This window comes from Acinetobacter terrae, assembly GCF_013004375.1.
GTDB lineage: Bacteria > Pseudomonadota > Gammaproteobacteria > Pseudomonadales > Moraxellaceae > Acinetobacter > Acinetobacter terrae.
Map to the genome: position 1 here is coordinate 115,344 of NZ_JABERI010000007.1, position 57,671 is coordinate 173,014.

Genomic DNA, 57,671 nt, shown 5'->3' on the forward strand with positions numbered 1-57,671 from the left:
CCACCAGAACCTGCTCAACTCGAGCAAGCGGTACCACATGCAAATTACTATCTTCAATTTTTGAACTTATGCGTAGCGCAATATCAATACGACCTTCAATCAGGTCAATATATTGATTGTCAGCTTCTACATGAACTGCCAAACCTCGATGAGCAGACATCCAATGTGACAATGCTGGAATGACATGATTTGCAGCTAATTCTGGCGTAGTTGCAATACGTAAATCGCCAACAAGATCATCACGCAGCTCATTAATTCGTATTTTTCCGCGCTCTGCAGCAGCGAGCATCTCTTGACAGCTGTGGAAAAAAGCTTGTCCCGCTTCAGTTAAACTCAACTTTCTGGTAGAACGATGTAAAAGTGTAACTTCCATCTCATGTTCTAAAGAACGAATTTGCTGACTTACAGCACTGGTGGTGATCCCTAAATTGCGGGCTGCACCACTGAACGAGTTTTTTTCGACAACGCAAGCAAAAACACCCATTGCCCGAAGTTGATCTAACATAAATTTCCCTCTGAACTTATGAGATGCTTTATCTTTCGATAAAAGCAACTCATTGTATTATACGGTGAAATTTAAGTAATGCATTATTTTATTTAATTAATCGGTAATACCTTAGTCGGATCAATAGGCTTACCGTCCAGACGAACCTGGAATTCAAGCATAGTACGCGTTGTACCTGATGAACCCATTTCTGCAATTTTTTGCCCTGCCGTCACATTTTCTCCACTTTTCACGTTCATTTTACTGTTATGTGCATACGCTGAAATGTAACCATTAATATGCTTAATCAGAATCAAATTACCATATTCTTTTAAGCCATCTGCTGCATAAACCACTTGTCCATCTGCTGCTGCATAAATGGCATCACCCACATTGCCTGTATAGCGAATCCCTTTAATATTATTGGCTAAATTAAAGTTTTGCAGCACAGACCCATTGCTTGGCTTGACCCAACGTAACGCAGATGCTTTTGAAGATGCCACAGGCGCAGTTGGAACATTGGCTACAACTGGTGCAGTGGTTTTTGCTTGAGTAGTTGGAAGTTGAACGGTTTGACGTTGAATCGGTGCAGCTTGTGTCACAGCTTGCGTCGTGGTGGTACGACGTGAACCAGAATCTTTTAAACGTAAAGACTGTCCAACATAAATGCGATACGGCGGTGTTATGTCATTCATATCAGCAACGCTGGTATAAGCTAAGCCATAACGTGCGGCAATCCCACTTAAAGTATCTCCAGATCGAACGGTATAGTAGTCTGGTGCAGCTGCATAACGGGTTGCATTATGAATTTGTGGTTTTGAAGCACAGCCACTCAAAATGACAGTGGAAATAACAGCTGTAGACAACACAATGGTTTTCAGCAAGGCTGAAGGCACAGCAAATAAGCGATATTGTGACACCACGTGCATTAATCTTCCTCTCTACATACAAATGTATTTATTGATTTGCGCCAAGATTAGCAAAAAAATATAAAAAAAATTATTTCAATTCTACATTTTCACAAAGTTATAACACTACTTGCAACTATTTGGAAAACTGTGCATGCAATGTGCTTAAAATGTCATAATTTGTAGCGTCCATTTGAATCGGCGTGATGCTGACATAGCCATTTGCTACGGCAAAAAAATCGGACTCTATTTCAGTCAGGCCTTTTTTAGGCTCCGCGACTGCCTCGCCAGAAAGACCAATCCAATAGACTTGACGACCGCGTGGATCTACATGACTGGTGATCGGTTTGGATTGACTGCGTTTACCCTGATAGGTAATTTTTGAACCTTGTAATTCAGCTATATCAGGAATATTGACATTAAAGATGTGACGTGGAGGTAAAACAGGCAAACCTGAAGCAATAAAATCATGCACCCATTGTGCAGCAACCGCATAATCTTTCGGGTGCTCATAAGAGCGAACATTTTGTCCTGCCATAGAGACTGCTATTGCAGGCTGTTTCATTAGACGCCCTTCAAAAGCTGCTCCAACGGTTCCAGAATACAGAACATCATCGCCTAAATTGGCACCACTATTAATGCCACTGACCACCAGATCAAATTCAAAATCAAATAAGCCATTCATAGACAGATACACGCAATCTGCCGGTGTGCCATTCACAGCCCAAACATCGGGTGAAATTTGAATCGGACGTAAGGGTCGATCTAAAGTTAAGGCACTGGAAAAACCACTGCGTTCACTTTCTGGCGCAACAACAACAACGCGCCCCAAAGGAGCTAAAGCATGCGCAAGCGCTTGAATACCGGGAGCAAAAACACCATCATCATTGGCAATTAATATATTCACTTAAAAATCTCGTAACGGTTTGGAAAATGACTGGTCAGAACATTTGATTGAATAATATAAGGAATTATATATATTTAACCCTCGACATCCATTCAAAATGTGTGACTAAAAAATGATTACAACGATCTCATTTCGTAGCTTCTTGGGTTTAGGTTTTGCAGCATTATTATCACAAGCTGTTTTAGCCGATGAAGGCTTAACTCAGGCAGAAGCCAATACTATTATTAAAGAAGACATTGCTTCGACTCAAGTTATGGCTGAAGTATGCCCTGCAATTGTTGGTAAAAATGCAAAATTTGATCACAATATTCATCAGCTCATTCAGTCTTACCTGCAAGACTATTCAGATAAATCTATGACTTACGATAAAATTCAAGCAGATACAGAATATAAGTCTGTTCTTGATGAAGCGCGTCAAGCTGCAAAAGAAACCAGTAAAGATGAACAAAAATCAGTTTGTGATGACGTGGTAAATTACGACGCATAATTCACAACAGATCATCTATCTAGAATACTCAACTTATTGAGCATTCTATAAATGGGCATGCAGATTATCCACCTTCATGTCCTGTTTTTATAAAATAAATATAAGTCAAATTTCATTTTCAAAGTCCACTCATTGACTCTTCAATTTTCAACAGCTTCAATACATTTGTGTACTTACAATTATTAAAAATATCGTTAAGCTTATTTATATTGTTATGTTTTTAAATAATTTAGGTCTGCTTAAATGAAATCATCCATGTTCAAATCTCTTTCTTTAGGTCTTTTAACCACTGCTGTAATGTCACTTTCAGTGACTCACGCAGCGAAACAACAAGACGAAAATATTGAAGTCACACCGATTCAAAAAGTGACCCAACAAGAACTTGCAGCTATTTATGTGCTGTCAGAAGTCTGCCCAAGTCTGGTGAAAGATGATGCGCAGTTTTCGAGAGGATATTCTAAACTTGCACAAGAATATTTACCTCAGGAAAAAGATGCTGTTTCCGCTTTATCCAAGCTGAGTAAAGAGAAAAAATTTAAATCCATTTTAGCTGAAGCTCGTACTGATGCGAAAAAAGCCGGTAACTCGAAAAACAAAGAAATTTGCCAAGAACTGACGACTTATAATAATTAACACAAATTGGTTACAATACTTTTGAAATAAGCCGATTTCCCCATAGAAGTCGGCCTAGCTTTATCCTAGAATGCTAGGCTCTTTGTGCCTTATTCACGTATTGGAACCACCTAGAATGACCAGAAAAAGCGCCCTTGCTGCCTTATTACTTTTACCTAGTTTCACATACGCAGCAACTGTCTTATCTGCACCACCAGAACTCAATAATAAATCTTATGTTTTGATGGACTATGAGACGGGGCAAATCCTCGCAGCAAAAAATGAAAATGAAAAATTAGCCCCTGCTTCAATGACCAAGATGATGACCAGTTACATCATCGAACAGAAGTTGTTGAGCGGTGATCTCACGGAAGATGAAAAAGTTCGTATGAACGAATCGGCATGGTGTCGTGGCAGTAGCACGGAATCATGTATGTATGTACCGCTTAACGGTACTGCAACAGCATTGGAAATGCTGCGCGGGATTATCATCCAGTCAGGTAATGATGCTTCTAAAGCCATGGCAGAACATATTGCCGGGAATGAAGGCACTTTTGCTCACATGATGAATGAAGAAGCAAAACGTATCGGCATGACCAATACCAGCTTTATCAATTCAACAGGTATGCCAGCTGAAGGTCACTACTCGACTGCAAAAGATATGGCGACGCTTGCGCAACATATCATTCATGACAGTTCAAAGTATTACCCGATCTACTCTGAAAAAGAATTTGCTTTTAACGGCATTAAACAAGGTAACCGTAACGCCTTGCTTTATACCGACCCAAGTGTAGATGGCTTAAAAACCGGTCATACTGACGAAGCCGGTTACTGTTTAACCACTTCTGCCAAACGTGGTCCACTGCGTTTAATTTCAGTGATTTTTGGTGCGCCAAGCATGAACGAGCGCGCATCTCAAACACGTGAAATCTTGGCTTGGGGTTATGCAAACTTTGAAACCGTTAAAGTACAACCTGCGAATCAAGTTTTAGCGAAAGCGAAAGTTTGGTACGGTAAAGACAATGACGTACAAATTGGCTTAGCTGAAAACTTCAATGTGACCATGCAGAAAGGTCAGGCAAATGCGATCAAAACCCAATTGGTTGTTCAACCAAAACTCACTGCGCCGCTTAAAAAAGGTCAAGTGATTGGTAAATTGGTAGCCAGCATTGATGGTAAAGTCATTTCAGAAAAACCACTTGTTGCCCTTCAAGATGTTGAAGAAGCAGGTTTCTTTGCAAAAATGATGGATCACATTAAACAATTCTTTAGCAACTTGTTCTAATTAAACTTTAAGTTTTAATTAAGCCTTAAACTAAAGATAAAGCACTCGTACTTCGGCATGGGTGCTTTTTTATTTTATAATGACTACATACCATTGCCACTGAATACGCATGATGAAAAAGAATATTCGCCCTTATTTGGATCACCATCCTAAAATTGATGCCAGTTGCTACATTGATGAAATGTCCGTGGTGATTGGTGACGTGACTTTGGCTGAAAATGTTTCGGTGTGGCCTTTTGCAGTGATTCGTGGTGATGTGAATCATATTCATATTGGTAAAAACTCTAATGTGCAAGATCATGCCATGTTGCATGTGAGTCATAAAAAAGCCGACAAGCCTGAAGGTTCACCACTGATTATTGGCGAAGATGTCACCATTGGTCATCACGTAAAACTACATGGCTGTACCATTGGCAATCGCGTATTAGTTGGCATCAGCAGCATTGTTTTAGACGATGTCATCATTGAAGATGACGTGATGATTGGTGCAGGCTCTTTAGTTCCACCACGTAAACGTCTTGAAAGTGGTTATTTATATGTGGGCAGTCCAGTACAAAAAGTGCGTCCTTTAACCGATAAAGAAAAAGAATTTTTGCCTTATTCAGCACGACATTATGTGAAGGTGGCGAATAATTATTTAGATGAAACGCATTAATTATTAAGCTATATAAGCCGATAGAATTAATAAGCATTAAAAATAAGGTATCTCTAAATGAATATTTATTCGTCTTAAATGCAAAAAAATTAAAGATATGATAAACAGCAGGTTACATTGCATACCATTTAATATTTAAACAGGTGCAAAATAACTATTACAGTTGATTAATTTTAGGAAATATATGAAGCATTTTCTCTGTGTCGGGTTACTATTAATTACTGGCTGTGCAAGTACAGGAGTCATCCCTATTGGTACAGATTCTTATTTTATTGGCAAAAAAGATGGCACACCTGGGCTAGGAGTATCTTTAGAAAACAAAGCTTCTGTATATAGAGAAGCTAATGACTTTTGTAAAAAAAACAATCAAACGATGATAATTCTGGACGAAAAAACTATACCCGCTATTCCTGCAAGACTAGGTTCTACTGAATTAAAGTTTAGATGCCAAAAAAACTAGGTTTAGTACCTAATAAAAGTTAAATTTAATGAAATATTAAAGATGAAATTAATTTTACGATAGATATTGGTATTTTTTCACCTGAATATTGGCTATCTGACTACAACTTTTCAAATACTAATATCTCTACTTTTTCAACTGAATCTGAATACTTGTCGTTACCAAATTGCTGCATGACCGAATAACGCTGAGATTCGGTATAGCTTAAATGAAAATACACATTTTAATGACTTGAGTAATGAAAGGGTCGAAAATTTAGATGGTAATATTTATCTTTTTTTGAAAAGACCAATTCTAAACAAAAACTTATTTATTTTCTTGATAATAACAAAATAATTTTAGGCATTCCTTTTGCTAAATTAATTACTTATGCAGAATATGGATAACTGGACAAAGCTCGAAATGAATATCTGGCTTTAATTCAAAATAAATCACGCAATTTATTCTTGTTTAAGAAAGTACAAAAACTAGCAGCTAAATTTAAAATCAATTAACCAACTGAAGTTTCAATTCAGATCAGCATAGCCACCGCGCCCTAAATTTTGTAGAATAGCCCTTTTATTCCTTGGTGCTTTTCAATGACCGCTTGGACTGCTCACGTTACTGTTGCGACTGTTGTTGAAAAAGACGGAAAATTTCTGTTTGTTGAAGAACATACGGAAGGTGTCACACACACCGTATTCAACCAGCCTGCAGGTCATGTCGAATGTGGCGAAACCCTCATTCAAGCGGCAGTTCGTGAAACCATGGAAGAAACTGGGCATGATGTCGAAATCGAATCATTGCTTGGCATGTATACCTATACTCCTCCAATGTTCCCTGACCGTACTTACTATCGTTTTTGCTTCTTGGCACGTGATGTTCAATATCATCCAGATGCCAAGCTCGATACAGATATAGTGGGCACAGTTTGGATGACCTTGGATGAGTTAAAAGAATCTGCACGAGCACGTAGTCCCTTAGTGATTAAAGCCGTGGAAGATGCTTTATCTGGTCAAAAATATCCTTTATCGCTCGTTTATGAGCACAAAAATTCTCCCTTAATTTCAACTTTGGATGCTTAATCCTATGCAACAACGTGTCATCGTCGGTATGTCTGGTGGTGTAGATTCTTCTGTTTCTGCAGCACTTCTTCTTCAACAAGGATATCAAGTTGAAGGACTTTTCATGAAAAACTGGGAAGAAGATGACGGCACGGAATATTGCACGGCGATGGAAGACCTTGCCGATGCGCAAGCCGTTTGCGACAAAATTGGCATCAAACTGCATACAGCCAACTTTGCCATGGAATATTGGGATCGTGTATTCGAGCATTTTTTAGCAGAATACGCTGCAGGTCGTACCCCAAACCCAGATATCTTATGTAATAAAGAAATCAAATTCCGTGCCTTTCTGGATCATGCGATTAACCTGGGTGCAGACTTTATTGCAACAGGTCATTACTGCCGTCGCGGTGAAACCATGACCAACTCGCGTGGTGAAGAATACGCACCTTTATTACGCGGCTTTGACCAAAATAAAGATCAAACTTATTTCTTACATGCCGTACATGGTCGTGAAATTAACAAGACTTTGTTCCCTGTGGGTGAAATTGAAAAACCAGAAGTTCGTCGTATTGCTGAAGAACTGGGGCTTGCAACAGCGAAGAAAAAAGATTCAACCGGTATTTGTTTTATTGGCGAACGCCGTTTTAATGACTTCTTAAAACAGTACTTACCTGCCCAAGCGGGAAAAATTTACCTAGATACAGGTAAAGAGGTTGGTGAACATCACGGCTTAATGTACTATACGCTCGGTCAACGTGGTGGCATCGGCTTGGGTGGTCTTAAAGGCGAATCTGAAGGTGCATGGTTTGTTCTTTATAAAGATATTGAAAATAATCGCCTCGTCATTGGTCAGGGTCATGAACATCCACTGATGCAAAGTACTATACTTTGGAGTGAAGCGATTGACTGGGTAGCGGGTGAGCAAGAGATTCTAGAGACTGGTTTCCGCTGTACTGCGAAAACGCGTTATCGCCAACCCGATCAAGGCTGTGTGATTTATAAAGATACCGATATGCCAAATGGCGTACGTGTTGAATTTGACGAACCGCAACGTGCGGTGACTCCAGGACAAAGTGTAGTGTTCTACGCAGATGAAGTTTGTTTAGGTGGCGGTGTGATTCATCATACCAATGCGCCAAAACCTGATTTTATTTAAAAGGAAGCGATAGGCATGGCTGAGTTACCCTTTCAACAGCCTCAAACTTTGAATATACGCCAAAACCGAGCTTTGGCGTTGGCAGCTGTGTTTCAATCGACACAGCTGACCCATATGACCGCCATGTCAGGACAGCAGAGTATTGGTGAAAGCGGTAGTTTCTATTTAGAACAACTCATCAAAGCCAGCCTGAATATTCGTCCAACCGCCAATGAATCCTGCCAAACCTTAGATTTTTTTAATCAACTTGCCGATATTTCTCTCGGTTTAAAAACGTTAGAAAGTAGTATTAACCAACCGTTTAACACCTCTCCCAAATCTCGTTTACCCAAACTCTCTAGCGCCAAGTTGCCGATGAGCTATGCCATGGCCTTGTTACAGTTAGAGAAAAAAGTTTATAGCAATCCAAAATTCGTTGAAATTATCCAACAGTCTCAACAGAAAATTCTGAAACAACTGTCGTTCTTCGATAATAATTATCTGCATCCCAGCATTATTGCCAACCTTGCCCAAGCCTATATTGAAACCGCGGGACAAATTAATCCGCGCATTATGGTCAAAGGTAATGCCCAAGCGTTTAAAGATACTTCTCATACCAATCGTATTCGCGCTTCCCTGTTTACTGGCCTGCAATTGGCGCACTTATGGCGTCAGATGGGCGGCAGTTCATGGGGTATGATTTTCAGTAAGCGCAAGCTGCTCCAAGATATTCAAGATCTTGCCCGTTTACAGTATCAGGTAGTTTAACTGATGCTGTGCGGGCTTTGTTTTACGTTTAATTCCAATGTTTAAGGAATCGCTATGAACGCTTTAACCGCACTTTCTCCATTAGATGGACGCTACGCGAGCAAATGTGATGCTCTACGTCCTTTCCTCTCTGAGTTTGGTTTAATCCATGCTCGTGTGACTGTTGAAGTGCGCTGGTTACAAGCGCTTGCAAACCGTCCTGAAATCACTGAAGTTCCGGCTTTTTCAGCAGCAACCAACGCTGCTTTAGATGCTATTGTGGCTGATTTCTCTGAAGATGATGCAAACCGCATTAAAGATATTGAACGTACTACTAACCACGATGTGAAAGCGGTTGAATACTTTCTTAAAGAAAAAATTGCACACATTGATGAATTGAAAGATGCTGGTGAATTCATTCACTTTGCATGTACTTCTGAAGACATCAACAACTTGTCTCACGCTTTAATGCTTAAAAATGGTCGTGATGTTCTGGTTGCTTCTATGCAAAGCATCATCGACTCAATTGCGACTTTGGCTGAAACTCACGCTGAACAACCAATGCTGTCTCGTACGCATGGTCAAACTGCTAGCCCAACCACTTTGGGTAAAGAAATGGCAAACGTGGCTTACCGCCTTGCACGCCAAATCAAACAATTTAACCATGTTGAATTACTTGGTAAAATCAATGGCGCTGTAGGTAACTACAATGCACATTATTCAGCGTATCCAGAAATTAACTGGCCTGCTCATTCGCAAGCTTTTGTTGAATCTTTAGGTTTAGCTTTCAACCCGTACACCACTCAAATTGAACCACATGATTACATGGCGGAACTTTTTGATGCGCTTCGTCGTTTCAATACAATTTTGATCGACTTTAACCGTGACGTTTGGGGTTATATCTCTTTAGGTTTCTTCAAACAACGTTTGAAAGAAGGTGAAGTTGGTTCTTCGACTATGCCGCACAAAGTCAACCCGATTGACTTCGAAAACTCTGAAGGTAACTTGGGCTTGGCCAATGCTGTATTGGCTCACTTGGGTGAAAAACTTCCGATTTCTCGCTGGCAGCGTGACTTAACTGACTCTACTGTTCTTCGTAACATGGGTGTTGGTTTTGCGCAAAGCTTGATTGCTTTTGAAGCTTGCTTAAAAGGTATTGGCAAATTAGAGCTTAACGCTGCGCGTATTGCTGAAGATTTAGACCATGCTCAAGAAGTATTGGCTGAACCAATTCAAACAGTTATGCGTCGTTACAACGTAGAAAAACCATACGAAAAATTAAAAGCCCTGACTCGTGGTCAAGCAATGACTCGCGAAATGATGGTGAACTTCGTAAATGGTAATGAACTTGCAGCTGTTCCTGCTGCGGATCGTGCACGTTTAGCTGAAATGACCCCTGCAACGTATACTGGTAATGCAGCTGAGCAAGCAAAACAAATTAAAGAGTTAATTGCTAAAATCTAATTAAATTTTAGTCAGAAAAAGCGAAGCTTCGGCTTCGCTTTTTTATTATAATTCCACTACTTTATAGTCGAAAACAATAAGATGATTGAATACCAACTCACCTTAAAACACTGGCTTGGTTTAGGTTTTATAACCATTGCCATAGTGATCGCAAGTATTCGTCCTTTAGAATTTGAAGCATATATACTGCATCAGCTCGGCACAATATTTATGCTCGCTGCCTTGTTGTTTACCCAGAAGAAAATCGGCTTGAGTTTTTACAGTTTTTCGCTCTATCTTATTTTTTTACTGATTCATATTGTGGGAGCACATTACCTGTATTCCTATGTGCCCTATAACGAATGGCTAATTCAGCTGTTCAGTTTTGACCTCAATCAATCGATGGGCTGGTCACGCAATATGTATGACCGTTTAGTACATCTTGCCTGTGGTGTACTACTCTACCCCGTGCTACTGCGACTGTTTCATGTATGGCTGCCTGAGGCTAAACCCTTCACGCTATTTTTATTGGTGGTTCAGTTTATCATGGCCACCAGTTTAATTTATGAATGGCTTGAATGGCTGATTGCAATTGGTTTATCGCCTGAAGATGCTGAAAACTACAACGGCCAGCAGGGCGATGTCTGGGATGCACATATGGATATGCTGCTTGCAACACTTGGGGCTGCAAGCTACGGTCTGCTTCATCTGTGCTGGTGTCAGTATAAAAGCCTAGCTAAAGTACCACAACCAGAAAGCGACCAACACGCCCAGTGACAGAACTAAAGTAAACAGGGTGAACCATGAATGCGATTCTGCCCCCCAAAACACACGCTTTGCCAGCCATTTTTTAAGCAGAACACTATTCAGTGTCAGTGCTGCCAAGTGTAGCAATACACTCGCTAAACACAGATTGGCGAATAGCTCATGCACTTCTTTTAAACTGTGGCTATGCGTATAGTCGGTTAAAAATCCTGCCAGCACAGTTAAGGGCAGCAAGCAAAAAATACCCAATATGCTCAGCTGAAACAGGCTGGAACTGGCTGCTTTTAAAAATGTTGGGGAAAGCCATTGCTGCGGCTGTGCCCAATAGCGCTGTACAAATGGCTTGATCACATAAAATCGTCTGCTTACCCCTGAAGGCTGAGTATGGGCAAGTCGAGCAGCAAAAAATTGCCATAAAATTCTTAAGATCAGGCCAATACCGAGTGTATAGCCAAATGCCATATGCACTTGATGCCATCCTTCTGCATCCCCCGTGAGATAAGCCCCACTAAAGCTCAAGATGATGACGATATGCAGAAATCGAATCAGTAAATCTGTAGAAGATGTTGTTGCGTTCTGAGCCATAGAAAAGCTTTGTTAACTGTATTAATTTAATTGCAACATAGCAGCTCAAGCTGAGTTGAATATTAAGATATAGTCAAAAAAATGGCGCTCATTAGAGCGCCATTTTAAAATCAGAAGATCACTTTAAATTAAAGCTTAGGATCACGCAGTTGAATAACATTCGCACTCGCTTTTGACAACGTTTCCATGACTTTATTCATCACTGCAGGCACCAAACCATCTGCCATTTGTGCAGCTTGCAAGCCCAGCTTTTCACCTAAAGTTGGTTTACGACGCATATCAAGCACATACACATCATGCTGTGTCAATAAACCGAGTAGATATTCATCTGAAGTTTGCAGTTTGTCGACCAGGTTTAATTCAAGCGCATCTTTTCCATACCAGTGCTCGCCTGTTGCGACTTTTTCAACATTCAGTTGTGGACGGTATTTTTCAACAAAGTGCTTGAATAACTCATGGGTTTGTTGCAATTCTTCTTCAAATTTGGCTTTACCTTCAGCGGTATTTTCGCCAAACATGGTTACGGTACGTTTAAACTCACCTGCGGTATAAAGCTCAAAATCGATATGCTTGTCTTTTAACAGACGATTAAAGTTGGGCACTTGAGCAACCACACCAATTGAACCCACAACGGCAAATGGCGCAGAAACAATTTCGTTGGCAATACACGCCATCATATAACCGCCACTTGCTGCAACCTTATCGACACAAATTGTCAGGTTAAAACCGGCATCACGCAGACGCACCAGTTGTGCAGACGCTAGACCGTAGCCATGCACCATACCACCCGGGCTTTCCAGGCGAACAACCACACGGTCACGTCCTGCTTTTGCTGTCGCCAAAATAAGCGTAATTTCTTCACGTAAACTTTCTACAGCAGATGCAGCGGTATCGCCCTTAAAATCGAGCACATAAATTTTTTGATTATTCTTTTTACGTAACTTGGCTTCTTTTGAAAGCTGTTGAGTGAGTTGCAAGAGTTCAAATCTAGATGCTGTGGCTTGCGCAATTTTTTTACGTTGTTCATTTACGCGCGCATTTAAATGGCTAATTCGAATTTCAGCCGGTAATTTAGGGTTATGGAATAACATATAAAATGATTTCTCTAATTGTATGTGCAGTTACCTTTAACATGAGGTCAAAACATTGAAAATTCAATATGAATTTTATAAATCATCCAATTGCAGAGATTCTTTTCATTTAAGCGCTTCATACATTGAGTCATTTTCTCAGCATAAAACCACATGTCTAAAGATAATAATCGGATAAAAAATAAAGGTTAAATGATCGCTAGCTGAACACGTTGCATTTCGTTTTCAGACAAAAATATTTGATAAAAAAATTGATATTTAAATAAAAAAAGAGCCTTTCGGCTCTTTTTCAATACTGTCATTTCATTAACCAAAACGACCAGTAATATAAGCTTCAGTCAATTGATGATCTGGCTGAGTAAATACTTTTTCAGTCGCATTCACTTCAATCAAATCACCCAAATGGAAGTAAGCAGTACGGTCAGAAACACGCGCAGCCTGTTGCATTGAGTGTGTCACAATGGCAATGGTGTATTGCGTTGAAAGCTCTGAAATCAGTTCTTCAATTTTTGCCGTTGCAATTGGATCCAGTGCTGAACATGGTTCGTCCATCAAAATCACTTCCGGGCTAACTGCAATAGTACGTGCAATACACAAGCGCTGTTGCTGACCACCTGAAAGACCTGTACCCGGTTGGTTTAAACGATCTTTCACTTCATCCCAAAGACCAGCTTTATGCAGGCTGTTTTCAACAATTTCTTCAAGGTCATATTTATCACGTGCCAAACCGTGAAGTTTTGGACCATAAGCCACGTTATCGAAAATTGATTTCGGGAAAGGATTTGGTTTCTGGAACACCATGCCGACTTGCGCACGAAGTAATACCACGTCCAGGTTTGGATCATAGATATCTTGGTTATCCAGCATTACTTTACCCGTTACACGACACGAATCAATGGTGTCATTCATACGGTTTAAAGTACGTAGAAAAGTCGATTTACCACAACCAGATGGACCAATAAAAGCAATCACTTCATTTTCGTAGATATTGATATCAATACCTTTAATTGCTTCTGCTTCACCATAGTAAACATGTACATCCGTAGTGCTTATTTTAACATTGGATGTTTCATTTTCTTTTTTAGCCGAAGGATGGGTATCAAATTGCGAAACAAATGAAGTCCCTTGACGTTTTTTATCTACTTCGGGTGAAGTAAATTGTTTCTGATCTTGATTCACGGATTCATCCTGCTCTAAGGAATTTGTTTTTGACATCGCTGTTACAGTATTCATATATTGCCCTTTCTTACCAGCGCACTTCAAATTTCTTACGTAACCAGATTGCCAGACTATTTAAGCCCACCATCATTGCAAGTAAGACAATAATTGCGGCAGCGGTGCGTCCTTCGAAGAAGTTACGTAATTCATTGCCCTGCCATAAGAAAATTTGTACCGGTAATGCTGTTGATTGATCGAGTGGTGAAGCTGGAACACTCGCAACAAAGGCACTCATACCAATCAGCAGCAGCGGTGCTGTTTCACCTAAGGCTTGTGCTACACCAATAATCGCACCAGTTAAAATACCCGGTATCGCAAGTGGCAATACATGGTGAAATACCGTTTGCACACGAGAAGCACCCAAACCCAATGCCGCCTGACGAATTGATGGCGGTACAGCTTTAAGCGATGCACGCGTGGTAATAATCACGGTTGGAAGTGTCATCAAACTGAGTACCAAACCACCGACCAAAGGCGCAGAAATAGGTAACTGCATCCAGCCAATAAAAATGGCAGCACCCAACAGACCAAACACGATGGATGGTACGGCTGCAAGGTTATTAATATTCACTTCCACGACATCAGTAATGAAATTTTTCGGTGCAAACTCTTCAAGATAAATGGCAGATGCCACCCCGATTGGAATCGAGATAAAAATCACGATCAACATCATGAACAATGAGCCCATGAATGCACCGGCTAAACCAGAAGTTGCTGGAGAACTACGCGAGTCTGGATTGGTGAAAATATTGGTATTAAAGGTATTTTCAAGCACACCTTTGGCTTTTAAATCATCAGCAAGCTGGCGAACTTCTGGGCTTAATTGCTGCTGATCATCAGGTAATGAGCGATCAATATTTCCTGCTAACCATACATCAACATTGGCATCGGCCAAAATATTTAAATCTTTCTTTTGACCAATCAATGCTGGATCTGCAAGTACCAGATCACGTACACGGTAAGCTTCTGAACTGGTATACAGACTTCCAAGCTCATCGCGTTTAGACGCAATACTTGGATCTTTTGCAATTAATCCATTCACGATTAAAGCATCCCAATCAACCATCCCCATTTCAGTTTGCCAAGCGATAAAGCGCTCTTGAAAATGGGCAGGAGATTCGCCTGCTTTTTTAATCGGCTTCGCGCCAGCAGTAATTACCGTCGGGTCAAAATAGACTGGAACCGTCATACTGGTTTGCCAAAATGCCGGTAAGCCCTTTGCCAGAATACTTCCGAATAGCAGTACCACAAAGAACAGACCGGTAATGACTGCAGAGAAGCCGAATATGCGAAACATTTTTTCTTTGCGATGACGCTTTGCCAAAGAATTACTAATTCTTTGTTTACGTTTTTCGCGCAATTCAGCAGAAATGCGTGGATCACGTGCCTGATCCATGGAAGATGTATTAGAAGTACTCATTCGTATTGCTCGCGATATTTACGCACGATAAACAGTGCAACGATGTTCAAACCTAAAGTAATCACAAACAAGGTTAAACCCAATGCAAATGCCACCAATGCTTGTGGGCTGGCAAAGTCGGTATCACCTGTAAGTTGATTGACGATAGTAATGGTCACGGTTGAAATCGCTTCCAGCGGATTAGCATGCAGTAACGGACTATTCCCTGCGGCCAAGACCACGATCATGGTTTCACCAATCGCACGAGATGCTGCAAGTAAAAATGCGCCAATAATGCCCGGCAAGGCTGCAGGTAACACCACCTGACGAATGGTTTCAGACTTGGTTGCACCGAGTCCTAAAGAGCCATCACGTAGCGCGCGAGGCACCTGGGTAATAATGTCATCTGAAAGTGAAGATACAAACGGGATAATCATAATCCCCATTACGAAACCTGCGGTTAAGGCACTGGTGGCATTAATTTCTAGCCCAATGCTTGCTCCAAGCATTTTAAAGAATGGGCCAATAATCATCAGTGCAAACACACCGTACACAATGGTCGGAATGCCGGCTAAAACTTCAATCGCCGGTTTAGCCCAAGAGCGAAAGCCAGAGGATGCATATTCAGCCAAATAGATCGCAATCATCAAACCGACTGGTACTGCGACTAATAAAGCGATACCACTGACCATCAGCGTGCCCCACAGCAGCGGCAACAGGCCATAACTTCCTTCAGCATTTCCTGATGTACTAAAACCTGGATTCCATTCTGTACCAAAGAAGAAATCGAGTGGACTGACGAAGTTAAAGAAGCGCATGGCTTCACTAAACATCGACATCACAATACCAATGGTGGTTAAAATAGCCACGCCAGAACATAAGGCTAAAGCGATATTAATGGTTTTTTCGACCTGGTTACGTGCACGATATTGTTGCGCTACACGTTTTTTTGCCAAAACCAGACCCGCTAAAGCGGCACAGATCACCACTGCCAATTTAGCAAAAGAACTAATCGTTTCAATTCTGGATAATTGTTGTGCTGCCGCAATTTCATAGGCTGCTGCTTGATCACTCACGCCAAAGCCAGAGGCAATCGCCTGAACACGGTCAATCACAACTTCCATGCCAGATCGATCTAATGTTGCCGCAATATTTGCAGGTACATTATCTAAAATCACATGTCGTAAAATATTCGGTTCGACAATATTCCAAACCAGTAAAATTAAAAAAGCAGGGATCCCACACCATAAAGCCACCAACGCACCGTAATATCCAGGACGAGAGTGCAACTTCGCAGAGTTATTTCCCTTACCTGCCAGGCTACGGCTTTTAGATAACCCGATTTGATAGGCTACGGCAATCAATGCCAATAACACACCTATGAGTAGCAGATTCATGTATTCTCCGGCATTTTTTCAATTTTCATGCTTTGAAAAAACCTTGTCTTTGCAAAAAAGCTGATGCTAGAAATTATCTAGCACCAGCTCGTTCATCCTAATTACTTAACCGCTTTACCAGCTTTCAAAGCTGCAAGAGTGTTTGCGCGTTCTTTATCAGACATTGAAATCAAACCCGCTTTTTCCAGCTTAGAACCTTTACCTGAAACTTTCTTACTTAAGAAGTATTCAGAATATTGTTGTAAGCCTTTGATTGATTTAAGGTGCTCACCTTTCACGTAGAAGTACAATGGACGTGATACTGGGTAAGAACCATTCAGAATCGTTTTTTCTGATGGCACAACGTTGTTTACTGTCGCTACGCGTAATTTGTCACGGTTTTGATCATAGAAACCTAGACCAAATACGCCAACTGCACTTGGTGAAGTTTTTAAACGTGCCAGTGTTTCTGTATAGTCGCCTGCAATTTCAATCACTTTGCCGTCTTTACGGAAAGTAGAACATGCTTTCTTCTGTGCATCTTTATCTAAATTTTTGAAATATGCGTAAGATTCACAACCTGCTTCAACCATTTTTTCCTGGAACACTTCACGTGTACCATGGTTAGATGCTGGAATCACCAATGTAATTGGTTCATTTGGAAGTGATTTGTCAATTTGGTTCCAACGTGTATACGGGTTTGCAACCAATTTACCATTCGAAGGTAATTCTGCTGCAAGCGCTGCAAATACATGTTGTGGACGTAATTTATAAGAGGCTTTCTTTGAATTAGACGCAAATACAATACCGTCATAACCCACTTTAATTTCAATCACTTGATTCACGCCTGCTTTTTTACATGCAGCTAATTCAGAATCTTTAATTTTACGAGATGCATTGGCGATGTCGATGGTGTTATCACCCACGCCTTGACAGAATTGCTTCAAACCGCCCGATGTACCACCAGAACCTACAACAGGTGTTTTAAACTGTGGAAAAGTGTTACCAAATTCTTCTGCTACAATACTTGCATAAGGTAGAACAGTTGAAGAACCAGCGATCTGGATGGTGTCACGAGCTGCATTTGCTGTTGTTGCTACAGCTGCCCCTGAAACTGCTAAAGCAAGTGCGATGTGATTTAAGCGCATTCTTTTCTCTCTTCATTAGATGCAATTTTGAAGTACGCTACTTTTTTATAAAGTTTTGTACTTTTTCGATAGTTGCATTTTGATTTTATAATATGACAAAGAAGTTACAGCTATGTGACGTTTTAATGATAATTAAAACAGCTGTTTTTTTATAATTATAAATTCATATAAATCAATAAATAACATTAGATTTAATCTGATAAAATTTTTATTTTTGCAGCATTACAATTGTAATAATTCATTTACTGTCATTAAAAATCATTGCTTATTATTTCATCATCGATTTATGTGTCTCATCATTTTGATCGATTTACTTCATATCTATTTTATTTTTTGAACTCAAAACTGGCATCTAATTCAATTTTTTACTGACAAAAGAATGGTCTAAAAAAAGCTCTTTTAATGATACTAGAATGACCTTATTCAGTTGCAAATGTATATATACCTATCCCAATAAAGCAGGATGACGTATGTTCATTTCACTCATTTTATTTTCACCATCGCCTTACTGTTCTAATTTTTGCAATCAACGATCAAGTTAATTGAAATTTCATAGAATGTGGCGCTGTTTTATATTCAAACTCAAGATCAAGAAAAAAGATTCAGTTATGAATAGTATAAATATTGCCACTTTTAATCCTGATTTACCCGTACATATGACATTTGAGGAACATGACTGGCATTTATTAGCGCAACATTGGTATCCGATTGCCCTTGCCCGTGATATTACCGATCAGCCAACAGGCACAATGCTGCTAGATATGCCCCTTGTGATTTATAAAATGGGTGAAAATCTAATTGTGGCTAAAGATGCCTGTCCTCATCGGGGTATCCCTTTAAGCTTGGGAAAAAATGATGGTCAAGGCGTAGTCTGTCGTTATCATGGTTTACGATTTGGTGAGCAAGGCAAATGTAACCGCATTCCCGCACATCCGCAGCATAAGATTTCAGATCGCTTTAATCTAAAAACGTATGCTGCGGTGGAACGCTATGGTTTGATTTGGTGTTCGCTGACTACGGCAAAAGATGCTGAACCCAATATTCCAGTCATGCCCTTTTGGGATGATGCTGAATACCAACAACTGGTCTGCCCTAAAGTAGACATTAACTGCTTTGCAGGAAGACAGCTCGAAGGCTTTATTGACGTGGCTCATTTTGCCTGGGTGCATCCGGATACTTTTGGCGATCCGGAGAATGTAGAAGTACCTGACTATACAACGACTGAAACCGGTTATGGCTTTTCTGCAGATTATATCAGTGGTGTTGGACGTTATCCGATTGGACTAGATCAACGTGGTCAGCAAGATTTCAAATGGCTTAGACATTTTGAAATTAGTTTGCCATTTACCGCAACTTTAACCATTCATTTTCCCAACGATGCACGACAAGTCATTATGAATGCTGCATCTCCGATGACAGCGCGTTCTACGCGGCTATTTGCACCGATTTGCCGTAATTATGACAAAGACTTACCGGTTGAAGATGCTTACGAGTTTAATTTAAAAATTTTTGAGGAAGATCGCTTGATTGTAGAAAATCAAAAGCCTGAATATTTGCCACTGGATTTATCATTAGAAGCTCACTTTCCAGCAGATCGCAGTTCAAGTATGTATCGAAAATTGCTAAGAAAGATGGGGTTTAGTCCGCTATTTGCAGCATAATATTTATCTAAAAATAGATTCCTTGTTTTCAAAAAATGAATTCCTCCTCGATGTCTGCAATCGAAGCAGGCGGCATGGATGCCGCTGTTGGGTGGAGGTTTTAAGGACGAACCTCCCACCCAACAAAGGATTTTTGTTACCTTGCGGTAATATATTCCTCATCCCTGAAAAGTAAATGATCTTCAACTTTGCTAATCAAACTTCAACCATAAGATTTACGGTTAAATCATCTAAATATAAGAAAAGGAGATCAATTGATCTCCTTTTCTTTAATACAATAAACTACTACATCGATTAGTCGATGGCAGGTTTATATGTACCGGCTTGAATTGGACCTTTGATACGATCAGCTTCTTCTAGCACTAAGCGTAAAAGATTCTTCACGTTATCTAAAGTTGCAATAGGGCTAAGTGTAGTCATCTTCAATGATTGAAGATCACCCACTTTAGTTACCCCAATATTCGCTTCACCACGTGCAAACAATTCATCTGCAACGTTCTGGTTGAGTGTATCAAGAAATTCTGTTGGGTAGCCTTCAGGAATCACACGGAACAATACAGAAGCAAATTGCGGATCAACCAGCATCTCTAAACCAGCAGTTGCATTGATGTAGTCAGCCACTTCGCGGGTCAACTTCACACCATGGTCGATCATCGAACCATAAAGCTCTTCACCGAGTGCCTCAACCGTCATCCACAATTTCAACGCATCAAAACGACGGGTTGTTTGTAATGATTTAGACACCAAGTTTGGAACACCATGCTCTTCATCATAAGCAGAGTTTAAGTACTCAGCTTCATAATGCATGAAACGGTAGTTCGCTTCGTCTTTCAACAAGAATGCGCCACAAGAAATGGTTTGGAAATAATGCTTATGGAAGTCCAAAGTTACTGAATCAGACAACTCGATACCATCGAGCATTGAACGAAACTCATTCGAAAGAATCAGTGCCCCACCCCATGCTGCGTCGATGTGCATCCACGCGCCATACTTGTTAGTGATGTCACGAATCGCTTTTAATGGATCGATCGCACCGGCATCAGTTGTACCTGCGGTCGCAACCACACATGCAACAATTTTGCCTTCCGCTTGTAGCTGTGCCATGGTTTGCTCGAGAGCAACAACATCCATCCGTGCGTTTTTGTTCACTGGAACAGTCACCACAGACTGGAAACCCATGCCCATCATCGCCATGTTCTTTTGCACAGAGAAATGTGCATTTTCAGAACAAATCACTTTGACATTACGCATAGCATCCGCAGGAATCCCATCACGCTGTACAGACCACGGATTACCGTTTTCGTCTTTCCAGTTTTTCGAGATGCAAGCATCACGCGCAAGCAATACACCCATCAAGTTCGATTGCGTACCGCCAGAGGTGAATACACCTGCCTGACCTGCACCATAACCGACTTTTTGACGTAGCCAGTCAATAAGCTGAACTTCCATCAATGAACCTGCAGGACTTTGATCCCATGAGTCCATAGACTGGTTGGTTGCATTAATCAACACTTCTGCAATTTGGCTAGCGACCATAGTCGGGCAATGCAAATGCGCAAGTGAATTCGGATGATGTACTTTCAAGCTTTTATTTAAGAAAAGCTCAACCATACGCTCAAGAGATTTATGTAAGCCCATGCCTTCTTTTGAAGGATGAAATGCAATTGCACTGCGTAGCTCTTTAATGCTGCCGCCAGTGTACATTTTGTCGTTTTGCAACCATGCTGAAACGGCTTTTACCGCTTCGTCCATTGCTGACTGATAGTCAGCAATGGAACCTGCATCATTGCAGAATAACGCTTTACGGTGTTCTGCAAAATCTACCATGTATTATGCGCCTCGAGTAGCAATAAGCGCTTCAGCAATTGCTTTCTTAAAGCGAGCAATCGCTTCAACACATTCGTCATGCGTGATGATGAGTGGGCAAAGTAAACGAATCACTGTACCGTTACGACCACCTTTTTCTAACAACAATTTGTTGTCGAAACATGCAGTTTGAATCGCAGCAGCCAATTGAGAATCACCTGGTAATGAACCCATGTGATCTGCTTTTTGGCGTTCATCTACGATTTCAACACCAATCATCAAACCACGGCCACGTACGTTACCGATACATGGGAATTCAACTGCCAGTTTTTTCAATTCAGCTTGCAGGAAATCACCACGTTCTTGTGCATTTTGCGCAAGATTTTGTTCTTTAATGGTTTTGATTGTTGCAAGACCAGTACCCATCGCCAATTGGTTACCACGGAAAGTACCGGTGTGACCAGCAGGCTGCCAAGCATCAAACTTACGTTTAATACCAAGCACTGCAAGCGGCAAGCTACCACCTACTGCTTTTGACATCACGATGACATCTGGCTCGATCCCTGCATGCTCAAAAGCAAACATTTTGCCTGAACGGGCAAAACCGGCTTGAACTTCATCAAGAATAAGCACGATGTTGTGTTTTTCAGTCACTTCACGGATTTTCTTCAACCATTTGGTTGGCGCGGTAACAACACCACCTTCACCTTGAATCGCTTCAAGAATGACTGCAGCAGGTTTTGTTACACCACTTTCTACATCTTCAATAAAGTTTTCGAAGAAGTAAGTCAAAGCATCTACACCTGCTTCACCGCCAAGACCCAATGGGCAACGATATTCATGCGGATATGGCATAAACTGTACGCCTGGCATTAAGCCATTCACCGCATTTTTAGCAGACAAGTTACCTGTCATGGCTAAAGCGCCATGCGTCATCCCATGATAGCCACCGGAGAAGCTGATCACAGTACTACGACCTGTGTAGGTTTTTGCTAATTTAATTGCTGCTTCTGTACCATCTGCACCAGACGGACCACAGAACTGTAGACAATACTCAGCTTTACCACCAGGTAATTGCTCAAGTAGTGCTTCAGTAAAAGCATCTTTTAAAGGCGTTGTTAAATCTAAAGTATGTAATGGCAAGCCACTTGCTAAAGTGTCTTGAATACTTTGGATGACCGCAGGGTGATTATGGCCTAAAGCCAATGTCCCTGCCCCAGCTAAACAATCGAGGTACTCTGTACCTTCAACATCAGTAACCCAGCAGCCTAAGGCTTTTGCTATCGCTAACGGTAATTTACGTGGATAGCTACGAACATTGGATTCCATCTGGCTTTGGCGAGTCAAATAGTATTCGTTAGTAGACTTAGGGGCAGGATTTACAGAAGAAACGCTCATATCGAATTACCATCTCTGATATGGGTTAAAAGAAATAAGTCGGGTGACTTGCGGTCTTTTGACTCGGTGCTTTATAGTTCTAGTTAGACTTCAATTTATTTGTCATAACTAGAGGGCGGATGATACCGAATTTTTATAAAAAATAAACAACTTTCGGCACTTTATCCGTCCTAATTCATCAAAAAAAATATCAAGCTAATCTAGAGGTTGAATTATCATCTTACATTGTGACAGGGGAAAGAAAACCTCAATTTCTTATGCTTTTATTGGTAAAGTCGTGTAATAAAGTAAAACTGCTTGCAAATTAAGTTATAAGTGCATAATTTTTCTTAAATTTCATAAATAAAAATAGAGGTTGTTTTTTGAGCTTGTTTTTACAATCCCACCACAAACTCTACTAAAATTCACCATAAACACACTTTAATATCATCAGTATAGATTCAAATTTCACTTACAAAAATAGGTCAAAAAAATGCGTTATTTAACTCTCTCCACTCTGGTTTTAGCCTCTGCTTTCAGTGCAACTGCCTTTGCTCAACAAAATGAACAACTTAATTACAACGTCGTTAATGTACAAGCAGAAGCTGCACGCCAAGTGTCGAATGATGAAATGCATGCTGTTTTATACATTGAAAAGAGCAATAAACAACCTGCTGAACTTGCGTCACAAATCACGCAATTAATGAATCAAGCCATGGCTTTAGCCAAGAAATATCCACAGGTTAAAGTAGAAACAGGTTCACAGACCACTTATCCCATTTATGACAATGATAGCCGCAAGTTAAAAGAATGGCGTGGTCGTGCAGAAATTCAAATTGAAAGTACTGACTTTAAAGCCGCGAGCCAATTGATCGGTGAACTTCAACAAAACTTCCAGACTCAATCGATTAACTTTAACGTTTCAGATGCGCAACGTAAAAAAGTTGAGAATGAGCTGATGGTTGAAGCTTCAAAAAACTTCCAGCAACGTGCACAAATACTGAGTCAGGCATGGAGTAAATCGGGTTATAACCTGGTGAATCTTAATTTGAATACCAGCGGTCAGTACCCTCAACCGGTCATGATGCGTGCCAACATGGCAAAATTTTCAGGTGCTGAAGCTGTCGATGCTCAAGATGTAGCAGCGGGTGAATCTAAAATTACCGTGAACGCCAATGGTACGATTCAGTTTAAATAAGACTTTATAGCTTCCTCTCCTTTTCAACAAGAGAACAGTTTTTCTAAGAAGTATTTATTTTCTTGAGGGAAGTTCCCTCTCCTTCCAGGAGATAAGAATCCTCAGAATATATACTGAGTTCGCAAGGGAAAAGACTTCCCTTTTTAAATTTCAGAAAATTAACACATAAAAAAATCCCGCTCTTAAGCGGGATTTTTTTAATACGTAAGCTCTTAATAGATCGCCATATGATTGCGGTTAAACATTGGAATAAGTAATTGTTTTTTAAATTATAAAATTTATAAAATCCCACCTAACCTCCCTAATAACCTCTACGCCTTAATTTTATTGCCGTTTCATTTTGTATTAAAACTAAAACTTATGATCGGCTTAGTTCATAATTTTATTTTCCTAAAGATATTCAAATAATTTTTGTATAGACTCGGCGATAGCTCAAGAAAATTTATACTAACGATAATGACATGGACGTTAAAATATGAAGTTAAAAGCACTAGTTTTTTTATATTGTGTACTGCCAACTTTAAGCTTCGCTGATGATTGCGACACTTACGGGGATTTTGCAGAGTCGGTTATGGCAGCTAGGCAGTATCAGACCAAGACAAAGCAGCAATTAATGGACGTTTCAAAGCGGGTCATTTTAGATGAGAAAAAGAATACTCAAAACTTTAAAGTGGCAGTATCAATGATTGATACTGCATTTAATACACCAGTTGAGAAAAGCAAGGCTGATAAACAAATGATTATACGCTTGTTTTCTTATACTTACTGGAAGGCCTGTAGAGGCGGTTAAAGGTGCGTATTCTTGTTTTAATATAAAACTAAATATGATAGTTTTTAATAAAAAGACACCAAGAAGGTGTCTTAATAAATACAAGTGCAGTGATTATGGATGTAAAGTTTTTAAAATAGATTCTATATATTTTATAGATGAGCAATTAGGATGTGCGAGTATTTCCTCAAAAGAAAACCCACAGCGTTGCACCATATCTTTTGCTAAGGTTATTTTATTTCTACAGCCGCGCTTTTTTTCTTGTAATCCTAGAGCTTTAATCCTTTCAAAAGGTTTTTCTATACCTTTGCTCTCTGGATCTTCTACATAGTATTGAGTATCTTTTTCCAACCAAAAACCTAGAGCAGTAGAACATGCAAGAAACCATGATTCTGTTGCAACTATAGTTATAAAACTGTCTTTAATTTGAGGGTGAGAGATCCGCTCTTTCACATGTGAGATCGATGGATAGTCCTCTAAGTCTGTTAATATAAAAATATGATCAGCACCTTTATTATTTAAAGTTTCAATCATGTCGTTAATTTTATGAGGCAGTAAATTCCCCCCTCCTTTTGCGTTAATGATATGGTCAATAATTTCTATATTAAATTGTGAAATCCAGTTTTTAAAAGGTAATGATGAAACTAAAACTTTTTCTGTATCACCCTCTACAATAAATCCAACTTTTACCAAGGTAAACCACCATTTAATAAATTCATTAACCAAGCCTGGTCTAAAGATGTTTCTTCTAAATGAGGATTCGCTGTCTTTGCATTTTTCAACTGAGTTTTTCCATTAATCTTATCAACTAACCATAACTCTTCTAATGCACAATTTCTAACAACAGTTTCACTGTGTGTAGTAACAATTACTTGTAAACTTTTTTCACTAATAATTTGTTTCATGAATGAGATGAGTTCTACTATTGCCTGTGGATGAATACCTCTTTCTGGCTCTTCAATAATAATTAAAGTAGCTTTATCTTCATTCCAAAGTAATGTAGTTAAGATAGCTAATGTATAGATAGTCCCATCTGAAATAGAGATAGCTGGTAGAGGTCTATTATTCTCTTTAAAATAAAGGCTTAAAGAGTCTTCAAATTCTCCTTTTTTTACTTCAATTTCATCGATACTAGGAACTATTAAAGATAATAGTTCATGAAGATCTGCCCATTTATCTTCATCCTTTTGAATTTCTAAAAGAATAGTTGATAAATTTTGTGCATGAATTAAAAGATTAGATTTATTAAAAATTTTGTTAGGGATTTTAGGACTTAAGGGATTTATTCGATATACATTAAGGCTTTCAATAAAGCTATATACTGGCTCACCTTCAAAATAAGAACTCAAACCTGTTTTATCTGAGCTCAATTCATCTAAATTATTATCTTTTAAAATATCTGGTACTTCATCTTTAATCTCTTGGATTTTCTGAGTCATATCCATTAAAGATGTGATACTTTTCCGATATTTTTTAAGTTCTGTTTTTTTAAGATTTTTTAAATCTTGTTTTTTAAGTTCTTCGACATCGACCATATATTTAGACATTTCAGCAACAATATCTTGAAATTTGCTAAAATTAATTTTTTCTGCTTTATCAACTTTTCTTGAATACATTGTCATAAGATCTGTTGATAGTTCTTCTTTTATAATTTTACCGTCTTGAACATTTACAGATAAATTATACCGGTATTCAACATCATGATCATTTTTAACTTTTAAAGAAAAACTAGTTATATCTTTATCTGTAATTAAAGATTTATCACCAAACTCTTCAATTGCATTTGATACCCCATTTAAAATGATATTTTTAAAAAATAACAAGGCATCACAAAAATTACTTTTACCTGCACCATTTGAACCAACTAGACAGGAAAACCCTGTAGATGGCTCAAAAATTACATCTTCGAGGCTTTTAAATCCTTGTATATGAATACTTTGGATTTCCATAGGAGCTCACAAACAAAAAAACTAATGTAATGTATCATATTCAATAAATTATCATTTAAAAATAATTTTCAACCTTACTTTCTAGATTTTTATAAAATTAGCAAAATACGGACTATAAAGGTCATTCCGACAATAAGAACTATACTTTTTTTATTTGAATGATATTCGGTGTAAGTCAACATCTAACGCTACCTCCTACATTCTGGTTTGCTTCGTACGCCACTTAAATTCAAAAACCGACATCCAACTACACTTTTAAATTAAAATCAAATACAGCGCAAATGAGAGTGTGATACGGCTTATACCCAGTGAGACAAGGTTAGTTGAAAATAAGCTCATGCACTACACACGCTATACCTTGGGCAAAAGGCGAATTTTCTAGGACTTCGCCTTTTGTGATTAAAGCTTATTCGCTGATTAGCAAATACTCACCGCTTGCACTTTGAATGATTGTTCCCTGTGTTGAGTTGAGAACGGTCATTGAAGTTGAGTTGATAGAGTTATCTTTAACCGCTGCTTCTGTTAGGGTAATAAATTGTTCTTCGGTTAATTGCGTTACAGTCATGATTGCTTCCAATTTTGTGTTTAAGTGAGCATTGGTTGTCTTGTAATCAATGCTATCAATAAAAGTTTGTTAAGCGGTGACTTAACATTTTGATTTATTGACCAATTGGGATGGTATTCTGATTGATTATGTCGATCAAAAAAGTAAAAGGTGTGAATTAAAGAAATTTCGCCTATTTTTTATCAATCAATCCTGTTATTGGTTCGTCAGTTCGCTTCGCTCACTTCCTCTCCCTCTCGAAATATGATTAAACAATACCACTGTTGTTACCTCTGTTATTACACAGTCCCATATGGGTATATAGAGCTATATAAGTTAATAGGCAGACAACGGCGTCAATATTGCCCTCTAGGAATGACACGCCAAGCCTTACGGCGTTTTTGCTTCTAAAAAAAAGTGCGTACTTATTGCGAAGATCAACATTCTAAAAAGTGCGTACTTATTGCGAAAATGGGTATCTTAAAAAGTGCGTACTTTTTGCGAAGTCACCCTTTAAAGTTCCGCTTGAGGTCACTCACTTTTCGGCTGATTACTTTGTTTAATTCGCCATTTTTAGTGATCGTTTGATTAAAGCTGCGCTTGTGTCTGCTTTTGCTGTAGTGCTCTTTCGTTTGCTTGCCAAATGTATCCACGGATTCCCGATAAAGTTTTTTGTCGTCTGCCGTTGCGTTCTTACTGAGCCGTGTAAACTTCAAATGATTAAAGGCGCATTGAATGATCTCAGGGAGATTGCTTAGGCTGTTATTCACTCCAAATTCTGAAACGGCGCAATTCACTTCTGTTCTAGACCGGTGCTCGCTCTCATGAAGGTTTAAGCCTCTGTCTGTCATCTTGTGGTACGAGGTATGATATGCAAGGGAGCCGTCAGGATTCACCCCGATACAATAACCATCCTCAAGCTTCCTTAGGAGGTCAATGGGAGTCTTGGGAATTGGCGTAAAAGTCTTTTCAGTCTTGTATGTGCGCTCATTGATCGAGTTCTCAAAGTAGGCCAGTGACTTATGAAGTGCCGTCAGCAATGCTTTACTTTTAGCATTGTAGAAATCAAGTGAGACTTCTATGCGAGTTACTTTGATGTCGCTGTATGTCACGCCGTAACGCTCCAAACATTGGATGATGGCTTTTAAGTCCTTTCTCGACCTTACATCATGCACCTGCTTAATGGTGAATACATTGCCTGATTGCTCAATGCCGCTCTTATCGCTTTCGATGTAGTACCGCGTGCCAGTCTTTTCGGTTAAGTGTTTTTTGATGCAGTGGCGCGTAGTTGGTTTGTTTACTTCAAACTGTAAAGTCATGAAGTCAATGACTGGCTTGATCTCAATGCCCATCGCTTTAAAGTCATAGCTGTGTATGTCGCTATAAATCTCGGTTTCCCATTCATCCGCACGCTTGGCATTGTCGACATAGCGTTGGCGCATACCCTGCAATTGTTGCTCTAGGTCTTCATCTGATATTTTGGATGATACGGTGATGATGTTGCCTTCGTCTGCTAATGATTCTAATAGCAATTGGTCGAGTTCATCATCAAGTCTTGCTGCTAATACTTCTTGAGCATTACCGCCAAGTGACAAACCTCTGCTCATAGATGATTCGACTAAATCGCGCCCAGCATAGAGACTGTCTAGCTTACTTAATGTCTCTGCTTCGCTTTCATAAATCGAATTGACGTGATGGGATGAAGTCGTATAATTAGGGGTGTAAATTGCGTTCATATTTTAAGCTCTGTATGACGTACGACGGCGTTGTGACTTGTGCCCACAGCGCCGTTTTTATTTATATGAATATCTCATCAAGTTCGAAGTCTTGCTCGTCCGCTTCGATCAAAACTGATTTTAAAGAAGGGGCATAGGTGTTTAAGAGCGCCTTGCCATTGCTTGTAAGAGTAAGCGTGGTACATAGGGAGCCGTTTCTTGATTCGCGCCCCGTACGCTCTATCAAGTCGCGTTTAGCAAGGTGGTTAACACTACACAAGACAGCTTGCTTCGTTGCGGTATAGGTCAATGATTGTCTGAGTTGCGTCTGGTCGATCAATGAGCCGTCTAGGTTGCCCCTTTCGATTCTTTTTAGTATTTCAACTTGCTTAGGGGTTAGTTTCAATTTGATTGACTCCTAAATTAAAGGGAGCATTTTTAGTGCCCCCTTTTTTAATGTGCTCATCCGCGATTACATCAATTCAAGTTCTTTTAATGCTCTTATTTTTCGGTTTAATTCGCGCTTAATATCCACACACTTAAGCTCGAAGCCCGCAACTTTGTAGTAATAAACGGCAAAGCGGCACGCTTCATCAATACCCGCCTCTGTCTTCAAATCAAAATCGCCATCATTTTCATCAATGATATTTAATGCAATTTCGCTGATGGATTCATCACTTAGGCTTGGCAGTTGGTTCACTTCGATAGTTTCCTTATGCGGTGTCAGGGTTACGCGTATGAACTCAAGCAAGGCTGATTCTGTATATGTCAATTTTCCATTTACAACATGGGTTGTGATCTTGTAGCCGTTGCTTTGGTCTGCATGGTGACGGCTATTTTTGGCTAAAAACCCATACCATTTTTTAGCATCCCCGTTTAGAAGGCTTGCGAGAAGTTCGGCCGCCTGCCATTGTGTTAAGTATTTCATTTCACTCCCTGCTGCTCGAGCCATTTCTCAACATCGGCAGAATTCCAAACAGTCACCCCGTTCATCTTTATTGGCTTTGGGAATTTTCCCTCTCTAACCCAAGTCCATAGAGTCTTAGAAGTGATTGGCAATAAACCATTACGTGCGGGCTGCTCACGCTTAATGCAAACCTTACCCGCGTTTTCGCCTGTTTTAGTTGTGTATGTTCTTTGTGGCAATGCTTTGGATGATGTTAAGTGCTTTACCTGCAGGAGGCTTGGCAGTTGTTGCGCGATGTTCATAATCGTGTCTCTATGGCTTGTATGCTCCGATTATGAACATGCTTTAATTGCGCTTCTAGACGGAATCTTAAATCGCTCGTATCTAATTTCGCCTATTAATTTCGTCTATTTTCCATTGATCAAAGGAAGCCTCAATAAAAGCTTTTGTCTGTTTTGCTTCCTCATTTGTTGGTCGCTTAGGTTTGCCCCATTCCTTCAAATCTGTTACCCAGTCTCTAATTTTTCTTTCTCCGTCACCCTTCAAATTAGTAATATGGTCTGTGTCTTTAATCACCTCAAAGATTGCAGCAGCCAGTCTTGCCTTAGTCACCACCCCACTACCTTTTTTCGAAAGGACATAATTTGCCAAGCCTTCGACACGCTCCCTTGTTTTCCCGGGGCTATATTTATCTATTTCTTTTTTTGGCTTTGCTTTTGTTTTAGCGATGTATGCGTTCAGCGAATCTCTGGTAATTAGCAGCTCATCTGCCGTGATTGTGTAAGATGCCGATGCGCCCTCCTCTCTCTCGAACTCAAGGAAGTATTTAGGCGAATCAAACATCTGCCAACCGTTCTTATACTCTGAGTCAATCTCATAAAGGTACTGATCGCTGACTCCTTGCATCAAAAGCAGCTGATTGCGTTTGTGGCTTAATTTGTGCACAACCTGCATTTCTATCGGGTCTTTGTAGTTGTTTTCAATCGCATCGAATACGGCACGTTTGTGATGATATGAGGGAGTCAAGTATAGCTCACTTTTAAAGTCCACATCTCTTATTCCAATCAGTTTCGCTTCTGAGATTAAGTCCAGTCGCTCATGATTGCTAATTACACCTAAATAACAATTGTGCGTCCTAGGCTTAAAACATACTTGCAACTCCCCCATTGTCCATAATTGTGCTATTTCACGGCGCGTTAAAGTCTGATCAGTTTTTCTCTCGATTATTTTAATCGCCTCTTTAATTGTAAGGTGCGTCATGCTTTATTGCGCCTTCTTGAATCTAATTACGTTTGGTTCATCGGCTTGGTTGATTCTATCTGCCAGTTCTGTTGCTGTCGGGTTGTAATACCGCATAAGTGTTTTTAAGTCCTTGTGTCCTGTAACCTTAGCCAAGTCTTGAGACTGTAACTTTTGCGCCAAACGTGTAGTAGCTTCGTGTCGTGTATCATGAAAAGTTAAGTTCTCTATTTTTAATTTTTCGGTTACGACCTGCCAAAAATACTGTGACAGTGTATTTGCGCTTGTCATGGTGCAAACAGTATTGCTATCAAGTCCCCGCATTAGCTCTAGCATTTCTTTTGCTTTGGTCGAAAGAGGCACCTTTCTCGAAGTGCCGTTTTTTGTATCCGGTAGCAGTACATAGTCATCAAAGACATTGGCCCAAGTCAGTCCCGTTATTTCACTTGCCCTCATAGCTGTTTCGATGGCAAATAAAAATGCCCACGCGGTCTGCTGCTTTTTATTGATTGGCTGAAATGTCGGATGATAGCTAAATGCTTCTAAAATTCTATTTATTTCCGCATCAGAAATACGTCTCTCTCTACTCTCTGCCTGCCGAGGTTTGGCTACATCCGTCAATGGTGATTTAGACATGATCCTAAGTTCCTGTCGTGCGTAACGGAATACTCCACCTAAAACCCCTAAATCCCTTGCTACGGTTGATTCACTAACCTTCCTTAGCCTTTCATCCCTGAATTCGATCATATCCAATTGATCAAGCTCACTTACTGGTTTAAGCATCAGCTTGGGAAAATCACGAATGTAACTATTGATGACACTCTTTTCCTGTTTTGCGCCTTTGTGAGTAGGTGTAACTACTTCAAGGTATCGCCCAAGTAACTCCCCGAAGCTCATGCTGACAAGTCGTTTCTGCTTGGCAAGTTTCTTTTCTTGATTGGGGTTAATTCCATTGGCAAGCTGTGCCTTAATCGCATCCCGCTTCAACCGCGCGTCTTTAATTGAAACAATCGGGTACTCACCCAAAGTTATAGTGCCTTTCTTTCCCTCAAAGGTATAAAGCACCTTCCAAGACTTACGACCGGCCGGTGACGTAAAAATATAAAGCATATCGCCGTCACTAGTTTTGAACAGCCTATCCTTCGACTTTAAAGCATCAATCTGTTGTTTGGTAAGCATAGAGGTTAGTACCTGACAATAAAAAAGAGGTTAGACCATTAACCTCTAGTCTAACCTCTCTCTGCATGGTGCTTCAATGTCTTTCCGAGTTATTAAAAAACACTCTCAAAACAATAAAAACCCATATACTTCAATGCTTTTATAACGAATTTCTCATTGCCCGTTATTGCATGTTTTTCCTAATAAATCGCCATATGATTGCGATGAATCATTTCTAAAGAACGCGCTTCACCTAAAACCTGATGCACTTTATCTGAAGATAAACCCTTCACAATTTCAGCTGAACGAGAACTAAAGTTGACACGACCAACAGCAACACGGCCACCCTGTGAATCAACACATTCAACCACATCGCCACGCTCAAAATGACCTTCCACCGCTTTTACCCCAACAGGCAATAAACTGCGATGGTTTTCTTTAATCGCTTTCACTGCGCCATCATCCAAGACTAAACGGCCTGCAGTTTGCAGATGCGCAGCTAACCATTGCTGATGTGCGGTAATACGGTCATTGTCGGTAATAAACAATGTTCCGAGCAATTCACCAGACATTAAGCGCGCAAGCACATTGTCACTTTCACCACTGGCGATCAGTGTTGGACAACCTGATTTCGCCGCCAAGCGTGCCGCACGAACTTTGGTTAGCATACCGCCACGACCAAATTTCCCACCGCCACCGGCCATATCAAACAGGCTTTCATCCAATGCACGAACCGTATGGAACAGTTTTGCATTTGGATTAGAACGCGGGTCAGAATCAAACATGCCTTGCTGATCGGTTAAGATAATCAACAAATCGGCATGAACCTGACCTGCGACCATAGCGGCCAAGGTGTCGTTATCACCAAAGCGAATTTCGTCAGTCGATACCGTGTCATTTTCATTAATGACAGGAATCACATGCCAGTCAATTAAATGCTGCAAAGCATCGCAAGAATTCAAATAACGACGACGGTCTGCCAGGTCATCATGAGTCAATAAAACTTGAGCCGTTTGAATAGAATGATTTTCTAATACACTGGACCAAGTTTGAATCAAGCCCATTTGACCAATAGCAGCACATGCCTGAAGACTCGGTAAATCAGTGGGTCGATTCGACAATTTCATCCGAACCATCCCTTCAGCCACAGCACCTGAAGACACGAGTATGATCTCGTGTCCTGCATTGTGTAGATCTGCAATTTGTTCCGCCCAATGCGAAATTGCATCCAAATCTAAACCTTGCCCATTTGCCGTGAGTAAAGATGATCCGATTTTAACAACGATTCGTTTACAACCCTTGAGCTGACGTTGCCCATCTACCACTTCTATCATCTTGTCCTCAGTACTCTATCCCAAGAGCTTAACGTACGTAAAACACTTCCACATCGTTATCGTCGTCTTCATCATCTTCATCGTCTTCTTCTTCAGCCAATAGACCAGCAAGACGTTGTTGACGACGCATTTCACGATAAGCTTCTTTCGCTGCGATGGTCTGTTCACGTGTTTCAGCTTCAAGCTGATCACGGAATGCTTTCATTTCTGCTGCGTATTCAGGATCTTCAACTTCGCGTTCACGTTGTTGTTCAATTTGATCCATCAGGTAATAAACAACTTCTTTCGTTCCTTCCGACATTAAGCCAGAAGTTTGGAATACCGGACCTTCCCACTTCATTTCTTCCAGAAGATGTTTACACCATTCTTCTTTGGTGTCCTGATCGAGTTGGTCAACTTTATTCAGCACTAACACGACTGGCAATTTTGCCAAAGTTGGAGAGAAGTTCTTCAACTCTTGTAAAATTGCATGTGCATTATGAACAGGATCTGAACCATCAATCGGTTGAACATCAACAATGTGCAACAAAATACGGGTACGTGCCAAATGTTTAAGGAAACGAATACCAAGTCCCGCACCTTCTGACGCACCTTCGATTAATCCTGGAATATCTGCCATCACAAATGAACGATGACTGTCCGCATCTACCACACCAAGGTTTGGAACCATAGTGGTAAATGGATAATCTGCAACTTTAGGTTTCGCTGCCGATACTGCACGAATAAAGGTCGATTTACCTGCATTTGGCATACCGAGCAAGCCAACATCCGCAAGAACTTTAAGCTCTAGACGAATTTCACGGTATTCGCCTTTGGTACCCGTTGTGCATTTACGTGGCGAGCGATTTGTAGATGATTTAAAGTGAGTATTACCCAAACCACCTTCACCGCCTGCTGCCACCAATACACGCTGACCATCAGCCACTAAATCGCCGATGATATCGCCTGATTCTGTATCGACAATTGTTGTTCCTACTGGAACTTTTAATACGGTGTCTTCACCGCCACGGCCTGAGCAGTTCGCACCACGACCGTTTTTAGCACGTTCTGCACGGAATTTACGTGTATAACGATAATCTACAAGAGTGGTGGTGTCGTTACCAGCTTCTACATAGATGTTACCGCCACGACCACCATCACCACCATCTGGACCACCAAATGGTACAAATTTTTCACGGCGAAAACTGGCTACGCCATTGCCACCGTCGCCAGCCTCTACGGTAATGACTGCTTCATCAACAAAGCGCATATTGCCAATCCTCTAAATACTTTAAAACCGCATATTCTGCCATATTTTACAAAATTTCTCGAATAGAATTATTAAGCATTACATGATTTTTAGTATTGTTAAGATGAATTTGGCTTGAACTGAGCTGATATTGCTTGGCTTAGTTCAATAATCTAATCAAAAAATTAAGAAGAACCATCCGCTTAGCTATGTAAATCTACTTTTTGGTTAAATTTCACTTACTTTATATTTTAATCATTCAAATAAACTTCAATCCAAAATTTACACTTAAAGATTCCAAAAAATTGATAAAAATAATGCAGGGATATTTTCACTTAAATGATTTCCTTAAATGTATTCTCTCTTCTTCTAAGATTCCATTTTGACATTTTATGAAATATCAAATTACAGTTTAAGCTTTCAAAAGGTTAAATTAAAAATAGTGCCCTTTTTCTCATTTTGTAAAAATTCATTTTTTGGACTTATCTGAATACACAAGTAATTCTAAATAAAAGCCTAATCACTTAAATATTTCATAAAGCATTTAAATGACTCACTCTTATTATTTAGCAACACGTTGTTTATTTTCTAAAATCTCAGGTAAATTTCGTTCAATCCAACCAATGAGCATTGTCATTTTTTCAGCGGCCTGAGCACCCAGAATAGTCAGCTGATATTCCACTTTAGGTGGCACGACGGGATAAACAGTACGAATAAGAAAACCATCTTTTTCCAATACTTTTAAGGTTTGCGCCAGCATTTTTTCACTCACCCCTTCTATGCGCTGTTTTAACTCGCTGAAACGATGTACACCATCACTTAAACAGCGTAAAACTAAAACAGACCATTTGGTGGTCAAGTGTTCCAATATTTCACGAGAAGGACATTCATTGGATAAAACCTGTCCAAGCAAATGATTCGTTGCATAATTACTCATCAATTCTCTCCAAACCGCAATTAACTTACTTTTAGGTACGTACTTACATTAAGTAAGCTACTATAATAAGATCAGAACATCAAGTATAAAAAACCAACAATTGAGAGGTTCTTAGAATGAAAATTGCAATCACAGGTGCAACAGGTCAACTTGGTCAGCTGGTCATTCATTCACTATTAAAAAATACGGCTGCAGAAAATATAGTGGCATTGGTTCGAAATGAATCTAAAGCAGCCGATTTAAAAACAAAAGGCATTGAACTGCGTCATTTTGATTATGATGCCCCAGAAACTCTAGCTTCAGCATTGTCTGGTATTGATAAACTGTTACTTATTTCAGCCAATGAAGTCGGCAGTCGCACACCACAGCATAAAGCCGTGATCGATGCCGCTAAACAGGCAGGCGTTCCTTATATTGCTTATACCAGCTTACTCAATGCAGACACATCACCTTTAGGTTTAGCTCAAGAGCATCGTGAAACAGAACGCTTGATTAAAGACAGTGGATTGAAATACACAATCTTACGTAACAACTGGTACAGCGAAAACTATTTAGGTGCAGTGGCTCATACTGTTGAAATCGGCACTTTATATGGTGCTGCAGGTTCGGGAAAAATCAGCTCAGCTTCACGTCAAGATTATGCAGAAGCCGCAGCTAAAGTTTTAACCTCTGAAGGTCATGACCATAAAACGTATGAACTCGCAGGCTCTACCAGTTTTACCCTGGCGGATCTAGCAAGGGACATTGCTGAAGTTTCTGGCAAAGCTGTGACTTATCAAAACCTAACTGCTGAAGATTACAGGCATGCTTTATTACAAGCTGGTGTGCCTGCCGGTTTAGTGGATGTGATTGTCGATGCAGATATACAGACGGAAAAAGGTGCGATGTATAGTGAGAGCAAAGATTTAGAACATCTCATTGGCCACAAAACCACACCCATTAAAGATCAAGTGAAAGCAATCTTAACTTAATAGATAAAGTCTATCTTTATACCCATTTGCACGCTGATCAGTTCAATTTAAATATTAAAGAAGTGCATTTACAGTGCAAACTTTTCATTTTATACGCGCAAAAAAAGAGCTTCAAATGAAGCTCTTTTTTACTACTTTACAAATTATGCATTTGTTTCAGCAGGAACTTTTGGATAGCTTACGCCACACATTTGTTCAGCGATACGCAATACTTGGCAGCTATAACCCACTTCGTTATCGTACCAAACATAAGCTGTTAAGCGAGTACCTGAAGTGATTGTTGCTTGCGCATCAAATACACCTGCAGTACGTGAACCGATAAAGTCAGAAGATACAACTTCAGTCGAATTTGTATAACCGATTTGACCTTGAAGGCTTGAATTGATTGAGATTTGACGAATATATTCGTTCACTTCTTCACGATCAACTTCTTTCTCAAGTGTTAAGTTAAGAATAGCAAGTGATACGTTAGGCGTTGGAACACGTACAGAGTTACCAGTCAACTTGCCTTTAAGCGCAGGAAGAGCTTTAGCAACTGCTTTCGCAGCACCAGTTTCAGTAATCACCATGTTCAAAGTCGCAGCACGACCACGGCGATCTGCCTTGTGGTAGTTATCGATCAAGTTTTGGTCATTTGTGAAAGAGTGAACAGTTTCAACGTGCCCATTAAGCACTTTGTATTTGTCATCTAACACTTTTAATACTGGCGTAATTGCATTTGTGGTGCAGCTAGCAGCAGAAATGATTTTATCTTCATCTAAAATGTCAGTATGGTTTACGCCATACACCACATTTTTCATTTCGCCTTTACTTGGAGCAGTCAATACCACACGAGCAACGCCTGGGCATTTCAAATGTTCAGCAAGACCTTCAGCATCACGCCATTTACCTGTGTTATCAATGACTAAAGCGTTATTGATACCAAAAGCAGTGTAATCCACTTCGCTTGGGCTTGAAGCATAAATCACTTTAATGAAGTTACCGTTGGCAATGATTGCTTCGTTTTCTTCATCTACAGAAATTGTGCCTGCAAATGGGCCGTGAATTGAGTCACGACGAAGTAAAGATGCACGTTTTTCCAAATCACCGTCAGATGATTTACGAACAACGATTGCTTTAAGGCTTAAACCACGACCAAGACCTGATTGACCAATGATCAAACGTGCAAGGATACGACCGATACGACCGAAACCGTAAAGAACAACATCTTTAGGTGCAACAACTTCAGCATTGCCTTTTAAAGATGCTACTGCATTTGCAACAAATGCATCGATGTCGCCGCCTTTTTCTTTAAATTCAACAGCTAGTTTACCTAGATCGATTTCAGCAGAACCGATTTTCTCAATTTTAGCCAATGCTTCTAAAATTGGGAATGTGTTAACCACAGAAAGTTCAACGTCCATCACACGAGTACGACGATGCGCTTTTAAAATTTGGATTACTGAACGGTTAACTAAAGAACGACCGAATACAGAAGTCACGATGTTTTTTTCACGATACAACTGACCAATTAAGGCAATCATATGCTCCGCGATTTCTTCACGGTTTTTCCAGCGACCTTGGTGCTCTGCATGTAGGGCGATGATAGTGTCTTTGCTCACAGATACGTCCTCTAATTAATTGTATATCTAGGCATAAATTTCAAAACCCCGCAATTGTAAAGGAATTGTCGGGAAGTTTGAATCAAAAGCTGATTCAGACTGCAATATTTTGCTCTATATTCATTATAAATAGGCAAAATAGTTGTAATTATTATAATGATTTTGCTTTTAAAATTTTAAAACCGCTATTTCAGCGGCTTTAAAAAAAAATTGTTAAATGTTGTTTAATCAAACAACACTACAAAAGTAGAGACCGCTTACTTTAAACGATCTTGATAATTTTCCAGATTTTGAGCTAAAGCCTTTTGCTTCCGCTGTTGCTTGACCAAATGAATTGAACCTTCGACAACCAGAAGTAACACTGCAACCCAAATTGGAATATACGTAAACCATTCTGCTGCTTCCACCCTTTCGCCTAAAGCAATGGATGCAAAGGCAAGTAATACCGGTTCTAAATAACTGAGTAATCCGAAAATCACAAAAGGCAAATAACGGCTTGCCAGAATATAACTTCCCAGTCCCAAGGCACTTAAAAAGCCCAATCCTAAAACAGCCCCGATTAAATGGGGAAATTGTCCAATTAAAGTAAAAGAATCGCTATACACAGTCGCTAAATAAATAGCGACCGGAAGGATTAAAAATAAATCCCACCAAAAACCACCCAAGTGGTCGGTTTTAAAAGCACGTCTTAAAAAGAAATAAATAGGATAGGCAACGGCAACATATACTGTTTCCCAGGCAATACTGCCAATGCGCCATAGTTCATGCCCAACACCGATGCTGGCAAAAATCACCGCAGCAATTTGCCATTTGGACAGTTTTTCTTTGTAAAGTACGCAACCGATGAGCACCATCACCAACGGTAACAAGAAATACCCCAAAGAGACTTCCAAACCACGCCCATTAATCGGTCCCCACAAGAACAACCAAAGCTGAGTCGTACATAAAAGTGAACTAATGATCAGCCAGATTACAAAAGTCGGTTGCTTGAAAATGCGTTTAAAAATTTCTGCAATATGTTTTAAATCACCGGTCCACCACATAAATAAAGTGAGAAATGGCAGTGTGGCTAACATACGCCAAGCAAACGTCTGTTCGCTATCTAAAGGTTTTAAGAATTGGGTGTAGAAATACAAAACCCCAAAAGTGACCGATGCCAATACAGACAAAGCTACGCCTTTATACATCTTTCATCTCTGGATTGATCTCGCCTGCATTATAAACATGACACGCCCATAAAACTTGATTATTCATCCTTCAAATTGACCATCCAATAAAAAAACCATGCCGAAGCATGGTTTGATCACTCAATCTTTTAAGATTATTTTTGGGTTTGTTTGGTATGAATCACATCACCAATGTCATAACCTATCGATTGGGCATAATCCAGATATTCTTTTACTACAGCTTGATCCGGCTGTGCTGAACGAGACAGCACCCAAAGATATCTGCGACGTGGCTCACCGACCAATACCGTTTGATATGCATCGTCAATTTTTAGAATCCAATAATCTCCACGTCCTACCGGTAACCAGCGAACAGATTCCGGCAAAAAGCTGACTTTTAACTTGGTATTAAATGGCGCATTTTTAATAAACGCCTCACCAATAGACTGGTTTAATTGTCCATCTTTAGTATAGCAACGGTTATCCACCCCAATATTGCCATTTTCATTTAAGGTATAAGTGGCAGAGACATCACGATCACACTTATTTTGGAAGTACATCGGCTTACGGGCAACTTCATACCAGACACCGAGATATTTATCCAATTCAACTTTTTCAACGGTGTGTAAGGGCTTGTTTTTTGCATAAGCCATGGTGGCCATACCCAAGCCAATGAGCACGGCTCCACCGACAGCAATCTTAGCCAGTTTAAAGCCGGCTTTAGGAAGATCATTCGTTGTCATAAAGCTACCTTTACAGTCAAAATTTAAGAGTTATAAAATGAACATCCATTTAAAAATAACCATTCCAACTGAGTGATACTGTAGTGTTATGTAATGATTTTGCAGTAAAAAATTACTTATACAGCTAACTTAACAGCTGTGCTTTTAAACGAACAATCTCATCACGCAGTCGTGCCGCTTGTTCAAACTGTAATTCTTTCGATGCTTTCAACATCTCTTTTTCCAGTTTGGACATGTGCTTGGCCAGCAACTTAGGATCGGCCAGAATATGGCGTTCATCTGCACTTAAAGCACGTGCTTGATCCGAGATATTTTCATCAATTTGATCATCAGTCAGTACTTCGCCGGTATCAATATCTTTATTGTTTTGACGTTTGGTACTGCGCGGTGTAATGCCATGTAGTGTATTAAACTCGATTTGTTTGGCACGACGTCGGTCAGTTTCATCAATCGCTTTTCGCATCGAATCGGTGATGCGGTCTGCATAAAGAATTGCTTTACCTTTAACATTACGTGCGGCACGACCAATAGTCTGAATCAGCGAGCGTTCAGAACGCAAGAAGCCCTCTTTGTCAGCATCTAAAATCGCCACCAAAGATACTTCTGGCATATCCAGACCTTCACGTAACAGGTTAATGCCGACAAGCACGTCATGCACACCGGAACGCAAGTCATGAATAATCTTGACCCGTTCTACTGTATCGATATCTGAATGTAAATAAGCGACTTTCACCCCGTATTCTTTTAAATATGAAGTTAAATCTTCCGCCATACGCTTGGTGAGTGTGGTGACCAAGACACGCTCATCCAAATCTTTACGCAGATTGATTTCTGAAAGCACATCATCAACTTGCGTTAATACTGGACGAACTTCAATTTCGGGATCGATCAGACCAGTTGGACGAACTACCTGCTCGGCAATTTGCTCTGATCTTTCCAGCTCATATTTTGCAGGGGTTGCACTGACATAAATGGTGGTCGGAACAATGCGCTGCCATTCTTCAAATTGCATTGGACGGTTATCCAATGCACTCGGTAAACGGAAACCATAATTGACCAGGTTTTCTTTACGCGAACGGTCACCTTTATACATCGCACCAATTTGCGGAACGGTAACATGCGATTCATCAATAATCAGTAAAGCATCATCAGGAATATAGTCGAATAATGTCGGCGGTGCTTCACCCGATGGACGACCTGACAAATGACGTGAATAGTTTTCAATACCGTTGGTATAACCCAACTGCTGCATCATTTCCAAGTCATAACGGGTACGCTGTTCGATACGTTGCGCTTCAAGCAATTTGTCATGCTCGCGAAAGAAAACTAAACGCTCTTTCAGTTCTTCACGAATGGTGCCGATGGCACGCTGCAAGTTGTCTTTTGGGGTGACATAGTGACTTTTTGGATAAATCGTGACACGCGGTACTTTGCGCACCATCTTCCCTGTTAATGGATCAAACCAGCGAATGGAATCGACTTCATCGTCAAACAGTTCGATACGAATTGCATCTTGATCGGATTCGGCCGGAAAAATATCCATAATTTCACCGCGAATACGATAGGTCCCGCGCAAGAATTCGAGTTCATTGCGGCTATATTGCATCTCGACCAAACGACGGATAATGTCATCGCGACTGATTCGATCACCCTGAACAATATGCAGCAGCATGCTCATATAGGCGTTTGGATCACCCAGACCATAAATCGCAGAAACGGAAGCCACAATAATGGCATCGCGACGTTCTAATAATGAGCGCGTTGCTGAAAGGCGCATCTGATCGATGTGATCATTAATGGCAGAATCTTTTTCGATAAAAGTATCAGAAGATGGAACATACGCTTCAGGCTGATAGTAGTCGTAATAACTGACAAAATATTCAACCGCATTATTCGGGAAAAATGACTTAAATTCGCCATACAGCTGTGCAGCCAAGGTTTTGTTGTGCGCCATGACAATCGTTGGACGTTGTGTCCGAGCAATCACATTGGCCATGGTATAGGTTTTCCCCGAACCTGTTACCCCTAATAGCAACTGATCGTGATAGCCTTTTTCAATCCCACTGACCAGTTTTTCAATGGCTTGTGGCTGATCACCAGCGGGTTGATAGCTGGTCACTAATTCAAAAGGTTGCTGACTATCCTGCATAGTATCCATCTTCAACGACATAACATTCATAGTATGAGGGCTAAAAACCAACATGCAACATCAGCAGCCCTATATTTCTATATTTTGCTAATTCAGTAAATTTCCTATAGGTTGATCTTCTTATTTAAATGCATTTATCAAATCACATCAGTTTAGATAAAATTTTTGCAAAGCCTCTTTTCTTGCAAAATCATCTTTGTACTCAGTAAAGACGCTATCTTTTATTCTAAATTTAAAAATACTGATCTTTCACTTGACCATCTGCTATTTCAATTGCAACATGAATGAAAGACCATCACGATTGTATTCGCCTATGTCATATCACTATCACGATGAAAATATTATAAAAAGCTTACCTGAAGATACTGTGTTTGTTTTTGGCAGCAATATGGCAGGACAGCATGCAGGTGGAGCTGCACGTACTGCGCTTGAGCACTTTGGTGCGATGACAGGTGTCGGTCGCGGTTGGTCAGGTCAAAGCTATGCCATTCCGACCATGAATGAGCATTTGCAACAAATGCCCCTGTCGCAGATTCAGCACTATATTGATGATTTCAAGATTTACACCAAAAATCATCCCAAGATGACCTATTTCATCACCTCAATTGGTTGCGGTATTGCAGGCTATAAAACCGAAGAAATTGCGCCCATGTTTAAGGGCATTTCACATAATGTGATTTTCCCAAGTTCGTTCCGTCCTTTTGTAGAAAGAGCCTTACCAAAGCTGACCCGTCATTTCTTAAGAACCGTTTTTAATGATGATGTGATTTTTTCAACACGTGATGATGAGGTTGTTACCAGCCTAGATTTATCTGAAAATGAAAAAAGTGCCGCAAGAATTATTTTAAATACGCAAATATATCCAACCGATAGCAATGGCCGTGATCGTAGTTTTGAAATTTCAGATATTTTACATGTTCTAAATGGCAAAATATTTGAATGGCAAAGTAACTCTGAAGGCCCGATGATGTTTGGCGGCGTGATTTTAGCTTTACTTGAACTGTACAATATTAATGAAAAAGATTTTATTGACGTTTGGCTAGGCGAACGGGAAATTCCTGCACCCAAGCCTGAAAATAAAGCCCGCAGAAAAAATCGCTAATTTTTAATTCCAGCTAAAAAAAGCCAATTCTTGAATTGGCTTTTTTAATACTAGGATTTTATATTTTTGTGATTCAATCGTTATTAATAAAAAATATTATTTTACCTATCACGTTATTTTAAAATCATTTTTTTCATTCTATACTGCGTTCTTAAATTTAAATAAAAATGCTGAGCTTCTGGAATGGAAATGTTGGATTCTCCCTTTTTTGAACTATCTCCCATTGCAATGTGGCTTGAAGACTATAGTGAAGTCAAAAAACAATTTGATATTTGGCGTGAACAGGGTGTCCAAGATCTATTAGATTTTCTACAACAAGATGAAGCTCGAATACTTGAATGTGCAAGAAAAATTAAATTATTAAAAGTAAATTCCAAAACTCTGGAACTGTATCAAGCCAAGGACTTTGAACATTTATATCAAAATCTTGATTTAGTCTTTAAAGAAGACATGAGCAAAACTCATGTCAAGGAACTGCTCGCCTTATGGAATGGCGAAACCCAGTTTTCCAATTCCGCGGTAAACTATACCCTGACGGGTAAACGTCTGGATATCCAGCTCAAAGGCATTGTACTGCCGCAACATGAACACGATTTATCATTGCTGTTAATTACGACTGAAGATATTACTTCTTATACCGAAGCCTGCCGTCTTGAAGAAAGAAGCCGACATCTCGCGGAAGCCCGCTTTATTTATTCACCAACTTCACTTTGGGTGGAAGATTTTAGCCGGATCAAAATCAAATTAGATCAATTACGTGATTTAGGTATTGAAGATTTCAGCACCTTTTTAGATGTGCATAATGATTTCGTGTATGAGTGTATCAAAGAGATTTTGATTATTGATGTCAATCAGGCAACACTGGAATTATTTGGGGCACCCAATAAAGACGTTTTATTTAAAAATATGCATAAAGTTTTTGCTCAGGAAATAACTCAAACCTTTCGGGAGCAATTAATCGAGCTTTGGAATGGCAATATTCATCATCAACGTGAAGCCGTAAATTATGCCCTCGATGGCAGCATCCGCCACGTACTGCTGCAATTTACAGTATTCCCCGATTACCTGGATAATTGGGGAATGGTTCAGGTTGCACTCACCGATATCACCGCGCGTAAAAAAGCTGAAAAGTATCTGGAATATTTAGGCAAGCACGATGTGCTGACCAAACTATATAACCGTTCTTTTTATACAACTGAATTAAATCGCTTACAACGCAATAGACAGCGTCCTGTGTCCTGTATTTTTATCGATATAAATGGATTAAAAGAACTCAATGATCAGTTAGGTCATGATGCAGGTGATAGTTTATTACAACGTATGGGCAATGTATTAAACCAGGTGGTTCAGCAAACCCTGTATTCTGCCTGCCGGATTGGTGGCGACGAGTTTGTCATATTGTTGCCGGGTGCTGATGAAGCAGCGCTACAAAACTGTTTACAAAGTCTGCAAGAACTTTTATTAGTAGATAATCAGTTTTATTCCAATCAACCGATTAGCCTGTCCATTGGTTATGCAACCAATCATCTCGATGAACGCATGGAAGACATGCTAAAACGGGCTGACATGGCCATGTATCAGGATAAAAGAAATTATTATCTGAACCACAATAGAAGAAAACCAACGTTTAATAATATTTAATCAAGCAACATGTATCGCATTACTTAAATAAAAAAAACCATGGTATGACCATGGTTTTTTCTTTGCAAGCTTAGCGCTTTCCCATCGAACGGCGTGTACCGCGAGGTGGCATCCAGGTACGATCAGCATAACGCTGTGGACGTGGACGCAGCTCTTCTAACACTTCATCCGCATTTTGCTCATTCTCTTTTTTAATCGGGAACGGCAAATTAACCAATGGTTTTTTCTTGGGAGTATTTTGGGTGCTCATGTGATTCACTCAAGGATTTCTGAGACATATTGTACGGAAAAATGCACTCGAGTGCGAGATCGGATTTCAGATCGTTCATATCATCGCTTCTATTCAGTGTATGCCCAACACTTCAATAGCACCTGTATCGTGGTTTATATCACTACATCAGATTTAAACAACGGATCAAAATACGTTAAAAATATATAAATATTTGCTTCATTATTTTTCATATAAACTCCTAACAACTTTCCCAATGAGCAAAAAAAACCAACTTACAAAAAATTATTTTTCTCTATGTTATTGATAACAAATAATCAAAATTATTACAGGAACACAACTAGATTTATATTTTTAAGTAACAGTCAGGTGATTTTTCAACCATATAATTAAAATTAGAAAAAAACTTATAAACGTAAAATGGACATGGAGTCCCTGAATGAAAAAGTCGCTACTTTGTATTATGTCGTCTCTTGCTGCTCTACCTGCAATCAGTCATGCCGATTCACCCTATTTTAGTCTAAAAGATGGTGATGGATTTAAACGCTTTTCTGTTTCTGTTGGTGCACTACATGTCATGCCTCAAGGTAAAGCTCAACCCTTCCAAGTCAATACTGCTGTTAAAAATGGTGAAGTTTCCAAAAATGGTGATATTCAAGTCGATACCGTATTGAACAATCTCAATCCGAATGTGAATCAAAAAGCTCTTGCAGTAGCATTGGAAGGATTAGGTTTTTTTACAGGCGGTGAACTAGGCAGTGGACTCAGTGGCAGTTCAAAGATCCAAGGGTTGAAAGAATGGAATAATCCGGGGACAGGTTTAGAAGCCGATGATGTCACCACACTGGGCATAATGACCAATTATTTCTTTACCGATCATGTTTCCTTTGAAATGAAAGCGGGCATTCCCCCTAACGTCGATTTGCAAGGTAAAGGTAAAATTTACGCGCCCTTTTCTGCCATTGCTACACCACAAATTGGAAATTTGCCCTTGGAATTCCTGAATATTGATCTACAAAACGATATTTTTATTACTGATTTAGAAGCCAATGGGCCTGCCGCCACAGCACGTGCCTGGACACCTGCCTTTGAATTCCAATATCACTTTGGTAAAACTGGGGTCAATAAATTCCGCCCTTATGTAGGCTTAGGTGTCATGTATGCTTATTTTAACGAGTTGGAAATCAATCCACGCACCGAACAAGATTTAATTGCGGCGGGTCATATGATTGCCAATATTAAAGAAGGCAATGCAGGCGCGTCATTGGAAGGTAAAAAAAGTGAAGCCAATCCTCAAGTCGACCTAAAGGCAACTGATGCCATTGCCCCTATCGCAACGCTTGGTTTTACTTATGACTTTAATGCCAAGTGGTTTGCGGTCGGTTCAGTCTCCTATGCTCACATGAAAAATAAAACTACGATTACCGTGACTGACGCGACCCACGGTGAATTAATCCGCTCTAAAGCCGATATTGAAATCAACCCATTATTGGCTTATGCAGGTGTGGGTATTCGCTTCTAAGTTTTTAGTGAGAAAAAATGACGGCTTAAAGTCGTCTTTTTTTGATTTCATAAAACTTTTTATAACTTAATTTTATCGTTTGTTTAAGTTTTATTGAATCGTTTCCCTTTTCAAAATCGAATAACATAGCGACTTCGCAATTGCAGCATGAATGAATTATGTCAGACACACGTTTTTCCAAACCTCTTATTTACATGTTAATTGGAAGTGCGCTGATTCTGGCGTTATCCCTCGGTGTACGGCATGCCTTTGGTTTATATCTGGTGCCCATGAGTCATGAGTTTGGTTGGGGACATAATGTCTTTAGTCTTGCCATTGCGATGCAGAACTTAATCTGGGGTGCCGTACAACCCATAACTGGTGCTTTTGCAGATAAATATGGCAGTAAAATTGTGGTTGCTGTGGGCGGAGCTTTATACAGCATCGGTTTGTTGCTTATGGCAGTCAGCTCCACAGGCTTAATGCTAAATTTAAGCGTCGGTTTAATCTTGGGCTTGGCTCTATCCGCAACATCTTTCCCGGTATTACTTTCGGCTGTGGGACGTGCAGCACATCCTGAAAAGCGTAGCCTTGCGATGGGGATTGCCAGTGCCGCAGGTTCTTTTGGGCAATTTATCATGTTGCCATCTACCTTGCTGCTTTTACAAAATATTGGTTGGTCAGCAGCCTTGGTGGTGAGTGCCATTTTCATTGCACTGATTATTCCTTTGGCATGGATGTTAAAAGCACCAATGTATATTGCTCCTAATACCAACCTTACAAACAAACCGGCTTTAAGCTTTATGCAAATATTGGTGATTGCCAAAAACCATACCCCGTTTTGGTTCTTAGCCTTAGGCTTTCTTGTCTGTGGCTTCCAAGTGGTATTTATTGGGATTCATTTACCGGGTTATCTGATTGATCACGGATTCAATGCCACCACAGGCACCATTTTCCTCGCTTTAGTCGGTTTATTTAATATTGTCGGAACCTATAGCGCAGGCTGGCTGGGTGGAAAATATTCCAAGCCCCGATTATTGATGGGTTTATATGGCCTGCGTGGTATAGCGATTATTGGCTTTTTAGCACTGCCTTTAACCACATGGACAATTTATGCCTTTGGTGTGATTATGGGATTACTCTGGCTCTCTACCGTGCCACTCACCAATGGCATTGTGGCCAACATGTTTGGGGTTAAATACCTCTCCATGCTCAGTGGCATCGTATTTTTTACCCATCAAGTCGGTTCATTTTTTGGCGGATGGCTCGGTGGTGTCAATCACGACATGACTGGCAACTACAATATGGTGTGGATGTTTTCGATCCTACTGAGTCTATTGGGTATCGTGGTGCATTTCTTCGTCAATGAGGAGGCTGTGATTCATGACTGATTCTCTACTTGGATTAAAAACCATGATTGCCTTGGCTGTGATTGGATTACTTAGTTTAGCGATTCTATTGTGGTTCAAAACACCGCAACTGTTTGAATATTTCAATCAAGCGTTCTGCCCACATTAATGCTTAAAAATCAGCACTTAAACAGCAAAAAAACTGCTTTATTTTGCTGTTTATATTAAAAGTTTAATAATCATAAATTTAATAATTTTTCGTTGTTATTTCATAAGTTTAGCATTTCTTTTGATTTTGTATTCTGGTCATTTTTGATTAAATTTTTCTCACAGCAAAATAATTTGAGAACAAAATGACCAGCCTCACCCAACTATCACAAGCCATTCATGATGCACCGCGTTGGCATCAAGCAGAACAATTTCAAAATCCAGAAGAAATCAGCATTATCCCCTTACAAGGTGAAGCATTAGGTGCAGTCGTTTTTGGTTTAGATGCCCGTAAAGCGCAAGCCGGTGAAACGATTTATCGTTTAAAACAAGCTTTGGCTGAACACTTGATTTTAATTTTCAAAAAACAAAGTTTAGATGATTTACAGTACTTGGCTTTCACCAGTTATTTTGGCTCTATTTTCCGCCCAAGTGCAGACAATCCAGTACTTGCAACACAATCGGATACTGGCACGCCACCCGATGTCGTTCCTGTATCTAATGCCGTCGGTCAAGGTGATTACACCGGTCATGGTGAACTTTCACCACATGCCGATCACCAATGGACACCGCAACCCTCTTTCGGTTCATTACTCTATGCCATTGAACTTCCGGAAGGTGGCGGTCAAACCTCATGGTTCAATACCATTAAGGCTTATGAGGCTTTAGACCGTGATACTCAAAAACATATTGATGAGTTGCAACTGATCACCTACAACCCATTTGTCCGTCGACAACAGGTTCAAGACAATGACACCAATGGCTATGGCACAAGTCCTTTATACCGTTTTAAAGATCAACCGATTATTGGGCATGCTTATCCACATCCTTTGGTACGCACGCATCCGGAAAGTGGTCGCAAAGCACTTTGGCTGAATACACGAAGTGAAGTGGAATTGGTGAATTATGATGATCAAGCAGGGAGTGAATTAATCGCTTCATTACGTGAACATATCTTAAAACCTGAATTCCGCTATGAACATCAATGGGAACAAGGTGATATCGTATTCTGGGACAATCAAGTCACGCTACATTCACGACGCCCTTTCCCTTCCGATCAACGCCGTTTATTGAAACGCATCAGTCTTGCAGGAGGTCGTCCTTTCTAAGGATTGCTTAAATAAAAACAATAAAAAAATAATAAAAATACCCAGTTTTGAACATCTTGAAATAACAATAACTAAGATTCAAGATGTTCAAATTTTTTGTTCTGCCCATCTCACAATTTAAATTGCTCAATTCAATATTCCAGCAAACTTCGCATCGTAACTCTCACTTGTCTGGTTGCTTAGTGGTGCATCTATACCTTAGTTTTGAAACTGTAACCATTATTTATGGATGGTGAGTTAGACCACAATCAGTCCAAAGGTAATCACGATAAAAATTGGTGAAAATGAAGTGCAATAAATGACTGCTATTAGAGATATTTTACATAAAAACATCATTCCAAAAATTTTGCCAAAATTAAAGCTTCACTGGATATGATTTCATTTTTGAATGAATTTATCTCCCTGCTGCAAAAATGACTAAACCGTCTTATCGGCAACTTGCTGAATCCAATATTAAGCGTAAAGAAAATTAATAATATAAGCAGTGAAAAACCCCAAATACGGTTAAAATATAGTCGATGGTATTTATCCAATAATTTCAGAATTATTAGAAAAGAGCACGATCATGAATGAAAAAAATGCATCTTATAAATGTATAGTTTGTGGAAAACATTTCCCGATAAAAAGTCTCATCCCGATGGGTACAGTACGCAAAGTCATTACAGAAGCCATTTCACAGGATTTTCCAGAATGGTCACCTCATAGTTATATTTGTCAGGCAGATTTAACCAAGTATCGAATTCAGTATGTTCATTCATTGTTAAAGTCTGAAAAAGGTGAAGTGACTGATCTTGAGTATGAAGTGATTAACAGCATGCAACAGCATGAACTCATCACAAAAAATGTTGAAACCAAACTAGACCAAAACTGGACTTTTGGCGAAAGACTGGCAGATAAAATTGCATCTTTTGGTGGAAGTTGGGCCTTTCTGATTTGTTTTGCTATTTTTTTAGCCATCTGGATTATTGTGAATACTGTGGTTATGATCTCACATCCTGCTGATCCTTATCCTTTTATCCTGTTAAATTTAATCCTGTCCTGTATAGCGGCTATTCAAGCACCGGTGATTATGATGAGCCAAAATAGACAAGAAGCAAAAGATAGATTGCGTTCACAAAATGATTATCAAATTAACTTAAAAGCCGAGCTGGAAATTCAACATTTGCATGAAAAATTAGATCATCTTTTAATGCATCAGTGGGATAGACTGGCTGAAATACAAGAAATACAACTCGAGTTACTCTCTGAAATGAGTAAAAAACATTAAAAATTTATGGATGTTCTCATTCACATTCAACAACTCAGAAAACTGGAATGAGTTAATTGCCCAAATGGTTATCGCAAAAAATACAGCCTACAGATTTGATGAAATCTAAAGATGAACTCTACTTCAGAATGCTCATTTTATCCTTGTCAAAATTTCACATTATTCTGTGCATAAAAAACCCGTAAGCCTTCGCTTACGGGTTTTTCAATCTAAGACTTAAATCAAGCTTAGAATAAACGGTTCATACCATTCAATGTTGCTACGCGGTACGCTTCCGCCATGGTCGGATAGTTAAAGGTGGTTTCAACAAAGTATTTAATCGTGTTGTGACCACTATTCATCACCGCTTGACCAATGTGAATAATTTCTGAAGCATTGTTACCGAAACAATGGACACCCAAAATTTCCAGCGTGTCACGATGGAATAGAATCTTCAATTCACCCACGGTGTCACCGGTAATTTGTGCACGCGCCAAATGACGGAAAGATGCTTGCCCTACTTCGTAAGGAATTTTATCTTCAGTCAATTCTTGTTCAGTCTTACCAATCGATGAAATTTCCGGAATGGTATAAATACCTGTCGGAATATCCTTAACCGGTGCAACATGTTCACCGCTCATGTTTGAACCTGCACAACGACCTTGGTCATAAGCAGCAGAAGCAAGTGATGGCCAGCCAATCACGTCACCGGCAGCGTAGATGTTTTCTACTTCAGTCTGGTATTGATCATTTACGGTTAACTGACCACGACTGTTGGGTTGAATACCCACATTCTCAAGGCCTAAACCATCAGTATTACCCGAACGGCCGTTACACCATAAAATGGCATCCGCTTTAATTTTCTTACCACTTTGTAAATGCATCACCACGTGATCATCGAAGGTTTCAAGATGATCCAGTTGTTCGTTATGACGGATCAATACCCCCTGTTCACGCAAACGGTAAGACAAGGCATCAGAAATTTCGTCATCTAAATAGCTGAGTAATTTGTGCTGTGTATTGATCAAATCAACTTTATGGTCCAGACCAATGAAGATTGACGCATATTCACAACCAATGACACCTGCACCATAAATGATGATTTTCTGGATTGAAAAATCAAGATCCAAAATTTTGTCTGAATCAAATACACGTGGATGATTAAAATCAAGCGCTGCTGGACGGTACGGACGCGAACCTGTCGCAATCACCAACTGTTGGAAAACAATAGTTTCTTTAATCCCATCATCACTGAAAATCAGTACTGTATTTTTATCCTGGATGTATGCACGACCATGATAAATATCAATTTTATTGCGATCGTAAAAACGCGAATGCGTTTCAACCTGTTGCTGAATCACTTTATGTGCATTACGCAATACTTGTTTCATGGTGAACTGTTTCCAGTCGCCCACTTTCTGGAACATTGGGTCACGTTGGTAACGTAAAATGCTCGATACTGTTTGACGTAATGCTTTACTTGGAATAGTACCTACATGAGTACAGTTACCGCCTAACTGCTCACGCATATCAATGATTGCAACACGCTTGCCTGATTTGGCAAGTTTCATTGCTGCGCCTTCACCAGCTGGGCCTGAACCGAGAACTACCGCGTCGTATTTAACGAAAGTTCCACTAACGACCTCTTTTTTACGTGGCATTCAACGCTCCTTTAATCAAAATCTATCTTTAATCAATCTAAGTTATATTATGACGTAATTCCCATGCATTTGGTGTATTTAGCTGACATATATTGAGTGATAACAACATTTTTTAAATGAATATCGTTTTTGCCCTATTTGAGCCTAAATTCGCTATAATACAGGGGCTATTATGTCTCGCATCTCCCCCGTCAAAAACAGTGGAAAAGTTGAATATGTCTGAAAACCGTAAACCAGAACAGGGTGTCAAACTTCGTGGCGCAGAGAAGGTCGCTCGTATTCCTGTAAAAGTTGTACCTACGGTTGAAACGCCACGCAAACCGGATTGGATTCGCGTCAAAATGGCGGCTCCTGATGAAGTTCAACGGATTAAAACCACATTACGCGCACAAAAATTACATACAGTTTGTGAAGAAGCAGCTTGTCCTAACCTGCCGGAATGTTTCGGTGGCGGTACAGCAACCTTTATGATTATGGGCGATATCTGTACCCGTCGCTGCCCATTCTGTGATGTTGCACATGGTCGCCCAAATGCACTTGATCCAGATGAACCCCGTCATATGGCAGAAACCATTGCCAATCTTGGTTTGAAATATGCAGTCATCACCTCGGTTGACCGTGATGACCTTCGAGATGGTGGTGCGCAGCACTTTGTAGACTGTATTAAAGAAGCACGTGATTTAAGTCCAAAAACATTACTTGAAATTCTAGTTCCAGATTTCCGTGGTCGTATGGATGTGGCTTTACGTATTATGACGGAATGCCCGCCAGACGTATTCAACCACAACATTGAAACAGTGCCGCGCTTGTATAAAGCAATGCGTCCGGGTTCTGATTATCAGCACTCATTAGACCTGCTTAAAATGTTTAAAGAGTACTGCCCTGACATTCCGACCAAATGTGGATTGATGGTTGGTTTGGGTGAAACTGAAGAAGAAGTACTGGCATTGCTTGATGATCTTCGCGCACATGACGTGGATTACATCACCATCGGTCAGTATTTACAGCCTTCTAAGCAGCACGCACCGATTGACCGCTTCGTAACACCGGAAGAATTTGAACGCTACACTGCACATGGTCAAAAGCTCGGTTTCAGAAACATTTGGGCTGCACCGATGGTTCGTTCAAGCTACTTTGCTGACCGTCAATATTATGGCGAACCTGTTCCAGCAGTACGTCGTAAAGCCGATCCTGCCAAGAAAATTGCCGTACAAACCATTGAAGCTTAATTTATTCTAAATAAAAATCAGCCTGATTTAATGATGCCAATCTAATCCATTTAGGTTGGCATTTTTTTAAGATTTCAAAAATAATCCGATATAAAAAATCCCCTATTCAAATAGAGGATTTTTTAAAGAATTATAGATAAAAAGCTATAGATTAAGCCGCTTTACTCGGCACACCGCTATGGAAACGGAATAAATCATCCGGAGTTAAAATCAGGTTTTTTTCAACTTCACGAAAGTGCGCAATACGCTGCTGAATATCTTCTTTAGGATTTTTTAACTTTGACGTTTGAGCGACATCCAATGCCAATGCCAAATAATCCTCAAAGTGACGAGATTCAGACTTGAGAAGATAACGGTAGTATCGACCCAAGTCTTCATCTACAAGCGGTGCGAGCGCATAGAAACGCTCACATGAACGCGCTTCTACAAAAGCACCAATCACCATAATGTCGATTAAAGCTTCAGGCTCATAAGTACGGACTTCTTTACGCAATCCACCTGCATAACGACCTGCACTAATCGATTGCCATTCCTGCCCACGTTTGGTCATCAGTTCAAGCACTTGTTCATAGTGCAACATTTCTTCACGCACCAACTGTGCCAGTTTAACCTGTAAATCTGTAAAGAACGTGTAGCGAAACATCAGGTTCATGGCCGTACCTGCTGCTTTCTTTTCACAATTGGCATGATCTTGCATGAGTAACTCTAAGTTATTCATTGCTTCATCCAACCATGCTTTCGGCGTTTCACATCCCAAGAAGCCAAGAACTGGCTTCATCAGATCATCATAATTTATTAACGACATAATTCTAAAAACTTATCTTGCTGATTTAATGACAGCTTTCATTTGTTGAACGGCTTGAGCTAAACCCACAAACACAGCATCGGCAATAATGGAATGACCAATATTGAGTTCATGAATTTGCGGAATTTGAGCAATTGGCGTGACATTTTCAAGGTTTAAACCATGTCCTGCATTCACCAACAAACCTTTAGCGGCTGCATATTCTGCACCTTGAACAATACGCTCAAGTTCGTGCTGTTGTGCTTCTGCTGTTTTTGCATCTGCATAGGCACCAGTATGAATTTCAATGGTCGGAGCACCACAGGCAATTGCGGCATCAATTTGTGCGATATCAGCATCAATAAACAAAGACACTTCACAACCAATCGCAGTTAAGGCTTGAGTGGCTGCTTTAACCTCTTCAAAATGTCCTAAAACATCCAGACCACCTTCAGTGGTCACTTCCTGACGTTTTTCTGGAACGAAGCAAACATGCTGCGGCTTGATTTCTTTGGCGAATTCAACCATTTCAGCGGTCACAGCCATTTCCAGATTCATATGCGTTTTCAATAACGGACGCATACGCCGTACATCATCATCCTGAATATGGCGACGGTCTTCACGTAAATGCAGGGTAATCCCTTCTGCACCGGCTTGTTCACAAATCAATGCAGCATTGACTGGATCTGGATATGTGGTTCCGCGCGCCTGTCGCAATGTCGCCACATGGTCAATATTTACACCAAGCAATGCAGCCATAACAATTTCCTAACCATGATTAAAAATTAAGATTTAGATTGAGTATTTTGAACCCACAATTGACGGCTTTTAAGCGGTCGCTCTCCCAACAGAGAGGTGATCATCTGCCGATACAGTTGCGCCAACAATTGTAACTGCTCCGGGTTAAAATCCCTACCCTTTTCATAATCACGCATTGCCAGAATGTGCTGTCCCGATAAAGTTGAGCGTGACTGTTGTGCGGTGGGAATAAAACCTTCATTGAGCTGAAAAAAATAGTGTTGTATTGCTTGAATCTCGTGCTGCTGAGCATCAGTACTAAAGTCGAGTGCATAGCCAAGCTCTTCTAAAAGTGCATGTTCAAACTGACGCAAAATTTGTCTTAGAAAAAGATGAGGATTTTCGTGTTGTGCCAATTGTTGCAGTTGTTGTAAGGTCTGATGATATTGCACAAAGGTCTGTGGCATTTCGACTTCAACTGGGCACAAACGAAGAATAAGTTCATTTAAATAAAAGCCGGAAAAGAAGGCATCGCCAAAGAAAAAAACCGGCTGATTGACGATTTCCAGTTTAGTAAAATTTTTAAGATCCGATTTTCCAGAAGCTTGTAAGCAAATCGGTTGGTATTGCGGAGGTGGCGTTTGTCTTAAGATTCCATCAACGCGACCATGCTCCTGCGTAAACAGATACACGATATGACTGCGCTCACGGTATTTACGATGATGGATTAAATAGCCATGCAATTCTTCATTTCGCATGAATAATGAATCTAGTCTTTTTTCTTTTTAGAGTCTGTTTCTTCATCATCCCCATCAGGAATGACCGCACCCACGACGGCAGCAGTGCCTTTAACCACGCCCTTCGTGGTTTTATAAGCCACTTTTACAGGGACAGTGACAAGTTTATGAATACAGCCTTGCAGAAATAAAACACATGCTACAACTGCCAATACTTTGATCATCACTATTCCCTATAAAAGAGTTACTTATGAAAATGGTTTAGATATCGCTATAACCTAAACTTTTCAATGCACGTTCGTCATCCGACCAACCGCCTTTCACTTTAACCCAAAGTGTCAGCATGATCTTTTGTTCAAACATTTTTTCCATATCAGCACGCGCATCCATACCGATTTTTTTCAGCTTCGCGCCTTTTTCACCAATCACAATGGCTTTTTGGCCTTGGCGATCAACAAAAATAGTCGCATCGATATAGGTACATGCTGGTTTTGGACGACCAGTTTTTTCATGAACAGTCGCTTCTTCAGTCTTGAACGACTCAATCTGCACTGTTAAATCATACGGCAGTTCCTCACCTAACTGACGCATGATCTTTTCACGAATCACTTCAGATGCAAGGAAGCGCTCTGAACGGTCGGTAATTTGATCCAATGCATACAAAGGTGGCTGAAATGGTAAATAGTTTTCAATCGTGTCACGCAAATGATCAAGATTTGAGGCACGCAAAGCCGAAACAGGAACAATTTCTGCGAAATTCATCAACTTCGCTCGCTCTTGAATCAATGGCAAGGCACTGTTTTTATTTTCAAAAGTATCAATTTTATTGATCACTAAAATCACGGGCATTTCTGCATTTTTAAGTTTCTCCAAAACCAGTTCATCGTTTTGAGTCCACTTTTGAGCATCAACCACAAATAGCACCAAGTTCACATCACGTAGTGCAGAAGATGCCGCACGGTTCATCATTTTATTGATGGCACGGACTTCTTTTTTGTGCATCCCTGGCGTATCTACAAAGACTGCCTGAGACTTTTCACGCGTATCAATACCGACAATCTTATGACGAGTCGTTTGCGGCTTACGTGAAGTAATGGAAAGTTTTTGACCTAAAATATGGTTCATTAACGTAGATTTACCCACGTTTGGACGCCCAACAATGGCTACAAATCCACTTTTAAAATCTGCAGGAATAGTTGTGCCTTGTGAACTGAAAAAATCATTAATCAGGTCGTTGCCGTTGCTTTGCGGCTCGTGATCAGCATCGATGTGATCAGAATGTGTAGTCATGCAGATTACTGCTCCAATTGTTTTAAAATATCTGCCGCTACTGCTTGCTCAGCAAAGCGACGGCTGGATCCTTCACCATACAATACAGGCAAACCCTCGATAATACATTCCACTTTGAAATGCTGATTCGGGGCATCGCCTTGAATATCCACAACATCGTAAATAGGGAGAGGCTTTTTACGGGCTTGTAAATATTCCTGTAAGCGTGATTTAGGATCTTTGAGTTGGTCTGTAGGCTCAATATGGTCTAAATATGGTAAATACCATTTCAGTACGATTTCTTGCAAGACTTTTAAATCATTGCAGTCGACATAAATTGCACCAATAATCGCTTCTACAGTATCAGCAAGAATAGATTCTCGATGATGTCCACCTGATTTCAACTCACCTGTGCTTAAGATTAAACACGGACCAAGTTTCAAATCGTTTGCAATTTTGCCTAATGCTTCTTGACGAACCAATGTGGCACGCATACGCGTTAAACGCCCTTCATTTTCATGAGGGTAGGCTTGATACAAATAATGGGCAATGATCATCCCTAACAATGAATCGCCTAAAAACTCTAGACGCTCATAGTTAGATTTATGACTTACCGAGCGGTGTGTCAGTGCAAGCTGCAATAATTCAGGCTGTTTGAACTGATAA

Annotated in this window: 57 protein-coding genes (2 of these 57 cut by a window edge); 22 read left to right on the forward strand and 35 right to left on the reverse strand. The window is 40.0% G+C overall.

Features of this window, described 5'->3' with window-relative positions; genetic code table 11:
- The 3 genes from HLH14_RS04355 to surE all read right to left on the reverse strand — a co-directional run.
- Positions 1 to 505 carry the 5' portion of a LysR family transcriptional regulator gene (locus tag HLH14_RS04355; RefSeq protein ID WP_086194490.1) on the reverse strand. 425 nt of this gene lie to the left of the window's left edge, so the window shows 505 of its 930 coding nt (coding positions 1-505); the start codon lies at positions 503 to 505; its stop codon lies off the left edge, out of view.
- A gap of 92 nt (positions 506 to 597) precedes the next feature.
- Positions 598 to 1,413 carry a peptidoglycan DD-metalloendopeptidase family protein gene (locus HLH14_RS04360; protein WP_171532742.1) on the reverse strand — a complete coding sequence of 272 codons (816 nt, stop codon included), beginning with the start codon at positions 1,411 to 1,413 and terminating at the stop codon, positions 598 to 600.
- A 115-nt stretch (positions 1,414 to 1,528) separates the two neighbouring features.
- Entirely contained in the window at positions 1,529 to 2,299 is a 771-nt protein-coding gene (surE, locus tag HLH14_RS04365) for a 5'/3'-nucleotidase SurE (protein WP_171532743.1), read from the reverse strand.
- 112 nt (positions 2,300 to 2,411) lie between these two features.
- Between surE and HLH14_RS04370 the strand changes: the two genes are divergently transcribed.
- The 10 genes from HLH14_RS04370 to HLH14_RS04415 all read left to right on the forward strand — a co-directional run bounded on the left by HLH14_RS04370 (position 2,412) and on the right by HLH14_RS04415 (position 10,946).
- Positions 2,412 to 2,786 carry an MCR_0457 family protein gene (locus tag HLH14_RS04370; RefSeq protein ID WP_067725092.1) on the forward strand — a complete coding sequence of 125 codons (375 nt, stop codon included), beginning with the start codon at positions 2,412 to 2,414 and terminating at the stop codon, positions 2,784 to 2,786.
- 243 nt (positions 2,787 to 3,029) lie between these two features.
- Positions 3,030 to 3,419 carry an MCR_0457 family protein gene (locus tag HLH14_RS04375; RefSeq protein WP_171532744.1) on the forward strand — a complete coding sequence of 130 codons (390 nt, stop codon included), beginning with the start codon at positions 3,030 to 3,032 and terminating at the stop codon, positions 3,417 to 3,419.
- 115 nt (positions 3,420 to 3,534) lie between these two features.
- On the forward strand, positions 3,535 to 4,683 hold the full coding sequence (gene dacC / locus HLH14_RS04380; RefSeq protein ID WP_067725088.1) for a D-alanyl-D-alanine carboxypeptidase PBP5/6: 1,149 nt from the start codon (positions 3,535 to 3,537) through the stop codon (positions 4,681 to 4,683).
- A 112-nt stretch (positions 4,684 to 4,795) separates the two neighbouring features.
- Positions 4,796 to 5,338, forward strand: coding sequence for a gamma carbonic anhydrase family protein (locus tag HLH14_RS04385; RefSeq protein WP_171532765.1), 543 nt, complete (start codon positions 4,796 to 4,798; stop codon positions 5,336 to 5,338).
- A gap of 184 nt (positions 5,339 to 5,522) precedes the next feature.
- Positions 5,523 to 5,798, forward strand: coding sequence for a hypothetical protein (locus HLH14_RS04390; RefSeq protein WP_171532745.1), 276 nt, complete (start codon positions 5,523 to 5,525; stop codon positions 5,796 to 5,798).
- Between the two features lie 578 nt (positions 5,799 to 6,376).
- A complete protein-coding gene (locus HLH14_RS04395; protein WP_171532746.1) occupies positions 6,377 to 6,862 on the forward strand; it encodes an NUDIX hydrolase in 486 nt (161 codons plus the stop codon).
- A 4-nt stretch (positions 6,863 to 6,866) separates the two neighbouring features.
- A complete protein-coding gene (gene mnmA, locus HLH14_RS04400; protein WP_171532747.1) occupies positions 6,867 to 8,000 on the forward strand; it encodes a tRNA 2-thiouridine(34) synthase MnmA in 1,134 nt (377 codons plus the stop codon).
- 15 nt (positions 8,001 to 8,015) lie between these two features.
- Positions 8,016 to 8,747 (forward strand): high frequency lysogenization protein HflD, encoded by a 732-nt coding sequence (hflD, locus tag HLH14_RS04405; RefSeq protein ID WP_086194483.1) that lies wholly within the window; start codon positions 8,016 to 8,018, stop codon positions 8,745 to 8,747.
- A gap of 54 nt (positions 8,748 to 8,801) precedes the next feature.
- Positions 8,802 to 10,190: an adenylosuccinate lyase gene (gene purB, locus HLH14_RS04410; protein ID WP_171532748.1), complete on the forward strand. Its 1,389-nt coding sequence runs from the start codon at positions 8,802 to 8,804 to the stop codon at positions 10,188 to 10,190.
- 81 nt (positions 10,191 to 10,271) lie between these two features.
- Positions 10,272 to 10,946, forward strand: coding sequence for a DUF2238 domain-containing protein (locus HLH14_RS04415; protein WP_171532749.1), 675 nt, complete (start codon positions 10,272 to 10,274; stop codon positions 10,944 to 10,946).
- Here HLH14_RS04415 and HLH14_RS04420 read toward each other — a convergent pair.
- From HLH14_RS04420 to HLH14_RS04445, 6 genes are all read right to left on the reverse strand, one after another.
- Positions 10,902 to 11,519, reverse strand: a complete 618-nt coding sequence (locus HLH14_RS04420) for a cytochrome b/b6 domain-containing protein (RefSeq protein ID WP_171532750.1) — start codon at positions 11,517 to 11,519, stop codon at positions 10,902 to 10,904. The two genes, HLH14_RS04415 and HLH14_RS04420, sit on opposite strands and share 45 nt — an antisense overlap.
- 128 nt (positions 11,520 to 11,647) lie before the next feature.
- Positions 11,648 to 12,610, reverse strand: a complete 963-nt coding sequence (gene sohB, locus HLH14_RS04425; protein ID WP_171532751.1) for a protease SohB — start codon at positions 12,608 to 12,610, stop codon at positions 11,648 to 11,650.
- Between the two features lie 306 nt (positions 12,611 to 12,916).
- Complete coding sequence (gene pstB / locus HLH14_RS04430; protein ID WP_067725073.1) at positions 12,917 to 13,843, reverse strand: phosphate ABC transporter ATP-binding protein PstB; 927 nt, start codon at positions 13,841 to 13,843, stop codon at positions 12,917 to 12,919.
- 13 nt (positions 13,844 to 13,856) lie between these two features.
- On the reverse strand, positions 13,857 to 15,248 hold the full coding sequence (gene pstA / locus HLH14_RS04435) for a phosphate ABC transporter permease PstA (protein ID WP_067725071.1): 1,392 nt from the start codon (positions 15,246 to 15,248) through the stop codon (positions 13,857 to 13,859).
- Complete coding sequence (gene pstC / locus HLH14_RS04440) at positions 15,245 to 16,624, reverse strand: phosphate ABC transporter permease subunit PstC (RefSeq protein ID WP_067725068.1); 1,380 nt, start codon at positions 16,622 to 16,624, stop codon at positions 15,245 to 15,247. The genes pstA and pstC overlap by 4 nt, the downstream gene beginning before the upstream one ends.
- A gap of 101 nt (positions 16,625 to 16,725) precedes the next feature.
- Positions 16,726 to 17,751 (reverse strand): substrate-binding domain-containing protein, encoded by a 1,026-nt coding sequence (locus HLH14_RS04445; RefSeq protein WP_067725066.1) that lies wholly within the window; start codon positions 17,749 to 17,751, stop codon positions 16,726 to 16,728.
- 608 nt (positions 17,752 to 18,359) lie between these two features.
- Between HLH14_RS04445 and HLH14_RS04450 the strand changes: the two genes are divergently transcribed.
- Positions 18,360 to 19,412 carry an aromatic ring-hydroxylating oxygenase subunit alpha gene (locus HLH14_RS04450; protein ID WP_067725064.1) on the forward strand — a complete coding sequence of 351 codons (1,053 nt, stop codon included), beginning with the start codon at positions 18,360 to 18,362 and terminating at the stop codon, positions 19,410 to 19,412.
- A gap of 294 nt (positions 19,413 to 19,706) precedes the next feature.
- On the opposite strand, the gene HLH14_RS04455 is transcribed toward HLH14_RS04450, so the two are convergent.
- Together HLH14_RS04455 and HLH14_RS04460 are read right to left on the reverse strand one after the other, a co-directional pair.
- The gene (locus tag HLH14_RS04455) at positions 19,707 to 21,239 is read right to left on the reverse strand and encodes a pyridoxal phosphate-dependent decarboxylase family protein (RefSeq protein ID WP_171532752.1); all 1,533 of its coding nucleotides are present in this window, start codon (positions 21,237 to 21,239) and stop codon (positions 19,707 to 19,709) included.
- A 3-nt stretch (positions 21,240 to 21,242) separates the two neighbouring features.
- A complete protein-coding gene (locus tag HLH14_RS04460) occupies positions 21,243 to 22,616 on the reverse strand; it encodes a diaminobutyrate--2-oxoglutarate transaminase (RefSeq protein WP_067725060.1) in 1,374 nt (457 codons plus the stop codon).
- A 472-nt stretch (positions 22,617 to 23,088) separates the two neighbouring features.
- Here HLH14_RS04460 and HLH14_RS04465 point away from each other — a divergent pair, with 472 nt between their 5' ends.
- Both HLH14_RS04465 and HLH14_RS04470 read left to right on the forward strand, forming a co-directional pair.
- The gene (locus tag HLH14_RS04465) at positions 23,089 to 23,793 is read left to right on the forward strand and encodes an SIMPL domain-containing protein (protein ID WP_067725058.1); all 705 of its coding nucleotides are present in this window, start codon (positions 23,089 to 23,091) and stop codon (positions 23,791 to 23,793) included.
- A 475-nt stretch (positions 23,794 to 24,268) separates the two neighbouring features.
- Complete coding sequence (locus tag HLH14_RS04470) at positions 24,269 to 24,583, forward strand: hypothetical protein (protein ID WP_171532753.1); 315 nt, start codon at positions 24,269 to 24,271, stop codon at positions 24,581 to 24,583.
- 93 nt (positions 24,584 to 24,676) lie between these two features.
- On the opposite strand, the gene HLH14_RS04475 is transcribed toward HLH14_RS04470, so the two are convergent.
- From HLH14_RS04475 to HLH14_RS04530, 12 genes are all read right to left on the reverse strand, one after another.
- The gene (locus HLH14_RS04475) at positions 24,677 to 25,255 is read right to left on the reverse strand and encodes a hypothetical protein (protein WP_235940463.1); all 579 of its coding nucleotides are present in this window, start codon (positions 25,253 to 25,255) and stop codon (positions 24,677 to 24,679) included.
- Positions 25,249 to 26,511 carry an AAA family ATPase gene (locus HLH14_RS04480; protein ID WP_171532755.1) on the reverse strand — a complete coding sequence of 421 codons (1,263 nt, stop codon included), beginning with the start codon at positions 26,509 to 26,511 and terminating at the stop codon, positions 25,249 to 25,251. The genes HLH14_RS04475 and HLH14_RS04480 overlap by 7 nt, the downstream gene beginning before the upstream one ends.
- 406 nt (positions 26,512 to 26,917) lie before the next feature.
- Positions 26,918 to 27,076 (reverse strand): hypothetical protein, encoded by a 159-nt coding sequence (locus HLH14_RS04485; protein ID WP_171532756.1) that lies wholly within the window; start codon positions 27,074 to 27,076, stop codon positions 26,918 to 26,920.
- 485 nt (positions 27,077 to 27,561) lie between these two features.
- A complete protein-coding gene (locus HLH14_RS04490; RefSeq protein WP_171532757.1) occupies positions 27,562 to 28,791 on the reverse strand; it encodes a hypothetical protein in 1,230 nt (409 codons plus the stop codon).
- Between the two features lie 61 nt (positions 28,792 to 28,852).
- Positions 28,853 to 29,176: a hypothetical protein gene (locus HLH14_RS04495; RefSeq protein ID WP_171532758.1), complete on the reverse strand. Its 324-nt coding sequence runs from the start codon at positions 29,174 to 29,176 to the stop codon at positions 28,853 to 28,855.
- 66 nt (positions 29,177 to 29,242) lie between these two features.
- Positions 29,243 to 29,698: a hypothetical protein gene (locus HLH14_RS04500; protein ID WP_171532759.1), complete on the reverse strand. Its 456-nt coding sequence runs from the start codon at positions 29,696 to 29,698 to the stop codon at positions 29,243 to 29,245.
- Positions 29,695 to 29,979 carry a helix-turn-helix transcriptional regulator gene (locus tag HLH14_RS04505; RefSeq protein ID WP_171532760.1) on the reverse strand — a complete coding sequence of 95 codons (285 nt, stop codon included), beginning with the start codon at positions 29,977 to 29,979 and terminating at the stop codon, positions 29,695 to 29,697. Before HLH14_RS04505 ends, HLH14_RS04500 begins: the two co-directional genes overlap by 4 nt.
- Positions 29,980 to 30,061: 82 nt before the next feature.
- Positions 30,062 to 30,937 (reverse strand): hypothetical protein, encoded by an 876-nt coding sequence (locus HLH14_RS04510; RefSeq protein WP_171532761.1) that lies wholly within the window; start codon positions 30,935 to 30,937, stop codon positions 30,062 to 30,064.
- A gap of 3 nt (positions 30,938 to 30,940) precedes the next feature.
- Positions 30,941 to 32,095 (reverse strand): tyrosine-type recombinase/integrase, encoded by a 1,155-nt coding sequence (locus HLH14_RS04515; RefSeq protein ID WP_171532762.1) that lies wholly within the window; start codon positions 32,093 to 32,095, stop codon positions 30,941 to 30,943.
- Between the two features lie 179 nt (positions 32,096 to 32,274).
- Complete coding sequence (gene proB / locus HLH14_RS04520; protein ID WP_067725056.1) at positions 32,275 to 33,408, reverse strand: glutamate 5-kinase; 1,134 nt, start codon at positions 33,406 to 33,408, stop codon at positions 32,275 to 32,277.
- Between the two features lie 28 nt (positions 33,409 to 33,436).
- Entirely contained in the window at positions 33,437 to 34,657 is a 1,221-nt protein-coding gene (cgtA, locus tag HLH14_RS04525; protein ID WP_067725054.1) for an Obg family GTPase CgtA, read from the reverse strand.
- A 541-nt stretch (positions 34,658 to 35,198) separates the two neighbouring features.
- Positions 35,199 to 35,573, reverse strand: coding sequence for a winged helix-turn-helix transcriptional regulator (locus HLH14_RS04530; protein WP_067725052.1), 375 nt, complete (start codon positions 35,571 to 35,573; stop codon positions 35,199 to 35,201).
- 116 nt (positions 35,574 to 35,689) lie between these two features.
- Here HLH14_RS04530 and HLH14_RS04535 point away from each other — a divergent pair, with 116 nt between their 5' ends.
- Entirely contained in the window at positions 35,690 to 36,544 is an 855-nt protein-coding gene (locus tag HLH14_RS04535; protein WP_067725050.1) for an SDR family oxidoreductase, read from the forward strand.
- A 143-nt stretch (positions 36,545 to 36,687) separates the two neighbouring features.
- On the opposite strand, the gene HLH14_RS04540 is transcribed toward HLH14_RS04535, so the two are convergent.
- The 4 genes from HLH14_RS04540 to uvrB form a co-directional block, all read right to left on the reverse strand.
- Positions 36,688 to 38,145: a glyceraldehyde-3-phosphate dehydrogenase gene (locus HLH14_RS04540; protein WP_067725048.1), complete on the reverse strand. Its 1,458-nt coding sequence runs from the start codon at positions 38,143 to 38,145 to the stop codon at positions 36,688 to 36,690.
- A 257-nt stretch (positions 38,146 to 38,402) separates the two neighbouring features.
- A complete protein-coding gene (gene rarD / locus HLH14_RS04545) occupies positions 38,403 to 39,332 on the reverse strand; it encodes an EamA family transporter RarD (RefSeq protein WP_067725046.1) in 930 nt (309 codons plus the stop codon).
- A gap of 134 nt (positions 39,333 to 39,466) precedes the next feature.
- Complete coding sequence (locus HLH14_RS04550) at positions 39,467 to 40,054, reverse strand: lipocalin family protein (protein WP_067725044.1); 588 nt, start codon at positions 40,052 to 40,054, stop codon at positions 39,467 to 39,469.
- 124 nt (positions 40,055 to 40,178) lie between these two features.
- Complete coding sequence (gene uvrB, locus HLH14_RS04555) at positions 40,179 to 42,203, reverse strand: excinuclease ABC subunit UvrB (protein ID WP_067725042.1); 2,025 nt, start codon at positions 42,201 to 42,203, stop codon at positions 40,179 to 40,181.
- Positions 42,204 to 42,516: 313 nt separating this feature from the next.
- Between uvrB and HLH14_RS04560 the strand changes: the two genes are divergently transcribed.
- Together HLH14_RS04560 and HLH14_RS04565 are read left to right on the forward strand one after the other, a co-directional pair.
- Positions 42,517 to 43,305 carry an A1S_2505 family phage non-structural protein gene (locus HLH14_RS04560; RefSeq protein WP_067725040.1) on the forward strand — a complete coding sequence of 263 codons (789 nt, stop codon included), beginning with the start codon at positions 42,517 to 42,519 and terminating at the stop codon, positions 43,303 to 43,305.
- 183 nt (positions 43,306 to 43,488) lie between these two features.
- Entirely contained in the window at positions 43,489 to 44,946 is a 1,458-nt protein-coding gene (locus HLH14_RS04565) for a sensor domain-containing diguanylate cyclase (protein ID WP_067725038.1), read from the forward strand.
- A gap of 70 nt (positions 44,947 to 45,016) precedes the next feature.
- Here the strand turns inward: HLH14_RS04565 and HLH14_RS04570 are convergent, their stop codons facing one another.
- Positions 45,017 to 45,196, reverse strand: a complete 180-nt coding sequence (locus HLH14_RS04570) for a hypothetical protein (protein ID WP_067725036.1) — start codon at positions 45,194 to 45,196, stop codon at positions 45,017 to 45,019.
- Between the two features lie 418 nt (positions 45,197 to 45,614).
- On the opposite strand from HLH14_RS04570, the gene HLH14_RS04575 reads away from it, so the two are divergent.
- From HLH14_RS04575 to HLH14_RS04590, 5 genes are all read left to right on the forward strand, one after another.
- A complete protein-coding gene (locus HLH14_RS04575; RefSeq protein WP_067725034.1) occupies positions 45,615 to 46,697 on the forward strand; it encodes an OmpW/AlkL family protein in 1,083 nt (360 codons plus the stop codon).
- A gap of 158 nt (positions 46,698 to 46,855) precedes the next feature.
- A complete protein-coding gene (locus HLH14_RS04580) occupies positions 46,856 to 48,067 on the forward strand; it encodes an MFS transporter (protein WP_067725032.1) in 1,212 nt (403 codons plus the stop codon).
- The gene (locus tag HLH14_RS16135) at positions 48,060 to 48,194 is read left to right on the forward strand and encodes a hypothetical protein (protein WP_265733074.1); all 135 of its coding nucleotides are present in this window, start codon (positions 48,060 to 48,062) and stop codon (positions 48,192 to 48,194) included. Before HLH14_RS04580 ends, HLH14_RS16135 begins: the two co-directional genes overlap by 8 nt.
- A gap of 184 nt (positions 48,195 to 48,378) precedes the next feature.
- On the forward strand, positions 48,379 to 49,341 hold the full coding sequence (locus tag HLH14_RS04585; protein WP_067725031.1) for a TauD/TfdA dioxygenase family protein: 963 nt from the start codon (positions 48,379 to 48,381) through the stop codon (positions 49,339 to 49,341).
- 565 nt (positions 49,342 to 49,906) lie between these two features.
- On the forward strand, positions 49,907 to 50,608 hold the full coding sequence (locus HLH14_RS04590; RefSeq protein WP_067725029.1) for a DUF1003 domain-containing protein: 702 nt from the start codon (positions 49,907 to 49,909) through the stop codon (positions 50,606 to 50,608).
- Positions 50,609 to 50,835: 227 nt separating this feature from the next.
- On the opposite strand, the gene sthA is transcribed toward HLH14_RS04590, so the two are convergent.
- A complete protein-coding gene (sthA, locus tag HLH14_RS04595) occupies positions 50,836 to 52,248 on the reverse strand; it encodes a Si-specific NAD(P)(+) transhydrogenase (protein ID WP_067725027.1) in 1,413 nt (470 codons plus the stop codon).
- Positions 52,249 to 52,463: 215 nt separating this feature from the next.
- Here sthA and lipA point away from each other — a divergent pair, with 215 nt between their 5' ends.
- Entirely contained in the window at positions 52,464 to 53,477 is a 1,014-nt protein-coding gene (lipA, locus tag HLH14_RS04600) for a lipoyl synthase (protein WP_067725025.1), read from the forward strand.
- A 151-nt stretch (positions 53,478 to 53,628) separates the two neighbouring features.
- Here the strand turns inward: lipA and HLH14_RS04605 are convergent, their stop codons facing one another.
- The 6 genes in view from HLH14_RS04605 to rnc are tightly spaced (at most 37 nt apart) and all read right to left on the reverse strand, a layout consistent with a single transcriptional unit that may run on beyond the window.
- The gene (locus tag HLH14_RS04605) at positions 53,629 to 54,282 is read right to left on the reverse strand and encodes a MiaE family protein (RefSeq protein ID WP_067725023.1); all 654 of its coding nucleotides are present in this window, start codon (positions 54,280 to 54,282) and stop codon (positions 53,629 to 53,631) included.
- 12 nt (positions 54,283 to 54,294) lie between these two features.
- Positions 54,295 to 55,020: a pyridoxine 5'-phosphate synthase gene (gene pdxJ / locus HLH14_RS04610; protein ID WP_067725021.1), complete on the reverse strand. Its 726-nt coding sequence runs from the start codon at positions 55,018 to 55,020 to the stop codon at positions 54,295 to 54,297.
- A gap of 26 nt (positions 55,021 to 55,046) precedes the next feature.
- Complete coding sequence (gene recO, locus HLH14_RS04615; RefSeq protein ID WP_067725019.1) at positions 55,047 to 55,757, reverse strand: DNA repair protein RecO; 711 nt, start codon at positions 55,755 to 55,757, stop codon at positions 55,047 to 55,049.
- An 11-nt stretch (positions 55,758 to 55,768) separates the two neighbouring features.
- Positions 55,769 to 55,960 carry an NF038104 family lipoprotein gene (locus HLH14_RS04620; protein WP_067725017.1) on the reverse strand — a complete coding sequence of 64 codons (192 nt, stop codon included), beginning with the start codon at positions 55,958 to 55,960 and terminating at the stop codon, positions 55,769 to 55,771.
- 37 nt (positions 55,961 to 55,997) lie between these two features.
- Positions 55,998 to 57,026, reverse strand: a complete 1,029-nt coding sequence (gene era / locus HLH14_RS04625; RefSeq protein ID WP_067725015.1) for a GTPase Era — start codon at positions 57,024 to 57,026, stop codon at positions 55,998 to 56,000.
- Positions 57,027 to 57,031: 5 nt separating this feature from the next.
- A protein-coding gene (gene rnc / locus HLH14_RS04630) for a ribonuclease III (protein WP_067725013.1) crosses the window boundary here: on the reverse strand, positions 57,032 to 57,671 show its 3' portion. The gene runs 53 nt beyond the window's last position; only the last 640 of its 693 coding nucleotides appear in the window; its start codon lies beyond the right edge, outside the window — the gene reads right to left on this strand; the stop codon is at positions 57,032 to 57,034.

Bases quoted from the DNA above. Each gene is read 5' to 3' on its own strand.
- HLH14_RS04360 (WP_171532742.1), bottom strand. From the start codon at position 1,413: ATGCACGTGGTGTCACAATATCGCTTATTTGCTGTGCCTTCAGCCTTG.
- HLH14_RS04370 (WP_067725092.1), top strand. From the start codon at position 2,412: ATGATTACAACGATCTCATTTCGTAGCTTCTTGGGTTTAGGTTTTGCA.
- HLH14_RS04375 (WP_171532744.1), top strand. From the start codon at position 3,030: ATGAAATCATCCATGTTCAAATCTCTTTCTTTAGGTCTTTTAACCACT.
- dacC (WP_067725088.1), top strand. From the start codon at position 3,535: ATGACCAGAAAAAGCGCCCTTGCTGCCTTATTACTTTTACCTAGTTTC.
- HLH14_RS04385 (WP_171532765.1), top strand. From the start codon at position 4,796: ATGAAAAAGAATATTCGCCCTTATTTGGATCACCATCCTAAAATTGAT.
- HLH14_RS04390 (WP_171532745.1), top strand. From the start codon at position 5,523: ATGAAGCATTTTCTCTGTGTCGGGTTACTATTAATTACTGGCTGTGCA.
- HLH14_RS04395 (WP_171532746.1), top strand. From the start codon at position 6,377: ATGACCGCTTGGACTGCTCACGTTACTGTTGCGACTGTTGTTGAAAAA.
- mnmA (WP_171532747.1), top strand. From the start codon at position 6,867: ATGCAACAACGTGTCATCGTCGGTATGTCTGGTGGTGTAGATTCTTCT.
- hflD (WP_086194483.1), top strand. From the start codon at position 8,016: ATGGCTGAGTTACCCTTTCAACAGCCTCAAACTTTGAATATACGCCAA.
- purB (WP_171532748.1), top strand. From the start codon at position 8,802: ATGAACGCTTTAACCGCACTTTCTCCATTAGATGGACGCTACGCGAGC.
- HLH14_RS04415 (WP_171532749.1), top strand. From the start codon at position 10,272: ATGATTGAATACCAACTCACCTTAAAACACTGGCTTGGTTTAGGTTTT.
- HLH14_RS04420 (WP_171532750.1), bottom strand. From the start codon at position 11,519: ATGGCTCAGAACGCAACAACATCTTCTACAGATTTACTGATTCGATTT.
- sohB (WP_171532751.1), bottom strand. From the start codon at position 12,610: ATGTTATTCCATAACCCTAAATTACCGGCTGAAATTCGAATTAGCCAT.
- pstB (WP_067725073.1), bottom strand. From the start codon at position 13,843: ATGAATACTGTAACAGCGATGTCAAAAACAAATTCCTTAGAGCAGGAT.
- pstA (WP_067725071.1), bottom strand. From the start codon at position 15,248: ATGAGTACTTCTAATACATCTTCCATGGATCAGGCACGTGATCCACGC.
- pstC (WP_067725068.1), bottom strand. From the start codon at position 16,624: ATGAATCTGCTACTCATAGGTGTGTTATTGGCATTGATTGCCGTAGCC.
- HLH14_RS04445 (WP_067725066.1), bottom strand. From the start codon at position 17,751: ATGCGCTTAAATCACATCGCACTTGCTTTAGCAGTTTCAGGGGCAGCT.
- HLH14_RS04450 (WP_067725064.1), top strand. From the start codon at position 18,360: ATGAATAGTATAAATATTGCCACTTTTAATCCTGATTTACCCGTACAT.
- HLH14_RS04455 (WP_171532752.1), bottom strand. From the start codon at position 21,239: ATGGTAGATTTTGCAGAACACCGTAAAGCGTTATTCTGCAATGATGCA.
- HLH14_RS04460 (WP_067725060.1), bottom strand. From the start codon at position 22,616: ATGAGCGTTTCTTCTGTAAATCCTGCCCCTAAGTCTACTAACGAATAC.
- HLH14_RS04465 (WP_067725058.1), top strand. From the start codon at position 23,089: ATGCGTTATTTAACTCTCTCCACTCTGGTTTTAGCCTCTGCTTTCAGT.
- HLH14_RS04470 (WP_171532753.1), top strand. From the start codon at position 24,269: ATGAAGTTAAAAGCACTAGTTTTTTTATATTGTGTACTGCCAACTTTA.
- HLH14_RS04480 (WP_171532755.1), bottom strand. From the start codon at position 26,511: ATGGAAATCCAAAGTATTCATATACAAGGATTTAAAAGCCTCGAAGAT.
- HLH14_RS04485 (WP_171532756.1), bottom strand. From the start codon at position 27,076: ATGACTGTAACGCAATTAACCGAAGAACAATTTATTACCCTAACAGAA.
- HLH14_RS04490 (WP_171532757.1), bottom strand. From the start codon at position 28,791: ATGAACGCAATTTACACCCCTAATTATACGACTTCATCCCATCACGTC.
- HLH14_RS04500 (WP_171532759.1), bottom strand. From the start codon at position 29,698: ATGAAATACTTAACACAATGGCAGGCGGCCGAACTTCTCGCAAGCCTT.
- HLH14_RS04505 (WP_171532760.1), bottom strand. From the start codon at position 29,979: ATGAACATCGCGCAACAACTGCCAAGCCTCCTGCAGGTAAAGCACTTA.
- HLH14_RS04510 (WP_171532761.1), bottom strand. From the start codon at position 30,937: ATGACGCACCTTACAATTAAAGAGGCGATTAAAATAATCGAGAGAAAA.
- HLH14_RS04515 (WP_171532762.1), bottom strand. From the start codon at position 32,095: ATGCTTACCAAACAACAGATTGATGCTTTAAAGTCGAAGGATAGGCTG.
- proB (WP_067725056.1), bottom strand. From the start codon at position 33,408: ATGATAGAAGTGGTAGATGGGCAACGTCAGCTCAAGGGTTGTAAACGA.
- cgtA (WP_067725054.1), bottom strand. From the start codon at position 34,657: ATGCGCTTTGTTGATGAAGCAGTCATTACCGTAGAGGCTGGCGACGGT.
- HLH14_RS04530 (WP_067725052.1), bottom strand. From the start codon at position 35,573: ATGAGTAATTATGCAACGAATCATTTGCTTGGACAGGTTTTATCCAAT.
- HLH14_RS04535 (WP_067725050.1), top strand. From the start codon at position 35,690: ATGAAAATTGCAATCACAGGTGCAACAGGTCAACTTGGTCAGCTGGTC.
- rarD (WP_067725046.1), bottom strand. From the start codon at position 39,332: ATGTATAAAGGCGTAGCTTTGTCTGTATTGGCATCGGTCACTTTTGGG.
- HLH14_RS04550 (WP_067725044.1), bottom strand. From the start codon at position 40,054: ATGACAACGAATGATCTTCCTAAAGCCGGCTTTAAACTGGCTAAGATT.
- uvrB (WP_067725042.1), bottom strand. From the start codon at position 42,203: ATGCAGGATAGTCAGCAACCTTTTGAATTAGTGACCAGCTATCAACCC.
- HLH14_RS04560 (WP_067725040.1), top strand. From the start codon at position 42,517: ATGTCATATCACTATCACGATGAAAATATTATAAAAAGCTTACCTGAA.
- HLH14_RS04565 (WP_067725038.1), top strand. From the start codon at position 43,489: ATGGAAATGTTGGATTCTCCCTTTTTTGAACTATCTCCCATTGCAATG.
- HLH14_RS04570 (WP_067725036.1), bottom strand. From the start codon at position 45,196: ATGAGCACCCAAAATACTCCCAAGAAAAAACCATTGGTTAATTTGCCG.
- HLH14_RS04575 (WP_067725034.1), top strand. From the start codon at position 45,615: ATGAAAAAGTCGCTACTTTGTATTATGTCGTCTCTTGCTGCTCTACCT.
- HLH14_RS04580 (WP_067725032.1), top strand. From the start codon at position 46,856: ATGTCAGACACACGTTTTTCCAAACCTCTTATTTACATGTTAATTGGA.
- HLH14_RS16135 (WP_265733074.1), top strand. From the start codon at position 48,060: ATGACTGATTCTCTACTTGGATTAAAAACCATGATTGCCTTGGCTGTG.
- HLH14_RS04585 (WP_067725031.1), top strand. From the start codon at position 48,379: ATGACCAGCCTCACCCAACTATCACAAGCCATTCATGATGCACCGCGT.
- HLH14_RS04590 (WP_067725029.1), top strand. From the start codon at position 49,907: ATGAATGAAAAAAATGCATCTTATAAATGTATAGTTTGTGGAAAACAT.
- sthA (WP_067725027.1), bottom strand. From the start codon at position 52,248: ATGCCACGTAAAAAAGAGGTCGTTAGTGGAACTTTCGTTAAATACGAC.
- lipA (WP_067725025.1), top strand. From the start codon at position 52,464: ATGTCTGAAAACCGTAAACCAGAACAGGGTGTCAAACTTCGTGGCGCA.
- HLH14_RS04605 (WP_067725023.1), bottom strand. From the start codon at position 54,282: ATGTCGTTAATAAATTATGATGATCTGATGAAGCCAGTTCTTGGCTTC.
- pdxJ (WP_067725021.1), bottom strand. From the start codon at position 55,020: ATGGCTGCATTGCTTGGTGTAAATATTGACCATGTGGCGACATTGCGA.
- recO (WP_067725019.1), bottom strand. From the start codon at position 55,757: ATGCGAAATGAAGAATTGCATGGCTATTTAATCCATCATCGTAAATAC.
- HLH14_RS04620 (WP_067725017.1), bottom strand. From the start codon at position 55,960: ATGATCAAAGTATTGGCAGTTGTAGCATGTGTTTTATTTCTGCAAGGC.
- era (WP_067725015.1), bottom strand. From the start codon at position 57,026: ATGACTACACATTCTGATCACATCGATGCTGATCACGAGCCGCAAAGC.